54 protein-coding genes and 6 pseudogenes (1 of these 60 running past the window's edge) are annotated in these 56,942 nt (G+C 57.3%); 33 read left to right on the top strand and 27 right to left on the bottom strand.

The annotated features are described in order from the left end of the window. From ELH03_RS36325 to ELH03_RS36300, 6 genes and pseudogenes are all read left to right on the top strand, one after another. Positions 1 to 472: the 3' end of a phosphoketolase family protein gene (locus ELH03_RS36325; RefSeq protein ID WP_130767571.1), read on the top strand. It extends 1,988 nt beyond the left edge of the window; 472 of the gene's 2,460 nt are visible here — the last part of the coding sequence; its start codon lies beyond the left edge, outside the window; it ends in the stop codon at positions 470 to 472. Positions 473 to 488: 16 nt separating this feature from the next. After that, complete coding sequence (locus ELH03_RS36320; protein ID WP_130767570.1) at positions 489 to 1,058, top strand: histidine phosphatase family protein; 570 nt, start codon at positions 489 to 491, stop codon at positions 1,056 to 1,058. 78 nt (positions 1,059 to 1,136) lie between these two features. Further along, complete coding sequence (locus tag ELH03_RS36315) at positions 1,137 to 5,048, top strand: GH36-type glycosyl hydrolase domain-containing protein (RefSeq protein WP_130767569.1); 3,912 nt, start codon at positions 1,137 to 1,139, stop codon at positions 5,046 to 5,048. Between the two features lie 5 nt (positions 5,049 to 5,053). After that, positions 5,054 to 6,373, top strand: a complete 1,320-nt coding sequence (locus ELH03_RS36310) for a glucoamylase family protein (protein WP_165420560.1) — start codon at positions 5,054 to 5,056, stop codon at positions 6,371 to 6,373. Between the two features lie 264 nt (positions 6,374 to 6,637). Beyond that, positions 6,638 to 6,887, top strand: a pseudogene (locus ELH03_RS38880) (IS66 family transposase); the annotation flags it as partial. 105 nt (positions 6,888 to 6,992) lie between these two features. Then, positions 6,993 to 8,027 carry an IS110 family RNA-guided transposase gene (locus ELH03_RS36300; RefSeq protein ID WP_128405660.1) on the top strand — a complete coding sequence of 345 codons (1,035 nt, stop codon included), beginning with the start codon at positions 6,993 to 6,995 and terminating at the stop codon, positions 8,025 to 8,027. Positions 8,028 to 8,444: 417 nt separating this feature from the next. Here the strand turns inward: ELH03_RS36300 and ELH03_RS36295 are convergent. Both ELH03_RS36295 and ELH03_RS36290 read right to left on the bottom strand, forming a co-directional pair. Further along, positions 8,445 to 10,129, bottom strand: a pseudogene (locus tag ELH03_RS36295) (ABC transporter ATP-binding protein/permease). A gap of 300 nt (positions 10,130 to 10,429) precedes the next feature. Continuing rightward, on the bottom strand, positions 10,430 to 11,608 hold the full coding sequence (locus ELH03_RS36290; protein WP_130767662.1) for an acetate/propionate family kinase: 1,179 nt from the start codon (positions 11,606 to 11,608) through the stop codon (positions 10,430 to 10,432). 406 nt (positions 11,609 to 12,014) lie between these two features. Here ELH03_RS36290 and fba point away from each other — a divergent pair, with 406 nt between their 5' ends. Then, complete coding sequence (fba, locus tag ELH03_RS36285) at positions 12,015 to 13,079, top strand: class II fructose-bisphosphate aldolase (RefSeq protein WP_130767661.1); 1,065 nt, start codon at positions 12,015 to 12,017, stop codon at positions 13,077 to 13,079. 1,205 nt (positions 13,080 to 14,284) lie between these two features. On the opposite strand, the gene ELH03_RS36270 is transcribed toward fba, so the two are convergent. Further along, positions 14,285 to 15,607 carry a type II toxin-antitoxin system HipA family toxin gene (locus ELH03_RS36270; RefSeq protein ID WP_130767660.1) on the bottom strand — a complete coding sequence of 441 codons (1,323 nt, stop codon included), beginning with the start codon at positions 15,605 to 15,607 and terminating at the stop codon, positions 14,285 to 14,287. After that, positions 15,597 to 15,881, bottom strand: a complete 285-nt coding sequence (locus ELH03_RS36265) for a helix-turn-helix transcriptional regulator (RefSeq protein ID WP_075225148.1) — start codon at positions 15,879 to 15,881, stop codon at positions 15,597 to 15,599. Before ELH03_RS36265 ends, ELH03_RS36270 begins: the two co-directional genes overlap by 11 nt. 620 nt (positions 15,882 to 16,501) lie before the next feature. Between ELH03_RS36265 and ELH03_RS36260 the strand changes: the two genes are divergently transcribed. Further along, a complete protein-coding gene (locus ELH03_RS36260; RefSeq protein WP_128403702.1) occupies positions 16,502 to 17,569 on the top strand; it encodes a cyclic nucleotide-gated ion channel in 1,068 nt (355 codons plus the stop codon). A 135-nt stretch (positions 17,570 to 17,704) separates the two neighbouring features. Here the strand turns inward: ELH03_RS36260 and ELH03_RS36255 are convergent, their stop codons facing one another. After that, positions 17,705 to 18,484, bottom strand: a complete 780-nt coding sequence (locus ELH03_RS36255) for an alpha/beta fold hydrolase (protein WP_130767659.1) — start codon at positions 18,482 to 18,484, stop codon at positions 17,705 to 17,707. Positions 18,485 to 18,545: 61 nt separating this feature from the next. After that, positions 18,546 to 19,316 carry an SDR family NAD(P)-dependent oxidoreductase gene (locus ELH03_RS36250; RefSeq protein ID WP_130767658.1) on the bottom strand — a complete coding sequence of 257 codons (771 nt, stop codon included), beginning with the start codon at positions 19,314 to 19,316 and terminating at the stop codon, positions 18,546 to 18,548. 132 nt (positions 19,317 to 19,448) lie between these two features. Between ELH03_RS36250 and ELH03_RS36245 the strand changes: the two genes are divergently transcribed. Beyond that, positions 19,449 to 20,339: an AraC family transcriptional regulator gene (locus ELH03_RS36245; RefSeq protein WP_105005241.1), complete on the top strand. Its 891-nt coding sequence runs from the start codon at positions 19,449 to 19,451 to the stop codon at positions 20,337 to 20,339. Positions 20,340 to 20,506: 167 nt separating this feature from the next. Here ELH03_RS36245 and ELH03_RS36240 read toward each other — a convergent pair whose 3' ends face one another. Then, positions 20,507 to 22,462 (bottom strand): AI-2E family transporter, encoded by a 1,956-nt coding sequence (locus ELH03_RS36240; protein WP_130767657.1) that lies wholly within the window; start codon positions 22,460 to 22,462, stop codon positions 20,507 to 20,509. A gap of 61 nt (positions 22,463 to 22,523) precedes the next feature. On the opposite strand from ELH03_RS36240, the gene ELH03_RS36235 reads away from it, so the two are divergent. Further along, complete coding sequence (locus tag ELH03_RS36235; protein ID WP_130660504.1) at positions 22,524 to 22,775, top strand: hypothetical protein; 252 nt, start codon at positions 22,524 to 22,526, stop codon at positions 22,773 to 22,775. 26 nt (positions 22,776 to 22,801) lie between these two features. Here ELH03_RS36235 and ELH03_RS36230 read toward each other — a convergent pair whose 3' ends face one another. Genes ELH03_RS36230 through ELH03_RS36220 form a run of 3 tightly spaced genes read right to left on the bottom strand, consistent with a single transcriptional unit; the run spans position 22,802 to position 24,769 of the window. Next, positions 22,802 to 23,791 (bottom strand): DUF3618 domain-containing protein, encoded by a 990-nt coding sequence (locus tag ELH03_RS36230; protein ID WP_130660505.1) that lies wholly within the window; start codon positions 23,789 to 23,791, stop codon positions 22,802 to 22,804. Continuing rightward, entirely contained in the window at positions 23,791 to 24,207 is a 417-nt protein-coding gene (locus ELH03_RS36225) for a phage holin family protein (RefSeq protein ID WP_130660506.1), read from the bottom strand. The genes ELH03_RS36230 and ELH03_RS36225 overlap by 1 nt, the downstream gene beginning before the upstream one ends. Beyond that, positions 24,200 to 24,769, bottom strand: coding sequence for a nutrient deprivation-induced protein (locus ELH03_RS36220; protein ID WP_105009648.1), 570 nt, complete (start codon positions 24,767 to 24,769; stop codon positions 24,200 to 24,202). Before ELH03_RS36220 ends, ELH03_RS36225 begins: the two co-directional genes overlap by 8 nt. Before the next feature lie 805 nt (positions 24,770 to 25,574). Here ELH03_RS36220 and ELH03_RS36210 point away from each other — a divergent pair. Both ELH03_RS36210 and ELH03_RS36205 read left to right on the top strand, forming a co-directional pair. Beyond that, positions 25,575 to 26,075, top strand: a complete 501-nt coding sequence (locus ELH03_RS36210) for a PAS domain-containing protein (RefSeq protein WP_165420571.1) — start codon at positions 25,575 to 25,577, stop codon at positions 26,073 to 26,075. Between the two features lie 337 nt (positions 26,076 to 26,412). Beyond that, positions 26,413 to 28,134 carry a diguanylate cyclase gene (locus ELH03_RS36205; protein WP_348633887.1) on the top strand — a complete coding sequence of 574 codons (1,722 nt, stop codon included), beginning with the start codon at positions 26,413 to 26,415 and terminating at the stop codon, positions 28,132 to 28,134. A 4-nt stretch (positions 28,135 to 28,138) separates the two neighbouring features. Here ELH03_RS36205 and ELH03_RS36200 read toward each other — a convergent pair whose 3' ends face one another. Beyond that, on the bottom strand, positions 28,139 to 28,558 hold the full coding sequence (locus ELH03_RS36200) for a response regulator (protein WP_105009289.1): 420 nt from the start codon (positions 28,556 to 28,558) through the stop codon (positions 28,139 to 28,141). A 299-nt stretch (positions 28,559 to 28,857) separates the two neighbouring features. Between ELH03_RS36200 and ELH03_RS36195 the strand changes: the two genes are divergently transcribed. The 3 genes from ELH03_RS36195 to ELH03_RS36185 all read left to right on the top strand — a co-directional run bounded on the left by ELH03_RS36195 (position 28,858) and on the right by ELH03_RS36185 (position 30,759). Then, positions 28,858 to 29,601, top strand: coding sequence for a histidine kinase dimerization/phosphoacceptor domain -containing protein (locus ELH03_RS36195; protein ID WP_245485491.1), 744 nt, complete (start codon positions 28,858 to 28,860; stop codon positions 29,599 to 29,601). 14 nt (positions 29,602 to 29,615) lie between these two features. Next, positions 29,616 to 30,035, top strand: a complete 420-nt coding sequence (locus tag ELH03_RS36190; RefSeq protein WP_128403694.1) for a response regulator — start codon at positions 29,616 to 29,618, stop codon at positions 30,033 to 30,035. A 475-nt stretch (positions 30,036 to 30,510) separates the two neighbouring features. Then, positions 30,511 to 30,759 carry a hypothetical protein gene (locus ELH03_RS36185; protein WP_226532312.1) on the top strand — a complete coding sequence of 83 codons (249 nt, stop codon included), beginning with the start codon at positions 30,511 to 30,513 and terminating at the stop codon, positions 30,757 to 30,759. Positions 30,760 to 31,274: 515 nt separating this feature from the next. Here the strand turns inward: ELH03_RS36185 and ELH03_RS37705 are convergent. Continuing rightward, positions 31,275 to 31,445: a hypothetical protein gene (locus ELH03_RS37705; protein ID WP_165420570.1), complete on the bottom strand. Its 171-nt coding sequence runs from the start codon at positions 31,443 to 31,445 to the stop codon at positions 31,275 to 31,277. A 34-nt stretch (positions 31,446 to 31,479) separates the two neighbouring features. Between ELH03_RS37705 and tnpA the strand changes: the two genes are divergently transcribed. The 4 genes and pseudogenes from tnpA (at position 31,480) to ELH03_RS36165 (ending at position 35,007) form a co-directional block, all read left to right on the top strand. Next, positions 31,480 to 31,890: an IS66-like element accessory protein TnpA gene (gene tnpA / locus ELH03_RS36180; RefSeq protein WP_018244910.1), complete on the top strand. Its 411-nt coding sequence runs from the start codon at positions 31,480 to 31,482 to the stop codon at positions 31,888 to 31,890. Beyond that, on the top strand, positions 31,887 to 32,234 hold the full coding sequence (gene tnpB, locus ELH03_RS36175; protein WP_018244911.1) for an IS66 family insertion sequence element accessory protein TnpB: 348 nt from the start codon (positions 31,887 to 31,889) through the stop codon (positions 32,232 to 32,234). Before tnpA ends, tnpB begins: the two co-directional genes overlap by 4 nt. A 45-nt stretch (positions 32,235 to 32,279) precedes the next feature. Then, positions 32,280 to 33,911: pseudogene (gene tnpC, locus ELH03_RS36170) on the top strand (IS66 family transposase); the annotation flags it as partial. A gap of 61 nt (positions 33,912 to 33,972) precedes the next feature. Further along, on the top strand, positions 33,973 to 35,007 hold the full coding sequence (locus ELH03_RS36165) for an IS110 family RNA-guided transposase (RefSeq protein ID WP_128405660.1): 1,035 nt from the start codon (positions 33,973 to 33,975) through the stop codon (positions 35,005 to 35,007). Positions 35,008 to 35,470: 463 nt separating this feature from the next. Here ELH03_RS36165 and ELH03_RS38875 read toward each other — a convergent pair. The 3 genes and pseudogenes from ELH03_RS38875 to ELH03_RS38745 all read right to left on the bottom strand — a co-directional run. Further along, positions 35,471 to 35,566, bottom strand: a pseudogene (locus ELH03_RS38875) (DUF2934 domain-containing protein); the annotation flags it as partial. A 59-nt stretch (positions 35,567 to 35,625) separates the two neighbouring features. Beyond that, complete coding sequence (locus ELH03_RS36160) at positions 35,626 to 36,774, bottom strand: hypothetical protein (RefSeq protein ID WP_245485522.1); 1,149 nt, start codon at positions 36,772 to 36,774, stop codon at positions 35,626 to 35,628. A gap of 92 nt (positions 36,775 to 36,866) precedes the next feature. Continuing rightward, positions 36,867 to 37,052, bottom strand: coding sequence for a LuxR C-terminal-related transcriptional regulator (locus ELH03_RS38745; protein WP_165420536.1), 186 nt, complete (start codon positions 37,050 to 37,052; stop codon positions 36,867 to 36,869). 772 nt (positions 37,053 to 37,824) lie between these two features. Here ELH03_RS38745 and ELH03_RS36150 point away from each other — a divergent pair. The 5 genes from ELH03_RS36150 to ELH03_RS36130 all read left to right on the top strand — a co-directional run bounded on the left by ELH03_RS36150 (position 37,825) and on the right by ELH03_RS36130 (position 40,965). Further along, on the top strand, positions 37,825 to 38,340 hold the full coding sequence (locus tag ELH03_RS36150; RefSeq protein WP_130660703.1) for an AAA family ATPase: 516 nt from the start codon (positions 37,825 to 37,827) through the stop codon (positions 38,338 to 38,340). A 177-nt stretch (positions 38,341 to 38,517) separates the two neighbouring features. Beyond that, positions 38,518 to 39,390: an ornithine carbamoyltransferase gene (locus ELH03_RS36145; RefSeq protein WP_130660704.1), complete on the top strand. Its 873-nt coding sequence runs from the start codon at positions 38,518 to 38,520 to the stop codon at positions 39,388 to 39,390. Between the two features lie 13 nt (positions 39,391 to 39,403). Further along, positions 39,404 to 39,841, top strand: coding sequence for an NlpC/P60 family protein (locus ELH03_RS36140; protein ID WP_130660705.1), 438 nt, complete (start codon positions 39,404 to 39,406; stop codon positions 39,839 to 39,841). Positions 39,842 to 39,957: 116 nt separating this feature from the next. Continuing rightward, complete coding sequence (locus ELH03_RS36135) at positions 39,958 to 40,167, top strand: hypothetical protein (protein WP_245485523.1); 210 nt, start codon at positions 39,958 to 39,960, stop codon at positions 40,165 to 40,167. Positions 40,168 to 40,272: 105 nt separating this feature from the next. After that, on the top strand, positions 40,273 to 40,965 hold the full coding sequence (locus ELH03_RS36130; RefSeq protein ID WP_130660706.1) for a hypothetical protein: 693 nt from the start codon (positions 40,273 to 40,275) through the stop codon (positions 40,963 to 40,965). A gap of 166 nt (positions 40,966 to 41,131) precedes the next feature. On the opposite strand, the gene ELH03_RS36125 is transcribed toward ELH03_RS36130, so the two are convergent. Beyond that, positions 41,132 to 41,524: a hypothetical protein gene (locus ELH03_RS36125; protein WP_130807017.1), complete on the bottom strand. Its 393-nt coding sequence runs from the start codon at positions 41,522 to 41,524 to the stop codon at positions 41,132 to 41,134. Positions 41,525 to 41,561: 37 nt separating this feature from the next. On the opposite strand from ELH03_RS36125, the pseudogene ELH03_RS38425 reads away from it, so the two are divergent. Next, positions 41,562 to 41,714: pseudogene (locus ELH03_RS38425) on the top strand (transposase); the annotation flags it as partial. After that, entirely contained in the window at positions 41,681 to 42,751 is a 1,071-nt protein-coding gene (locus ELH03_RS36120) for an IS3 family transposase (protein WP_245510192.1), read from the top strand. The pseudogene ELH03_RS38425 and the gene ELH03_RS36120, both read left to right, overlap by 34 nt. A gap of 15 nt (positions 42,752 to 42,766) precedes the next feature. Here ELH03_RS36120 and ELH03_RS36115 read toward each other — a convergent pair whose 3' ends face one another. Then, positions 42,767 to 43,051 (bottom strand): hypothetical protein, encoded by a 285-nt coding sequence (locus ELH03_RS36115; protein ID WP_130767688.1) that lies wholly within the window; start codon positions 43,049 to 43,051, stop codon positions 42,767 to 42,769. A gap of 79 nt (positions 43,052 to 43,130) precedes the next feature. Here ELH03_RS36115 and ELH03_RS38420 point away from each other — a divergent pair, with 79 nt between their 5' ends. Both ELH03_RS38420 and ELH03_RS36105 read left to right on the top strand, forming a co-directional pair. Beyond that, complete coding sequence (locus ELH03_RS38420) at positions 43,131 to 43,799, top strand: GNAT family N-acetyltransferase (protein WP_245485524.1); 669 nt, start codon at positions 43,131 to 43,133, stop codon at positions 43,797 to 43,799. A gap of 40 nt (positions 43,800 to 43,839) precedes the next feature. Next, positions 43,840 to 44,073 (top strand): VOC family protein, encoded by a 234-nt coding sequence (locus ELH03_RS36105; RefSeq protein WP_130660709.1) that lies wholly within the window; start codon positions 43,840 to 43,842, stop codon positions 44,071 to 44,073. Positions 44,074 to 44,184: 111 nt separating this feature from the next. Here ELH03_RS36105 and ELH03_RS36100 read toward each other — a convergent pair whose 3' ends face one another. From ELH03_RS36100 to ELH03_RS36070, 7 genes are all read right to left on the bottom strand, one after another. Then, positions 44,185 to 44,769 carry a hypothetical protein gene (locus tag ELH03_RS36100; RefSeq protein ID WP_130767689.1) on the bottom strand — a complete coding sequence of 195 codons (585 nt, stop codon included), beginning with the start codon at positions 44,767 to 44,769 and terminating at the stop codon, positions 44,185 to 44,187. Between the two features lie 12 nt (positions 44,770 to 44,781). After that, on the bottom strand, positions 44,782 to 45,210 hold the full coding sequence (locus ELH03_RS38740) for a DUF4304 domain-containing protein (protein ID WP_165420574.1): 429 nt from the start codon (positions 45,208 to 45,210) through the stop codon (positions 44,782 to 44,784). A 419-nt stretch (positions 45,211 to 45,629) separates the two neighbouring features. Beyond that, positions 45,630 to 46,091, bottom strand: coding sequence for a GNAT family N-acetyltransferase (locus tag ELH03_RS36090; protein ID WP_130660712.1), 462 nt, complete (start codon positions 46,089 to 46,091; stop codon positions 45,630 to 45,632). Between the two features lie 48 nt (positions 46,092 to 46,139). Beyond that, entirely contained in the window at positions 46,140 to 46,838 is a 699-nt protein-coding gene (locus tag ELH03_RS36085) for an alpha/beta fold hydrolase (RefSeq protein ID WP_245485525.1), read from the bottom strand. Between the two features lie 66 nt (positions 46,839 to 46,904). Further along, entirely contained in the window at positions 46,905 to 47,909 is a 1,005-nt protein-coding gene (locus tag ELH03_RS36080; protein WP_130807012.1) for a serine hydrolase domain-containing protein, read from the bottom strand. Positions 47,910 to 48,029: 120 nt separating this feature from the next. Then, on the bottom strand, positions 48,030 to 48,242 hold the full coding sequence (locus ELH03_RS36075) for a hypothetical protein (protein ID WP_130660715.1): 213 nt from the start codon (positions 48,240 to 48,242) through the stop codon (positions 48,030 to 48,032). A 315-nt stretch (positions 48,243 to 48,557) separates the two neighbouring features. After that, entirely contained in the window at positions 48,558 to 48,746 is a 189-nt protein-coding gene (locus ELH03_RS36070; protein ID WP_130660716.1) for a hypothetical protein, read from the bottom strand. A gap of 36 nt (positions 48,747 to 48,782) precedes the next feature. Between ELH03_RS36070 and ELH03_RS36065 the strand changes: the two genes are divergently transcribed. The 4 genes from ELH03_RS36065 (at position 48,783) to ELH03_RS36045 (ending at position 53,444) form a co-directional block, all read left to right on the top strand. Continuing rightward, complete coding sequence (locus tag ELH03_RS36065; RefSeq protein WP_197727844.1) at positions 48,783 to 48,977, top strand: colicin E3/pyocin S6 family cytotoxin; 195 nt, start codon at positions 48,783 to 48,785, stop codon at positions 48,975 to 48,977. A gap of 777 nt (positions 48,978 to 49,754) precedes the next feature. Further along, the gene (locus ELH03_RS36055) at positions 49,755 to 51,242 is read left to right on the top strand and encodes a WG repeat-containing protein (RefSeq protein ID WP_130767690.1); all 1,488 of its coding nucleotides are present in this window, start codon (positions 49,755 to 49,757) and stop codon (positions 51,240 to 51,242) included. Between the two features lie 131 nt (positions 51,243 to 51,373). Further along, positions 51,374 to 52,204 carry a COG3904 family protein gene (locus ELH03_RS36050; protein ID WP_130660719.1) on the top strand — a complete coding sequence of 277 codons (831 nt, stop codon included), beginning with the start codon at positions 51,374 to 51,376 and terminating at the stop codon, positions 52,202 to 52,204. A gap of 43 nt (positions 52,205 to 52,247) precedes the next feature. Continuing rightward, positions 52,248 to 53,444 carry an MFS transporter gene (locus ELH03_RS36045; protein ID WP_130807011.1) on the top strand — a complete coding sequence of 399 codons (1,197 nt, stop codon included), beginning with the start codon at positions 52,248 to 52,250 and terminating at the stop codon, positions 53,442 to 53,444. Between the two features lie 442 nt (positions 53,445 to 53,886). Here the strand turns inward: ELH03_RS36045 and ELH03_RS36040 are convergent, their stop codons facing one another. From ELH03_RS36040 to ELH03_RS36025, 3 genes and pseudogenes are all read right to left on the bottom strand, one after another. Beyond that, positions 53,887 to 54,195, bottom strand: a complete 309-nt coding sequence (locus tag ELH03_RS36040) for a hypothetical protein (protein WP_130767692.1) — start codon at positions 54,193 to 54,195, stop codon at positions 53,887 to 53,889. A gap of 174 nt (positions 54,196 to 54,369) precedes the next feature. Next, on the bottom strand, positions 54,370 to 54,978 hold the full coding sequence (locus ELH03_RS36035) for a hypothetical protein (RefSeq protein ID WP_245504953.1): 609 nt from the start codon (positions 54,976 to 54,978) through the stop codon (positions 54,370 to 54,372). 860 nt (positions 54,979 to 55,838) lie between these two features. Beyond that, positions 55,839 to 56,234, bottom strand: a pseudogene (locus ELH03_RS36025) (transposase); the annotation flags it as partial. A gap of 114 nt (positions 56,235 to 56,348) precedes the next feature. Here ELH03_RS36025 and istA point away from each other — a divergent pair. Beyond that, positions 56,349 to 56,942, top strand: a 594-nt coding sequence (gene istA / locus ELH03_RS36020) for an IS21 family transposase (RefSeq protein WP_130767648.1), incomplete at its 3' end; no start/stop codon positions are given.

Raw genomic sequence — 56,942 nt, 5'->3', positions numbered from 1 at the left:
GCTGAAGGTCCGCGTCATCAATGTGGTTAACCTGATGAAGCTGCAGCCGCCGGAAGAGCATCCGCACGGGCTGCCGGATCGCGATTTCGATGCTCTGTTCACCAAGAACAAGCCGATCATCTTCGCCTTCCATGGTTATCCTTGGCTCATCCACCGGCTCACTTACCGCCGCACCAACCACGGCAATCTGCATGTCCGCGGCTACAAGGAAGAAGGCACGACGACGACGCCGTTCGACATGGTGGTGCTGAATGAGATGGATCGCTTCCATCTGGTCGAGGACGTGATCGACCGGTTGCCGCAACTCGGTGCGCGCGCAGCCTATTTTAAACAGGCTATTCACCAGAAGCTGATCGAACACCGGCAGCACATCGAAAAATATGGCGACGACGTGCCCGAAATCTCGAGCTGGACGTGGGGACAGTCGGCTGCCTTGGGAGAGCTGCGATCGACAGAGGCAGACAACGTCTGAGCCAGGAGGGCTGGACGTGAAAGTATTCGTGATCAGGCATGGGGAGACCGAGTGGAGCCTGAGCGGGCAACACACGGGCATGACAGACGTCCCCTTGACCGACAACGGACGACAACAAGCGGAACGGATGCGGCCATTGTTGGCTCGGCAAACATTCGCGCTCGTTCTTGTGAGTCCGCTGCAGCGGGCACGGGAGACGTGTGACTTGGTAGGCTTCGGCACCGAGGCCATCATCGAACCAGGCCTGATGGAGTGGAACTACGGCGAATATGAGGGCCTGCTGCCCCAGCAAATTCAGGCGAAAAGACCGGGTTGGTTGGTTTTCCGTGATGGATGCCCCGGAGGCGAGACGCCGGGGCAAATTGGTGCTCGGGTGGATCAAGTCGTGGCGCGCACACGGGCTGCAGATGGCGACGTTGCGTTGTTCGCGCATGGGCACGTGCTGCGCGTGCTTGCAGCACGATGGATCGGCCTGCCACCGGGTGCCGGACAGCATTTTCTCCTGAATACCGGCACGTTGAGCATCCTTACCTACTACCACGAGATACCGGCAGTGAGGGTCTGGAATGGACAAGTCTATGAGTAGTGTGCGGGACAGCTGCCAGCAGTTGGTGATGGTCTTGCTTTCGTGGTGGGCGTCGTCGTTCTAAGTGGGAAAACGTTGATGGTAAAATCAATTCACGGCCACAGAAACCCCGAGGCGGCGGCGAGACACGATAGCGTCGCGGAAATGGCGGATCCGAGTTCCGCTGTCGCGTTGCTTTCCAACGATCGGTACAGTGTCCTGGTTACAGCCGCCGGGGCGGGTTACGGAACATGGCAAGGGCTCGACATCACCCGGTGGCGCGAGGACAGCACCCGTGATTGCTGGGGCCAATTTTGTTACGTTCGGGATCTGACTGACAACGAGCTCTGGTCCATCGGAAAGCAGCCATTGTTTCGGTCCTCGAATGTCTATGAGCACGCCTTTTACGGAGACAGGGCCGAATTCCGCTGTCATGCCGGTGACATTGATATCCTCACGAAAATCTGTGTCGTACCCGATCTGGACGCGGAAGTGCGTATGCTCACGGTCACGAACCATGGCACACGCGAGCGAATCCTCGAACTGACAAGCTATGCCGAAGTTTGCCTGAACAATCGTCGCGCGGACATGGCGCATCCGGGTTTTGCCAAGCTTTTTGTCGAAACACGATATGACGAGGCGACAGGCGCCTTATTTGCGCGCCGCAGGCCCCGTGCTGCCGAGGAGAAAGCCACATGGGCAGTTCACGTTTCTTCATCGAACCTGCCGTCTTCCCAAGCGGTCCAATATGAAACCGATCGGCTGAGATTTCTTGGCCGGGGCCGGACAACGGCCAACCCCGTCGTATTCGACGCGGGTGCATCGCTCTCCGGAACGACTGGCCCCGTCCTCGATCCGATTTTCTGTCTGAGGCGGACGGTTCGTCTGGCGCCAGGCGCCAAGGCACGCGTGGCCTTTGTCACAGGCGCTGCAGATGACAAGTCAGCCGTGCAGCTCATCGCCGAAAGATATGCCAAGTTCGACACGGTCGAGCGAGCGTTCTCCGACGCTTCAGAGACATACGAAAATGAGCTTCGCACGTCGAACCTGAAATCTGGCGATGTCTCGCTGTTCAATCGGCTGGCCGGGAATGTCGTATTCGCGAACCCGGCCATGCGGCAGGCGGCTGGGCAGCCCCAGAGAGATCGATTGGATCGAACCGCTCTGTGGGCCCATGGTCTCTCCGGCGACCTTCCGATCGTGCTTGTCCGAGCCATTGGCGACAGGGATGATGCCTTGGTTAGCCAAGTGACGATGGGCCACGATTTCGCCGGTCGCAGGGGCCTGAGATTCGACCTGGTACTACTCGACGACAGCGCAGCCAGCGCCAAGCGACAGACTGAAACGCTGCAGTCAGGCCCGCAAGCCGAAATGATCGGCAAACCTGGCGGAATCTTTGTCCTTTCCGAACCCGATACCGAAAGCGATCACGTGGCGACCATCGCCGCGGCAGCGCGCATCGTCCTGCTGGGAAGCAGCGGCACACTTGCCCATCAGCTCAACCTGCCTTCCCCCGCTCTGCCACCTCTTTCACAGACGTTAGCCGTTCGGGTGAGCGGGCAACCTGCGGCCCCACATCCCGACGCGCTCGAGGATTTACAACACTGGAACGGATTCGGGGGCTTCACGCCCGACGGACGCGAGTATGTCGTGCGCGTGGATGCGGTCAGACCCAGAGCCCCCGCCTTGCCACCGGCGCCTTGGACCAATGTGATCGCAAATCCTAATTATGGCTGTCTGACAACCGAAGCCGGTCTTGGCTACACCTGGTCAGAGAACAGCCAGATGAACCGGCTGACGCCGTGGTCGAACGATCCGGTTACGGATGCACCGGGCGAGGTCCTCTATTTGCGGGATGAGGAAACCGGCGATGTCTGGACGCCGACGCCCCTACCGCTCGGTCCCGGTGCGGTCGTGACTGTTCGTCACGGCCAAGGTTACAGCCGGTATGCAAGTTACAGTCGTCATCTCAATCAAGAGCTGACGGTATCGGTCGCGCCTAACGATCCGGTCAAAATCATGCGTCTCAGGCTTAGCAACGAGGACACCCGCGTTCGGCATGTGACCGCAACCTATTTCGCCGAGTGGGTGCTTGGGTCGCAGCGCGAAGAGACAGCAACGCGGATCGTCTGCGAGCGGGATGCCAGATCCGGTGCGATCGTAGCCAACAATCCCTGGGCCGGCGATTTTGCCGGAAAGCTGGCGTTTGCAGGCGCCAGTCAGCCGGCAAGGTCGGCCACGGCCGACCGAAGAGAGTTTCTCGGCAAATATGGTTTCGTGTTTCAGCCGGCGGCCCTGGAGCGAATAGATCTGGCGGAACGTTTTGGTCCGCTACTGGATCCCTGCGCCGCGCTGATGGTCGATATCCCCCTGCCCCCCGGCGAAAGCAGAGAGGTTGTCTTCGTCCTTGGAGAGGCTGCCGGCCTCGATGAGGTCCGTAGGCTCGTCCATGAGCATAGCGACCTCGAGCGCGCAGCCGCGAGCCTGTCGGCTGTCTGCCGCCAGTGGGATGACATTCTGAACACAATTCAGGTCTCGACGCCGGACGCGGGCTTGAACTTGATGATGAACCGCTGGCTGTTGTACCAGGTTTTGGCATGCCGCGTATGGGCGCGCACGTCCAACTATCAGTCTGGCGGCGCGTATGGATTCAGGGACCAACTGCAGGACGTGATGGCACTGGTCTACAGCGTGCCGAGCGAGGCCCGCTCACACATCCTGCGATCGGCGGCGCGCCAATTCGAGGAGGGGGACGTCCAGCACTGGTGGCACCCACCGTCTGGCATCGGCGTACGTACTCGGATAACCGACGACTTGTATTTCCTACCCCTTGTCGTTCACCACTACGTTTCCACGACAGGCGACGTTCAACTCCTCGATGAGATGGTTCCATTCATCACGTCACCTTTGCTGAGAGACGACCAGGAGGAAGACTTCAACCAACCAGCGACCAGCGAACAGTCCGGCACCATCTACGAGCATTGCGTCCGGGCGCTGGAGCATGGCTACCGTTTAGGCAGTCACGGACTTCCCCTTATGGGAACAGGTGACTGGAACGATGGCATGAATAAGGTCGGCGCCGAAGGCAAGGGCGAGAGCGTCTGGAACGGCTGGTTCTTTCTCACGGTCCTAAATTCATTTGCCACGATTTCAGCGTCACGCGGAGATGAAAGCCGTGCCGCCTGGTGCCGCGAACGAGCCGAGGCCCTGCGCATTGCCCTTGAAGCCAAAGCCTGGGACGGTGGCTGGTATCGCCGGGCATATTTTGACGATGGCACGCCGCTTGGGTCATCCCTGAACGACGAATGCCAGATCGACGCCATTCCGCAAGCCTGGGCCGTCATCTCCGGCGAGGCCGATGCGAAACGCACTTCGCAGGCAATGCGTGCGGTCCACGACCGGCTGGTGCGCCAGGAAGACAAGCTGATCAAGTTGTTCGACCCGCCTTTCGACAAAGGCGTGCTGCAGCCCGGCTACATCAAGGGCTATGTCCCCGGCATCCGTGAAAATGGCGGGCAATACACGCATGCGGCAACCTGGGTTGTCTGGGCGACGGCTTTGCAGGGCGACGGCGATCTCGCGCTGAAGCTTTGGAACCTGATCAATCCGATTTGTCATGGCGCGACGAGAGATCAAGTCGAATGCTACAAGGTGGAACCATATGCGGTCAGCGCCGATATCTACGGCGCGCCCCCACACACCGGGCGCGGTGGATGGACCTGGTACACTGGATCGGCCAGTTGGTTCTATCGCGCGGCGCTCGAGGCGATCCTTGGGTTTCGCCAGCAAGGGCGGTTGCTGCGGTTTGAACCGTGCGTTCCGGAAAGCTGGCCATCCTATGAGATCACATACCGAACTGGATCGACGACCTATCGAATCCGTTTCGACAACGCAAAGGGCATCGGCCGAGGCGTACATTCAGTCACGCTGGACGGTGAACCTGTCGCGAACGGAGCCGTCCGGCTTGCGGAAGACGGACGTACGCACGATGTCCACGTCATAGTCGGTTAGCGGCCATGCCCGAAACGCTCTCAACCGACGCCGATCTCCACCGCATGCCAACCGACCAGGATCTCGGTCGGCTGCAATTCACGACATTGTTGTACTATCTCCACTGCACGAACCCTGACAACGGTCTGGTGCGCGACAAGACAGAACCGAACGCCCCGGCAAGCATCGCGGCGATCGGCATGGCGCTGGCGACCATCCCCGTGGTTGTGGAGCGCGGTGTCCTCATCCGTGAATTTGCGGCAAAGATCACCCGCAGCCGCCTGAGATATCTGTTGGCATGCCCGCAGGGGCCTGAGCGGGATTCATCAGGTTACAAGGGCTTCTTCTATCACTTTCTGGATGTCGAAACGGGCCGCCGAGTTTGGCAATGCGAGCTGTCGACAATCGACTCCGCTTTCCTGTTCGCAGGGGCCTTGACCGTTGCCACCTACTTTGATGGCGACACGGCCGACGAAATGGAAATCCGCCAGCTCGCGATGGCGCTTTACGAGCGTGCAGACTGGAACTGGGCGTGCGATGGCGGGGCAACTTTGACGCACGGCTGGCGTCCCGAAAGTGGTTTCATCCCCTACAGGTGGCGTGGCTATGATGAAGGCCTGCTGCTCTACATCATTGGTTTGGGATCCCCAACTCACCCGTTGCCGCCCGAAACCTATGCCGCCTACACCGAGTCCTACGAATGGAGAAATATCTACGGCCGAGAGCTGCTGTATTCGGGGCCGCTTTTTACCCACCAACTGTCGCACATGTGGATAGACTTTCGAGGCATTCGAGATGTGTTCATGCGCCAGCATGACACCGACTATTTCGAAAACAGCCGACATGCGACGTATGTCCAGCAGGAATACGCAATTCGCAACCCGATGAACTTCGCAGGCTATGGGGAGCATTGTTGGGGATTCACCGCCTGCGATGGACCCGGCTGGGGCAAGCGAACGATCGATGGGGTCGATCGGGAGTTCTTCGACTACATTGCCCGAGGCGCCCCCTTCGGACCTGATGATGGGACCGTGGCGCCCTGGGTCGTTGTCGCCTCGCTGCCGTTCGCGCCGGAGATCGTCGTGCCGACGGTGGGCAATTTTGCGCGGATGAATCTCGGCATGAGCCGGCTTTACGGTTTCAAACCGTCGTTCAACCAGACCTATTCCATGGAAGCCAGTCCGACCGGATGGTGGGTAAGTCCCTATCACTTTGGCATTGACCAAGGACCGGTGGTGCTGATGATCGAAAACTATCGGACCGGCTTGCTCTGGAACATCATGCGAAAATGCAAGCCCATTGTGACCGGGTTGCGCCGAGCAGGTTTTTCGGGGGGATGGCTCTAGGTCGGATGTGTGTATCGTCTCGCGCGGATAGAGCCGACTACCGCCCTCGTTTCAAAGCAGAGGTTGGGCTTCAGGTGAGGCGCCCGATTTCGAGGGGTCGAACAACGCATCGCCGGCTATTTCGTTCACCACGAAATCCCGTTTTTCGGCGCTCTCTTGGCTAGAGACTGGTCATCGTTGACATGGCTGCGGGACATATCCCCCGCAGCTGCCCTATTTTGCGCGCTCGGCCCTATTAGTTTGCGCCAATTAATCCCTCATGAAAATTACATGCTGAACCGCTGGGCCACGTTTATCCGGTTCCTCGATGACGGCCGCATCTGCTCGTCGAATTATTGTGCAGAGCGATCGCTGTGCGGCGTGGCTTTGGGAAGAAAAGCATGGCTGTTTGCCGGTTCTGACCGCGGTGGTCAGCGGGCCGCGATTTATAGCTTGATCGTCACAGCGAAAAATGAACCACATGATCCGCAGGCTTGGCTTGCCGATGTACTTGCCCGTATCGCCGACCATCCGGCCGGCATGACCGACGATTTTCTATCGTGTTGGGGTGGACGGCTCCCCACGGCATCGCAATGTGCCAGAATGAGTTCGTTGAAAGCTCAATCGAGGGAGACCGTCCGTGGAACAGATTATCCGAATTGGTATGGATACGTCAAAGAGTGTGTTCCAATTGCATGGCGTGAACACAGCCGAACAACCAGCCCTTCGCAAGAAGCTGTCGCGTAGGGAGATGGTGAAATTCTTCGAGAAAGCGCCACCGACCACCATCGCACTCGAAGCCTGCGGTGGCTCTCATTATTGGGCGAGGTTGTTAAGTTCGTTTGGTCATGAGGTGAAATTGATCGCGCCGCAACTGGCGAAGCCCTACGTCAAGCGCGGCAAGAATGATGCGGCGGATGCTGAAGCGTTGTGCGAGGCGATGAGCCGCCCCACGATGCGCTTCGTGCCCGTGAAAACCGCCGACCAGCAGGCGGCCTTAATGCTGGTCGGTGTGCGAGAGCGGCTGATCCGCAATCGGACACAGCTTGCCAATGCCATACGCGGTTTTGCCATGGAGTTCGGCATCGTCGCGGCCAAGGGCATGTGCCGGATCGAACCTTTATTGGAGCGAATAGCGGCTGATCAATCCTTGCCGGAACTGGCCCGTGAGCTTTTTGCCATGCATGGCGTTGAGTATCGAGATTTGCTTACCGAAACTAAAGCCGTCGAGGAAAAACTGATTGCGTTGCATCGCTCCGATGAATGCAGCAGGCGCCTGGCCGAAATCCCGGGTGTTGGGCCGGTCGGCGCGTCGCTTTTGATGATGAAGACCCCAGATCCCAAGATGTTTAAGTCGGGTCGCGATTTTGCCGCCTGGATAGGGCTTACACCGAAAGACCATTCGACCGCAGGCAAGGTCAGGCTTGGGGTGATCACTCGTGCGGGCGACGAAATGCTACGAAGCATATTGGTGGTTGGCGCGACTGCTCTTCTTCAGCATGTCAGATTAGGTCGAAGCAGACATACTTCCCGATGGCTGATCGAACTCCTCCAACGGAAGAAACCGAAGCTGGTTGCGGTGGCGCTGGCCAACAAGATCGCCCGTGTCGCCTGGAAGCTCATGGTGAGTGGCGAAACGTATCGGCGGACAGAGGGACAAACACAGGCAGTATAGGAGATCGGCCATCACGGTGAGCACAGAATGAATGCTACCGTGTTGAGCTGATGCTGTGAACTTGCAAGAGAAAAGCAGATGGTGCGATCGATCGATCCAAGACGCGTGACACTCCGTCAATTCCACTGGCCTTTTAAGGTCGTTACCGTGTTAGGAACGCGCGTTGCGGAAACCATCTTGGCCAGTGGTCATGTGCGACCACACACAAAGGCCGCACATATGGAAGCAGGCGATCCGGTCAAAAATATCTGCAAAAAAGCTTGCAAGTGGGAGCCGTCCACATATGGAATTGGAAGGCGCAAGGCCGGCAGCTATTGCTGCGGCCGCGTAAATAATTCCCGAAACAGCTCCTCTGACCGTTGCAGGCCTTCTTGACCGTGATTGGTCGGTAGTTCTTGCGGGCCATTTCAGTAAAAATCAGGCTCGGTTCGGTGCCCACGTCCACAGACCATCCTCACTGTACTCAAGGACCGCGTGATACAGATCACGCGCGTCGTGGGCTTCTCCGCTATTGATGCAGGTGATCGAACGGTCGGAAAGGAGGCGCAGGATCTTGCGGAGTTTTTCGGACCCCAGCGTCGTGTCGACTCGATCCAGGAAGACGACCTGCGGCGGCGCGAGCAGAACTTTCGCAACGGCTAAGAGCTGCTGCTCAGTCAGCGAAAGCGACATTTCCCAGCCTTGTTCCTTATCCAACCCGCCCGCCTGGCTCACGACCCGTTCGAGATCAAGTTCGCGCAACACCTGGAACATTCGGTCATCCGAAATTTCGCCTGCATTCTCCAGAGGCACAAGAATCTGGCGCAACGTCCCTGGCGGCAGATAAGGGCGTTGCTTGAGAAACACGATGTCGTTGGAACCAGGGCGAATTATGCGCCCTGTGCCGGGCGTCGGAATGCCCGCCGTCGCTCTGAACAACGCCGTCCCCGGAGCCTGGCTAGGTCCGGTGAGCAACACGAGGGTCCCGAGCGGGATCGATACCGACAACTCCTTCAGCAGAGGAGTGCCGTTTGATGACAGCAAGGATAGCCCCTCGTAGGCCAACCCCCCCCTCGCTCGACAATCTCGATGGCCGACTCCGCGGTTGTTTGTGATTGTTCGATTGCCTCCAGTAACGAGTTGAGCCGAGCGACCAGTACGGCAAAGTTCGAGATAGAGTGGAACTGGGTGACAATCAGCGAGAACGCGCCTACGAGCATCGCGAAGGCTGCGGCCGACTGTGTGATCACGCCAAACTCGATGTCTCCTCTTATGAATGCCGGAGCGACGATCAGAGCCGGAATGATTTGGATTAGCCAGTTATAGCCGGTGGTGAAGAACCCCACGTTGCGATTGACGGCCGTAATGCGGCGAAAGTTTGCGACCACATCGTCAAGTCGATGCGACAGGAGAATTTGCTGTCGCCCCTCGCCGCGCTCGAGGATGATCGACTCGGCGTTTTCCCGAACATGAATGAGGCTGGAGCGGAAGTTGGCCTCCTTGTCGAGTTGATCGTAGTTCAGATTGATCAGCGGCCGTCCGAGCAGAACCGTCAGATAAGAGCCGCTAGCCGCATAGAAGACAGCCACGACAAACAGCAATGGGCTGATTGACCACAGCACGCTGGAAAAGGCCACTATCGTCAGAGTGCCGTTGAACAGTAACAGGACAAAGGAGAGCGTCGTTCTGGTGAACGCGCGAACGTCATCCGCGATCCGCTGGTCCGGGTTGGTAAGTTGCCCCGAGACATCCAGGCGATAATAGGTGCCATTGGCGAGATAAAGTGTCACAGCGCGCCGGGCTATGAATTCGCGCCAAAGTAGTGCCAACCGTTCTTCGACAAATCGTGCGATGACCGAAAAAACTGTCAATGCAGCGAACACACCGACGTAAAAGATCGCTTGCCGGATGAACTCGGGGGTCTGGCGGTCTGCAATCGCGGTCATGAAGTTTCGGCCGACGTAGCTGTTGACAACGTTGAGGCCGCTTACGCCGAATAACAGCGCAGCGAGCCCCGCGAACATCAAATTGGCCTTCTTGCCGACATCGGAGCTCGAAAAATCGCGAACCGCGCGCGCAAAGCGAACTGCTGTTACCTTGAGCGGAATTTTCTGGCTATTCATGTCATCCTCCCTTTGGCAAGCTCAATGACTTACGACCCAGCCGCAACCGGCGAACGATCGTCTTAACTTGAAATCGTCTTGCCGCTGCTTGACCCTAGGTCTCTATCGCGATTAGCCAGCATTCGACTTACGGAATTCCCGTCTGCTGTCATTTGCCCGCTCTGCTGTCCCATCGACTCCGCGCTCGAGCGAAGAACTGCTCCTCTGGGTTTTGCGGACCTTCCCGGGCAGCAACACGAAGGTCAGGGTCGGGTCGAGAGCGGCTGAAGAAGCCGCCAAGCGCAATCCCAGAGTTTGCTTTCAGGACGTTGTGATGAGCGCAAGCGTATGGCGCGCGATCATCAGTTCCTCATCCGTCGGCAGAACATAGAGTGCAACGCGGCTTGCCGGAGCGGAAATGAGAGTCGCGCCCGCTTCATTGGCCGCGGGATCGAGTTCGGCGCCGAGCCAAGCAAGCCGTTCGCTGATGCGGGCGCGGATCTGGGCTGAGTTCTCCCCGACGCCGGCTGTAAACACGAACGCGTCGAGACCTCCGAGCGCGGCGGCAAGCATGCCGACACTCAGCCCACAGCGATGGACGAAGTGATCGATCGCGAAGGCGGCACGCGCGTCGGCGCTGACAAGAAGATCGCGCATATCACCTGAGAAGCCGGAAAGGCCCTTCAGGCCGGACGACCTGTAGAGGAGATCGGTCACCTCCGCTGCGGTCATGCCCTTTTGATCGATCAAGTACAGCACGACACCGGGATCCATCTGTCCCGGCCGGGTGCTCATCGGCAAGCCGTCGAGCGCAGTGAAGCCCATCGTGGTCTCCACGCTGCGCGCCTCCTTCAGCGCACACATGGAGGCGCCGCTGCCGAGGTGGGCAACAATAACGCGTCCACCTGCAATGCCGGGCGCGACTTCGGTCAAACGCTCGGCGATATATTCGTAGGACAGGCCGTGGAAGCCGTATCGGCGCACGCCATGATCGTAATAGGTCGATGGCAAGGCGTAACAATCCGTATGCGGGGCGTGACCGCGATGGAAAGCCGTGTCGAAACAAGCGACCTGCGGCAGATCCGGATTGATCTCCATGGCGAGCCGGATGGGCGCCAGGTTGTTTGGCTGGTGCAGCGGCGCAAGCTCCTGGAAAGTGGCGAGCGTGTCCAGGATGTCGTGGTTGATCAGGATCGGTTTCGCATAGTCCGGACCGCCATGGACGACACGGTGACCAATTGCCCGGAGCGTGAACCCCTCGAGGGTCTGCAGCCAGGCACGGGTTTCGGAGATGGCCGCCGGCAGGTGATCGACCACGTCTGGCGTATATCGGCGATCGACTAGGACCGTTCCATCGGCGGCGCTCGCCACGAGACGAGGTCGTATGCCGATGCCATCGATCTGGCCCCGGATGCAGCGTTCGGGGCCAGTGTCGGCGATCTCGAAGATCTGAAATTTCAGGCTCGACGAGCCTGCATTGATGACAAGAATTGCGTCCATAGCTCAGGCCGCCACTTCTATTTTACGCCGACGGGCGGCGGCGTAGAGCGTCGTGAGCGAGCACGATGCCAGTCGGCTGCGCACGGAAACCCGAATGCAAGATTAGCACAATTCCCGCGGCGTCGGCATGCCTCCATTGATCGTTGATCAGGCTTCTCATCTTACTGGCTGCTTTTTGTCACCGCGCATCTAAGTGGTCTCCCGGCCAGATAGTTCTCGAGGATTGGACTTGTGCCAAATGCCGGCCGCTTTTTGCGCGAAGTTGCTCCCGGTACGATGCGGAGCCGGGCCTTTATATTTGCTGAGGTCGCAGTAACGCTTCGGGTTTCGACCAATCCGCGCTATAATGAGGATACATGCACTTATCTTCTGCCCCATTTCGGGCTGCTCAGAAGGGGAGAGCTTGATGGCACGCATCACATTAAGACAGTTGCTCGATCACGCCGCAGAAAAATGCTACGGAGTGCCAGCATTCAATATCAACAATATGGAACAGGCCCTCGCGATTATGGAGGCGGCCGATTCTCTCGACGCGCCCGCGATCATGCAGGCTTCTCGGGGCGCCCGAGCCTATGCCAACGACATCATGCTGAAGCACATAATGGATGCCGTCGTCGAAATCTATCCCCACATCCCGGTCTGCGTGCACCTCGATCACGGCAACGCACCGTCCAGTTGCATAACCGCCATTCAAGCCGGCTTCACATCCGTCATGATGGACGGCTCGCTGAAGGCGGATGCCAAAACACCGGCCGATTGGGACTACAATGTCGGGGTCACCAAACAGGTGACGGAGATGGCTCATCTCGGCGGCGTTTCCGTGGAGGGAGAACTCGGCGTCCTAGGTTCGCTGGAGACCGGCATGGGCGAAGCCGAGGACGGCCACGGAGCCGAAGGCAAGCTCTCGCAAGATCAGCTTCTGACTAATCCGGACGAAGCTGTCAAATTCGTCCGCGAAACCAGGGTCGATGCGCTTGCGGTTGCGATGGGCGCATCGCACGGCGCCTACAAGTTCAGCCGCAAGCCGGACGGGTCGGTGCTGGCGATGAACGTCATCGAAGAAATTCACCGTAAGCTCCCGAACACACATCTCGTCATGCATGGCTCGTCCTCGGTCCCGATCGAACTGCAGGAGATCATCAACCAGTACGGCGGCCAGATGAAGCCGACATGGGGCGTGCCGGTCGAGGAAATACAGGGCGGTATCAAGAATGGTGTTCGCAAGATCAACATCGATACCGATGTCCGAATGGCGATGACCGGCCAGGTCCGGCGTATTCTGCAGGAAGACCCCAGCGAATTCGATCCACGCAAATATCTGAAGCCGGCGATGACGGCGCTGACGAAGCTCTGCAAGGAACGGTTCGAACAGTTCGGAACGGCGGGCAAGGCTTCGCAAATCCGGCCGATTCCGCTTTCGGAAATGGCAAAGCGTTACAACTCCGGCGCGCTAGACCCGACTTTTTCTTGATAGCGAATGGGCAGCGGACGCCGGAGCGTCCGCTGCCCTGCCCTCTGCTATTTCATCCAGGCTCTGGCCATGGAAGTCTTCAACGACGTCACGACGTCGATCTCCGCGGCAAGTCGCTGTTCCGTCCATCCGAGCCCCGCTGCGGCAATCCCGCCGACTATACCGGCTGTTCAGAAATCCCGAGCACGCTCTACCGCGGCGATACCGTAAGGCGTGGCAATCGTCGGAAATGCCAGCCGTGCAAGGGCCAGTTTCAGATCTGGCGGTTGGCCTGGCTCAGTCGGTCGGTCCAGCAGGCCAGCAGACTGCTGCAAGACGCTGCCACGAGAAACAATCTGACGCCTCAGGCATCGCCAGTGCGGGCAAGGTGGGGCAAAAGTGCCCTTCAGCGAACGTGTCTATAAAGTCCGCTTTGGGTCGAAAGCGGAAATAATTGCCGCAATAGCCTTCCTGTTGACTGAGGCCCAAAGCCAGGGCACAAAGGTGACATCCACGGTCGCTCGCGGCGGGAAAACAGAGGGTATTTCGATAAGCCATTGAAATCATGTGAGAATCCAGGTTCCCCAGCCAATTCTCCCTAAATCCGCTTAAATCCTTGATTTTCCAGTCGTGCGGATATCGTTTTGGCGTCACTAGAGGATCCACCCACGATGACGCTTCACGTCCGTTATTGCGAGGACGCCTTGTTCCTCCAGATGGAGACTGCTGAAGGTGATCGATGGACTACGTGTACAAACCTCGCCTAGCTACCTAGTGGCGAGCTGTTAGAAGCCTATATTTTAGCCTCTGCAGACGAATAATATGAGGTCTGAGTTGGCTGTCACGGTTTTCATTTCATACTCGCATGCCGACATGAAGCATCTGGAAAGACTTCATAAGCATATGGCTCAACTGCTCAGAGACGGTGTCTTCGAGACGTCGCGCGCGTTGGCCCGAGATGCTTCTTTGGCGGCGGCGATGAAGCTGGTCGCATGACGCCTGCAAGCCTTGCGGCCTGTCCGCCTGCAAGGGAACTTCAATCGTTGTAAAACCCTAAGTGCTAGTGATCTGTGCCAGGCCGGCCCAGGAAGAAAGGGGTGTCTGACGGCGGCCACCAAGGAAGTTGATGCCCGCTGCAGTCTGCTCCGCAGCCCATGACGCATGGAAGAGAGCGGAGAAAGGCCCCCGGCCAATCGCGTCTCTTGAGCTGCTGTCCGCTGTCATCGTCAAGCGCCTCCGCTCGCGATCAGCGCATCCCGTGCGGCACGAAAGGCATCCTGCAGCGCCTTTTGACTTTCGAGCCCCTCAAAGGCATAGCTATTGAGAAACTGACGTCCGGCGAACAGCTTGCGGTCGACGGTGCTCAGTTCGGCTTCCGCGCAGACCGCTGGCCAGTTTGCGGCAATCATCGTGACCTGGTTTTCAATCAGCGTGGCGGCTTCCGCCTCTTTCAGGTGATAATCCGGCGCGCCAGCTAGCAAGGTGGCGAGCGTGCTGGCGCGGCCATCGCCCTTGATCAGCATTGCCTGCGTGGCTTCGTTACCCGTGCGTCCCTGCGGGCAGATATCATAGGCCGGCGTCAGAGTGAGCATCCGGCCGTCCCAGAAGGCGGCATGATTGCGGGCATGGTCGTCGGTGTTGCCGCACAGCACGTTGAAGCAAATCCGCCCGTAGAGTTCCTTGAGCGTATCCTTGGGTGCCGTGAAGTGGCGACGAATCAGCTCGGCCAGGTCTTCGTAAGAGGCATAGCGCGCCATCATCTCATCAAGGCCCAGCATGGTCAGGGCCGAGACCATGGCGTGCCTCCTCCAGCCATCCTTTGTGTGCGTGCGGTCAAAGCGCTCGATCAGCAGCACGTCCTTTTGCGCGGCGCGGGTCATCGCCACGGACGCCGCGTTAAGCCCGCAGGCGGCTGCCAGCTTCATCGCGATGAATTCGGCCTTCACCACGCTGTAGGTGTCGTTGGTTGCCGAGAATTTAGCGATGAATTTCTTCGTCCCGTCATTAATCAGGGCCTTGGGGCGCGCGCCGCCAATCGAGGTGCCATGGTTGAGGGCCAGTTCGAGCGCCGGTGTCAGGGGGACGCCTTTTTCGATGAGGGCGGCCGCTTCCATGAGTTCGTCGAGCGATGCCTGCGCGGCATGGCGGGGGACATACTCTGTTGCCGAGGCCTGAAAATCGAGAGCGCCAATCCGGTCGGAGCCGGACTGGAGCAGATAGGTAAGTTCGCTGATCTCCGGCACGCCGGCAGCGTCGGGCTTCTTGCCCGTCAGCTTGTTGATGATGACCCGGCGGCCCCAGGCATCGGGCGAGCCGTCGCGAATGCAGCTCGCCATCGACAGGCCGTTGATGGGCGCGATAATGCCTTCCTGAAGCGGTAACTCCGGCCCATAGATGGAAATGGCGTTCTTGCGGCGGCGGTAACTGGCGCCATATGTGAAGAACAGGCGCTCGCCATTCTGGTCGAGACGGCCCGCCACCACCGGTTCCGTCGCCCCCGGCAGCCACATCCAGACAAAGGCTTCCGTGGCGTCCGCCTTAGAAGTCATCATCAACCTCCTTCACCGTGTGGCGGACACTCTTGGGCAGCAGGGTCAGTTTTTCATCGAGACGGGTATTGTGCATCTGGAGAGTGCGCTCGTCATAGTCGAACAGGCGCATGCCCACGAGGGACGCGACTTCGAAGACGATGCCGATCTCAGGACCGGGCGCACCTTTTTCGATGCTGGACAATGTCGTCCGGCTGATACCAGCTCGGTCGGCCAGTTCCTGCGCGGTAAGGCCGCGCTCGGCGCGCCCGACGCGGATCAGTTTGCCGAGCATGGCGAGCGCCTGGTGCGTGACTCTGGAGTAGCTTCTCTGACGGGGCACCGTTATGACCTATTTTGTTCATTTGAGTGGACATGAGAGTTTCTCCCGTCCAGAATTTTGGACATCATGCCATGGCGCTTGGGGTGAAGTCAAGTTTTGTTCATTTAATTGGTCATAATGATAGTTTGCGGCCAGAATTTTGTACATGGTACGGGTATAGAATGCGGGCGCGGCAGTTGGCGCGATAGTCGTCGCCTAACGGGCTCGGCCTGAAGGCCCACGAAAAACCATACGGCCCAAGGATTTCGTTGAACGCTTAGCAGGTTACAAGCTGTATGGCTGGAAGAAGACGCGGTCGGATCACATGCAGTGCGAATTCGTCGAGTTCAGGCCGATCTGATTTTGGCCGGTCAATGCACTGAGCTCGAAGATGGCGCGTTTACACGCGTGGCGGCCAGCCCGACGTAAGTGCCGATCAGAACAGTCTGAAGGCGTTCGCCGACCTTCGGTTTTCGATGACGTCCTAGAGAGTCATGGGATCCTCGGGCGGCACCTCCATCAGTTCCCCGTTCCCTTGCGTGTGGCCCGAAGGTATCTATTGTCGACGAATGCCGGGCGGTTGGGAGTATGTAATGTCGGCAATGCCGTTCTCAAAGATTTCGACGCCGCTCAACGCGCTGTTCGCTACAATCGGTCTCTTGGTCGTTGCTACACTAACGACGCACGGCCTTACTGGACAGGAGAGGCTTGTCTTTGAGCTGCTACTTGGGGCAATTTGGCTGGCCTATGTCCTCCAATTGAGCGGCACATTGCTTTCACGGCGACACCGCTTGTCGGGCGGGATGCCGGCCCTCGTGATCGATTTGCTCGCGGTTCTGGTTCCGGCTGCTGCATTCTTGTTCGTCGGGTCCCCTGATCGAAACCTCTATTGCGCCATTTGGCTTTTCAAGCCGTTGCGCGACTCGACCTTCTTCAGGCTGCTGGCAAAGGTGATCGCGAATGAATCGCGCAATCTGCTTGGCGTGACATCAGTGTTCGGCATCGTTCTTTTTGGCGCTGCGTTGGCCGGTTATATCATCGAGCGAGACGTCCAGCCTGATAGGTTCGGCAGCATTCCGCAGGCGATGTGGTGGGCGGTCGTGACGCTGTCGACGACCGGCTACGGTGACGAGATCCCGCAGAGCCTTGCAGGTCGAGTTCTGGCCGGATTGGTGATGATGAGCGGGATTGGTATTTTTGCACTTTGGGCCGGCATCCTCGCCACCGGCTTTTACGAAGAGGTTCGCCGCCAAGACTTCGTTCGCAACTGGCAATTGGTCGCTGCGGTACCCCTGTTCCAGAAGCTTGGTCCCGCTGCACTGATCGAGATCGTTCGGGCGTTGCGACCGCGCATTGTCCCCGCAGGTGCCGTGATCTGCCGCAAGGGCGATGTTGGCGATCAGATGTTCTTCATTGTCGAGGGACGGGTCACCGTGGCGACACCCGACCATCCAGTGGAACTCGGTGCCGGAAACTTCTTTGGCGAGATGGCGCTGATCAGTGGCGAACCTCGCTCAGCGACGGTCAGCGCAGCAACCGAGGTATCGCTGCTGTCGCTCTACGCCGTGGATTTCCAGATGTTGTCGACCAGTAGTCCGGAGATCGCGGAGACCATCCGCAAGACGGCGCTGGAGCGGCGGGGCGGGCCGGCGAAGGAATAATCCAAGCCTGATGGCTGCGGCATTGCAGCAGCCGGCGGAGGTTACGCCTCGACCGGCTCATAGCGAGCTCCCCTGGCCTTGCCGGCAGCGATTAGGCTCGAAATATCGGCTTGCGGGGCTTCAGGGGTTCCAATGTCATGATTGCCCGGCAGCTTCCAGAATGAGCTTGGTGATCTCATTCGGATGTGAAATGAGCGACAGATGGCTGGATTCAAGTTCGATGGCTTTAGCGCCCATGCGTCTGGCCATGAAACGCTGCAGGTCTGGATTTATCGTTCCATCTTGCGTCGAAACGGCGTAGTAGCTTGGCTTGGAACGCCAAGCAGCGTTTGAGGTTTTGCCGGTGAGCAACGCCTTTTGGAATGGTTGTTGAACGGCATAGAGAACCCTCGCCCTGGCCTCGGGAAGGTCGCCCCCGAAATCGCGCAGGAACGCTTCCTCCGTCAGCCGTCCTTCGTCGCCGTCGAAGACAATGCCCGCGGTTGCGGGTGGCGTCGGGTAGGTTTTTGCCAAAGCTGCATAGTCCTCACCTGCATCCGGTGCTCGGGCAGCGACATAAACCAGTGAAGAGACGTTCGGATGTACACCTGCTTCGGTGAGGATCATTCCCGAAAAGGAGTGGCCGACAAAGACGGTCGGACCGTCCTGCCGGTCGAGGATGCGCCGGGCGGCCGCCACGGCATCGGGCAGCGTAGTGAGCGGGTTCTGGACCGCCGTGCAGTTTAGGCCCTTCGCTTGCAGCAGGGCGATAACCTCGGTCCAGCATGATCCGTCGGCGAAAAGTCCATGTACGAGAACGACATTGCGCGCCTTTGGAGGCGTGTGGGTGGCGGCCAGGCCGGCATGTGTCGCAACAAGTGACGTGGCGGCGCCGACGAGCAAAGTTTTCGAAAATGTGCGTCTGTTCATCATCATGATCGAATCTCCTTCGTTTGCGAAGCGGTAGGATTATTTGAACTCGGTCCGGACCGGCATCTCAGATTGACATGCCGCCGGAGACCTCGATGCGTTGGGCATTGACCCAGCGGTTGTCCTCAGAGAGCAGCGAGGCAATCATCGGACCGATATCGTCGGGCAGGCCGGCGCGGCCCAGCGCCGTCATTTCGGCGATGCGCTGGTTCAGATCCGGATTGTCGCGGACCATACCGCCGCTAAAGTCGGTCTGGATGGCGCCGGGCGCAACGACATTGACGGCGATGCGACGCGGTCCCAGCTCCTTTGCCATGTATCGGGTCAGCACCTCGACCGCTCCCTTCATCGCACCGTAGGCAGCGCTGCCAGGAACGATGATGCGAGTGAGGCCGCTCGACAGGTTGACAATCCGGCCGCCGTCATTGATCAGCGGCAAGAGCTTCTGCGTCAAGAAGAAAACACCCTTGAAGTGCACATTGTAAAGCATGTCCAGTTCATCCTCCGTCGTCGCCTCGATGCTGTTGTGGTGCGAGGTTCCGGCATTGTTGACGAGGTAGTCGAAGCGCTCGGCGGCGCCGAGATCGGCAAGCGCCAGCTTTACGGCGTCGACGAAAGGATCGAAACCGTGGGCGTCGCCGGTGTCGAGCTTGAGGGCAATGGCTTTGGCGCCGGCTTCAGCAACCAGGGCCACGACCTTTTCGGCTTCCGCCCTGCTGGAATTGTAGGTGAGGATCGAGTCGACACCACGTTTGGCGAGGTTGAGCACGGTGTTGCGGCCCAGCCCGCGGCTGCCGCCGGTGACGATTGCGATTTTGCGTTCGGAATTCTGTGTCATCGCCGTTCTCCTTTGTTGATGACGGTGAACATAAGAGGGCGAAGCACGGGCGAACATGCCGGAACCGGCTTCTTTCTTGCCTGATCCTGCCTCCAGCGTTAATTTGGAATTCCAGATTTGCGGGGGATCCGATTGAGCACTCTTTCGATGTTGCATGATGCCGTCGTCGCCGCGTTTGCAGCTCATGGAAACGGGAGCCCCTATTTCACCGCGATCGACGGACTGGCCTTGCTCCGATCCTTCTCCGAGCGGCATCCGAACCACCTGATCCACCGGCCAGCGCTCTGCATCGTGGTGCAGGGCGCGAAATGGACGACGTTCGGCGAACGGAGGCTCCATTATCGCACTAGCCAGGCCATGGTCGTCAGCGTCGAGATGCCGGGTGCAAGCCAGGTGGTGCACGGCGCGCCGGATGCGCCCTATCTCAGCGCCGTCATCGAACTCGACCAGGCGATCCTACGCGAAGTCTATGAGAGCATGGAGGCACCGCCCACTCCGGCCTCCGACGAGCATGCCGCCGCCTTCGTTATGGAGCTCAATGAGGCGATCCTCGGCTGCGCCGCGCGCGCCGTCAGCCTGCTTGGCGAGCCGCAGGCAATCCCGCTGCTCTATCCCGGCGTCAAGCGCGAACTCTGCTACCGCCTGCTGGCCGGGCCACATGGCGGTGTCTTCGCCCGCATGGTCGTCGGCGCGGAGCGAAACCGGCGTCTGGTCGAAGCGATCCACGCATTGCGTGGCAATTTCGACAAGCAGGTCCGCGTCGATGATCTTGCCGCGCTCGCCGGCCTGAGCCCGACAGCCTTCCATCGTCAGTTCAAGGCAATGACCGCGATGACACCGGTGCAGTTTCAAAAGCAGATCCGCCTGATGGAGGCGCGCCGGCTGATGCTGTCGCGCGAAATGTCGGCGGAAACGGTCGCCTTTGAGGTGGGCTATGCCAGCCCCTCACAGTTCAGCCGGGAATATGCCCGGCTGTTCGGGGCTCCGCCACGCCGAGACATCGGAAAGCTCCTGTCGGCCTGACTGTTTCAGGGTGCACGCTGAAACTACGCATGACCGCTGTTGGCGGCGCAAAGCATCGAAGTGCAAGGGGTCGCGACCGCGTCGGATTGAAGGCGGCTCTTTCACGGCGGCGGAAATGAAAGTACCAGCACCGTCAAGGAATACGAGCGGCGACGGAGAACCGATTTTCAATTCGATGCAGCGGATGGCCTGCCGGAAGGCAGTCCGCGTCGCGCAATCTTCCGAACTACGGTTTTGAGACTCACGGGCGTCGACATGACTAGGCCGGATCGAGCCGCCTGCGCTATCGACGTCTCGATGAAGTCGGCATCGATCTCGGACGGATCGATCGGCGCATAGTCCAGACCATTCGCCGTCGGCATGAGAAGCCCTACGCGCAGGTCAGGCTTAAGTCGCTTCAGTCGTCGAACGATCTGACGGGCGCGAGACTTCGAATTGCCGTTTAGATATATGACGATCGCCGTGTCGACCCCGTCGATGGGAAAAGCGAGAGATCCTCGCGCGGCATGGTCGGAATATGATGACGTCGTTGACGTTGCTCCCTGGACCTCCAGCACCTGCGAAAGCATCGCGGCGGCCGCATCGTCCAGACCGCCGCGGCCTCCGATGCACAATAAGGAGCGGCCCTGGCCATCGGGAAGTTCCAGTTCGAAACCCGTTTCGAGACCGGCGTCCGATGCGGTCTCGTCCTCGTTCTCCTCCTCCTCTGCAATGTCCGACAGGTTCTCCACCAAAGACAGCGAGCTGGACGCCACCAGAATGATCTGGTTTTCCGACAATACGCCGCGCTGACGGTCGGTCTCGCCAAGCAGGAGCGCAGGAAGGCCCACATTGTCGTAATAGTCGACGAGATATTCCTCTTGCAGGAACTCCTCGGCGTTGTCGGAGGCTTCGTTCGGATCGCCCGCGAGCAGACGCTGGTAGAGCTTCTCGTGAGGCTCCAGAACCGGCTCGTTGCCAAGCAGGACATCGAGGACGCCGAACTGGGGGACATGTCTTCCGAGCACGACCAGACAGACAGTCAAAGGCGTCGAGAGCATCAGTCCCAGCGGCCCCCATAGCCACGACCAGAAGATCGCCGAAATAATGATCGCCAGAGGCGAAAGACCGGTGTTGGCCCCGTAGAGCCACGGCTCGAGCACGTTGTTGCTGATCAGTTCTGTCGTCAGATAGAGAGCGCCGACCCAGACCACGAGCGACCAGCCAGGCGCGATCGCGAGGGCCAGAAACAACGGAAGGATCATGCCGATAATCGCGCCGATATATGGCACGAACCGCAGAACAAGTGTGAGCAGCCCCCAGAGGATGGCGTTCGGAATGCCGAGCGCCCACAGGCCCATGGAGATCGGCACGGCGTAGAGCGTGTTCACCACCAACTGCATCAGCAGGTATCGCCCGACCCGCTTGCCTGCGTCCTGGAGAGCCGCGGTCGTCCGGTGAAGGTCTCCCAAACCAACCAGCCGGATGAAACGGTCGCGCAGGTCTTCTCGCTCGAGGAGCATGAAGATCACCAGCACGACCACGAGACCAGCGGTCGCGAAGGGGCTGATGAGCGGCAGAAGAAGGTTGCCTAGCGTCTGGATCGGATCGGAACGTGTAACGATCTCGACTGGCATCGGTTCGCGAGTCGTGGGCGTCTGGGCGGTCGGGCTCTTGCTTTCGATGGCCCGCGTCTGGATCTCGGCGCCGACACGTTCGACTGCTCTGCTCAGATGGTCGAGGACGCCGTTTCCGGCGCCCGCTTGGGCGAGAGAATGAACCTTGTCGACCAGGTTTCTTTGATAGGTGGGGATGTTCTCTGCAAGGTTCGTCACCTGCGTCGCCACGACGATGCTGAATACGGCGATCGCGCAAAACGCCGACACGACGGCGAGAAGAACAGCGGCGATTTTTGGAACAGAGCGCTTGCGAAGGAAAGAGACGATCGGGGCCAGCGTGAACGAAAGGAGAAGCGACAGCGCGAGGGGAACGAAGATCTCCTGGCCCAGCCGGAGGATGACGGCCACTCCAATGAGGATCAATATTGTGCTGCCCGACAGCTTGCTGCGAAGCTCCCCCTCTGCAAGTCGATAGGGTTCGCCGGTCGGCGCCTTGGTGGTCTTCGAAAGTTCCGCGCTGCTCACCGCCCACCCCTATCTTCAAAGGAAAACCTATGCGCTCGACATGGATGGAGGCGCACATCGTATGCGTAAGTGCTCAGTCATATCGCAGGCTGGCCTTCAAGTCTCTGAGTTCGCCGTCCTGTCTAAGCTCGGCTTGCTCGGTGCCGAGGCGACAGGCGTCGTTGGTCGCCGATATCACCTCGTTCAATTGGTCGATCTGCCCTGGAAGATGCAGCGGGCCGAGGTCGCCCTTATCACAACGACGGCAAGGGCAACGCCGATCGTGGACGGCAGAAATGCCTTCACTGCGACCGCGACGGCGTTTCTTCTGTAATCACATAACTTGTCCACTCGCACTCCTCAATTCGATGGGGTGCGATCATTACCTTGAGCACCCGCCTTGAACGCATCGACCTCCGTGATCAGGCGATCCTTAACCGCGTCGTGGGCATCTGACGCGACCGATGCGGCCTTTTCGTAGACCTCCGAGGCGACCTCTTTGCTTTGGTCGACAACATCCAATGCCTCGGCGGTGAGCCGCTCTTTCGTGGAATCGGCGGCGTCACCGAGCAATTCGTCTTCGGTGTCGGTGTGTGGCAACGCCGCGCCGATAGCCGCGCCCACCGCAAAAGCTAATGCACCGCCGACCAGCGGCTGATCGCGAAACTGGGTAAGGATCGCCTGATTGAGTTTGGTGGTTTGTTCCTGGAGGCTTGTCGCCGCCGAAGAAGATCGGTCAGACACCGAGCCGGCAACTGCACTCGCGGCGTCTTTTGCCTGCTCCCATCTCTCCGCTGCCCAGCCCGTTGCCGCGTCGAACATCGCACCCACCTCGTCGCTGATCTGATCGACCTGCCTGCCGCTGGCGTCCGCAAACCCACGGTAGGTCTTGCCGGCTTCGTCGACGAAGTGTCCAGCACGGCGTCCGGTTTCATCGGTCAGCGCTTTCAGCCTCTTGCCGGAGCTGTCCGCGAAATGGCTGTAGCGCATTCCGTTTTCGATCTCGGGAGGGCCAAGACGGCGGACCGGTCCGTTCACCGGATACAGGGGATACTCAGCCGCGGTCAGGGAACTGGCAGACACATTTGAAGAGGAGGTTCCCTTTGCCATCAGCCAGGCTAGGCTCACCCCCATCAACGCGACAGGCAGGGGATTTTCCTTGAGGGCTTGGCCGAGGTTGCTGACGTATTTTCCCCCGCCACTGCTCTTTGCATAGGCCAAGATCTCATCGATCAACTGGCCTGGCGACATTCGCTCCTGAATGGCGTCGATGCGATCTCCGATCCGCCGGCGATCTTGATCAATCTCCTGCTGAAGGTCAGCAGATGTTCTTCCAACTGTCGTTTCCATCAGATCTTCTCCTTGACAACATTGGCATCACGGCGAAGCGAGGTCGCGGTTCGATCCAATTTCAAGTTGCTTCCACGAAGTGCCGCCAGGCCACGGGAAACCAACGCCCACGCGATGACTGCGATCACGACGCCGACGATTAGGGACGCGAGGGCACTGGCACTTGTCTCTGTAAAACCCTCGGTTACCAGGAACGCCGCAAGCCCTCCAACGAGGGCGCCCAACAGGACGCCGACAGCGCCAATCGCCAGGACAAGCCCGAAAACAAGCACTTCGACACCGCTAAGCACCTGCGAGAACTTTTCGGACGCCTCGGTCTTGGCGAGATCGATTTCCTTGCGAAGCAGCCCAGTGACATCGGCCACGAGACCGCCAACGAGCTCTGAGAGAGGGGTACTATCGGCAGACTTAACCATTGATTTCTCCTCCCGTCGCCGATGACCCCGAGCGTCCAACTGCAACGGTTTGGCCAATCGCTTCCGTGGGCGATCGCTTGGCGGAGGCGGTTAAAAACCTGCTTGCACTCAAGCCCGCAAGTGCCGCAATTCCAAGAAATGCTAGCGGTTGCTTGCGGCCGAATTCCTCGGCCATCACCGCGATTTCGCCGAGGTCCTTGCCTTCCATTCGTTTGGCCGCGGTCTGGACGCTTCGTCCGATCTGCCTGGCATACCGTCCGACCTCTGGCTGGTCGGATGCCTCCAGTTCCGCGCCGACCTTCTCAAGCGCCGTCGCGATGCCGCCAACCTGGCGGGCTGCGAAGTAGGTTTGCTCGGAAATAGCCTCGTTGACCTTTTCGACGGCGGTATCGGCGCCTTCCTTTATGGTGTCTCTGGCCGCGGTGACATCATCGGCCAACTTAGATTTCAAGTCCGCGAGTGAAGGCTCCGCCTGCGGGGGCGCAGGCGCTCTTGGAGATGGCGTGGATGTTTGCGATGACGGCCTTGGCGGGCCATTTAATTCTGTGAATTCGCTTGGCACTGTAGCCTCCCATGGCTTAACAAAAGCGGCCCTGGCCGCAATCCTAAACCTCGACTGGAGGCCTTTGTTCCCAGTCCTGAGCGCTGTCGCTCTTTTTGACATTTGACGTCTCCGGCGAGGGCGCGAAGAGCGTTCCCAGGCCCTGATGCCGGCGTACCGATCAACCCGCGGGCGGGAAGCCGTCGACCGCCGGCGAGCTGCCTGGCAAGACACGGCGGAGTCATGCTTGAGGCTCCAAACGTTATTGCGGATTTCAGGTGCAATCTGTGAAAAGACATAACGCGGCTGCGCTGCAAGCGGTCGACGATCGCAATCTAGGGGCCGAAGGACGGCCAAGAGTGGGCGCTGAAGCTCGTGTGAAAAGCGGCGCCCGGCGGCTGAATGTTGGAACCGCCGGGCCGGGGCCTGCTACTTGACGACATTCACATTCATGATGGTCTCGTCGATCCTCCGATTTCCGGAGGGAGATCTGACAACGATCTTGTCGCTGCCGAACATGAGGATATCCGACGTCAGGGTGAGTACCCATCGTTGAGAACGGTGATGTCGAAGCGACCATGCTTCAGCTTGTGAAACCCACCCGCGAGCACGCCGGGCGGAAGGATCGCCTTTCGCGAAACCATTTCAATCTCCTTCCTCAATGGGCAGACGCCGGCGTCCGCACAGGTTTCGGGAGTTTGCCGTCTGCCCATCGGAAACGCGAGTGTTTTCCTGTGAGATCTTGTTAGTGCCGTGGTCTGAAAGTTGCGTTTCCGACGTAACAAAGCTAGAAAGTTTCAGTGCCGTTACCGGATTGGATCGAGCGATGGCTGTAGAAGTGTCTCCCTCCACGGGTGATCCTGACTTCAACGAGCCTGGCATTTTTAGCTGGAACCTCAGGGCTGACGTGGTTTTCGGCGACAGCGCGATTGCGCGCCTTTACGGTTTCAGTGCCGAAACAGCCTTGAACGGCCAGCCGATGTCTTCGTACCTCTGCCGTGTTCATCCTGACGACCTACCCTCGGTGGCGCTTGATATTCACAACGCGATAGCGGGCGGTAAGCCTTATCACTGCGAATATCGGGTGCGGGACGCCAACGACAAGTTTCTCGACGTCGTTTCGTTGGGTCGGTGCTTCCGCAGCACCGACCGGGAACCATCGCAATTTGCCGGGATCATCTACCCCGTCGACCCGTACGTGAAATCCAACGACGATCTGCACGAGACTTGCATGACTGCCATTCGCCTGGCGAAAGAAGCGGGACGCGAGCGCGTCGCCACCAGGCTGGCTTCCATCATTCTTGAGATGGATCCCGTAAGCCGGTGACTTTCAGCGTGAACGAGAACACGCTTCCAGCGGGATCGTTCGGCGACGACCACCCAAATCTTTCCATCGTTCGTTTTTCCAGACTCGCCGGCAGTTCCCGGTTGAACGAGCTCCGTCCATTTCCGGACCACCTTGTCTCTTTGAGGATAGCGCCGGATGCGAACCTGAATCGTTAAGCACACGTAAATCGCAAATCGCTAATCTTCGGTCGCATAAGCACAGCTACCATAACCAGTAGCTGCACGCGAGGACGAGCCGGATGCGGATTAGCACGATCACAAACTGGGCCTACGCCACAACCGTAGTTCTGACGCTTATCTCGGGTGGAGCGTTCATAATGGCGGTTAGAAGCGCTGACCTGGAGCGCGACGCGGCGACCACCGCTTGGAAGCTGGATGAAACGGTCGAGCAGCTACAGAGTGCTGCCGAAAAGACGACCGAAGACGCCCGGCTGTACGTGATCAAGGGCGAGGAACGATACCTGAATGCCTTTCGGGCGGTCGATGCGGTCGAGCGCGAACGAGAACAGTCGGTAAAGCGTCTCGTCATCTCGAACCTGACCGACCAGGAGCGGACGGCCCTGCAGACAGTCGAGGCCGACGCAGAAGTGCTCGACGCCATCGAGGAGCAAGCCGTCAAGGATTTCGCCGCTGGCAAACAGGACGTCGGAAGAGCAGCGGTTTTCTCCCCGGAACATGAGGAAGCGCAGACCGACTTAATGGCTAGCGTCGCTCATTTTACCGACCTTGTCGACGCGAGAGGACAGGAAGACCTTCGTTCCGCCAAGGAGAAGGCGGACCTTTGGGGAGCAATAGCGAAATCGCTTCTGGCAATCACCGCGCTCGTATTCTTGAGCGTGCTCTACTTCGTATTGAAGCGGCGGGTTGCACGTCCACTCCACCAGATGAGCGGCGTCGTCCGGCGATTGGCCAAACAGGACTACACCGTCGAACTGCTGGCTGACGGCCGCCGAGATGAGATCGGCGACATGAACGACGCCATCCAAATCTTCCGAGACAACGGATTGGAGCGCGACAGGCTCGACGCCGAGCGGCGCAAGGACCAGCAGATAAAGGATCTGATCCTCCAGTTGATGCATCGCCTGCAGGGTTGCCAGGACGAGGCAGAACTTGCTCCGGTGGTGGCCCGCTATGCCGTGCAGATTTTTCCCGAGCTCCGCGGGCACCTGTTCGTCATGAACGAAGGCCGGACCGTCTTGAGCGCCGCGGGCACCTGGGGTGCTCCACGCCGCTCGACCACCGAGTTTCCGTCCATTCAGTGCTGGGGACTTCGACGTGGCCGCCCCCATCTCAGCGAGGTCGAGCATGGCGACGTCCCGTGTCAGCATCTGGACGAAACGACCAAAGACGGAAGCCTCTGTATGCCACTCGCGGCCCATGGCGACACGGTTGGGATGCTCTACTTCGAAGGTCCCGACGGTGGATTGGAGTTGATCGCCGCCCGCGTCTACATCGAGTTGATCGCAGAGAACCTGGGGTTGGCCATCGCCAATCTGCAGCTCCGAGATCGACTGGCCAACCTCGCGGTGAAGGACCCGCTCACGGGCCTTCTGAACAGACGGTCGCTCGACGAGAACCTCAATCGACTGCGCCGGGAGGCGACTGATCTCCCCGCTGCGCTGATGATGATCGACATCGACCACTTCAAGCACTTCAACGACGACTTCGGGCATGACGCGGGCGATTTCGTTATGAGCCAGGTGGCAGCGATCATGATGGACGTGGCTGGAAATCATTGGGCAGTGCATCGGTTCGGTGGGGAAGAGTTCGCGATCGTGATGCTAGGCACCGACCAGAAGGAGGCGAGGTCGCTTGCGGAGCGACTGCGCAGCGGAATCGAGAGAGCGCCTATCACCTACTTGGGTCGGCCGCTCGGCACCGTGACGGTCTCGATAGGCGTGGCGTCAACACAAGACGGGCAACCGTCGACAAACCTGATGCAGAGGGCCGACGCGTCCCTTCTTCGAGCGAAGGCTGGTGGGCGCAACGTCGTCATCACCGATTGGACTACCGGAGATGTCGAGCGGCCCGCCGTTTAGCTTGCTACGAAGCGGACGGGCCGGGTGGCGAAAATTCGATGAAGCATTTCGGCGGCGGTATGTTCGTGTTCCCAGCCCGCCGATCGGCAACATATTGGATTGCCTCGACAAGCTCGAGATCGCGGACTGGCTTCTGGATGACGCCTAGCGCTCCAGGCACGCCGCCTCGGATCGCACCGGGATCGCTGGTCATGAACAGGACCGAAACGTCCGTATCCGCCAAGGTGCGGCCGATGATCGGCCCGGTTGGCCCATCTTCAAGATTGACGTCAACGAGCGCGATGTCCGCGCCGGTGGAAAGCAAGAGCGCCTGATACATGTTGCTCGCGATGCCGACGGTGTGGTGGCCAAGCTCTTCCACCGTATCCTGCAGGTTCAAGGCGATCAGTGGCTGGTCTTCGACAATCAGTACGTTGAATGACATTCGTCTTCTCCGGGGCTGTCCTCGTGAAGCTAATCCCTGCGGGCAGAGCCAGTTCCAATAAAACTCGGCGGGACGCCCTATCGCCGCCGACAACGAGACTGTCTCGCCCCTCCTCACGACCCCCGTAAGTGTCTCGAAATTCCTTCGAGCGCTTTTTGTCTGGCGCGGAGACGATAACGTATCGCTTGCCATCCGTGGGCGTGTCCTGATGAGCGAGATCGATCATCGAGTGTAATGCCCGAGCCGCGGGTGATCTCCGCCAGCATTTCCATCGCCGGTCCTCCTAGGAAAACCGGCCTGTGCGCGGCGTGGAGGCGATGGCGCAGCGTCCCGACGGCTCGATGTTCCCGTTCCTCCCGTTCCCGACCCCCATCCGAAATGCTGACGGCGATCTCGTCGGGGCCGTGAATATGCTGGTTGACATCAGCGACCGGAAGTTGGCCGAGAGCAACCAGCGGGTCTTCCTCGACGAGCTCAATCATCGGGTTAAAAACAACATGACGATGCTGTACGCCTTGATCCGTTCAGCCGAGCGGGAAAGCCACAGCACCGAGGCGCGGGCGGTTCTGGGTGATGCTGCTCAGCGTGTCGGGGCCATGGCCGCCGCTCAGCAGGTTCTTTACACCGAGCATGATCGAACCGGGGTGTATGCTCGTGATTTCGTCAGGGCGTGCGACAGCGCCAGACAGGCGTTCTCGAAAGACGTCACGCTCCACATCGACGTCGACGCCCGATACTTGCGGAACGACATTACGATGCCTCTGGCTCTTATTCTCAACGAGCTGCTCACGAATGCCGCTAAGCATGGCTGCGACGATTCCGGCAGGTGCGAAATATGGATCTCTCTGATGCGGTCAGACGATGAATACGTCCTGACGGTGCGCGATTGCGGTCCCGGCTACGATTTCAAGGACACCGGCCGGCGCTCCTCCGGAACCGGACTGATATCCGGATTGGTGCGGCAACTGCGTGGCTCGTTCTCAGTTTCTCCTGGGCCGGGCGCGCTATGCACCGTCCGATTCACGGACCAACCCTGCAACTGAAACAGCCTCTCTCCATGAACCCCCTCGACCCCTACGATACGAAAGGCTCCGAGCGAGCGGCAGGCGGGGGAAATCCAATACGCATTCTGATCGTGGAGGATGAGTTTCTCATCGCGCTCGAGCTTGAATATCGCCTTCGCGACGCGGGTTTTGAAGTCATCGGCATTGCGGCCACGGCCGGCGAAGCATTGTCCATTGCAGCCTCAGGCCGACCCGCTCTCGCGATCATGGACATTCGACTGGCCGGCCACACGGATGGTATCCAAGCGGCGATAGAGTTAAACGCCACCCTCGGCGTCCGCTCGATCTTCGCCTCCGCCCACGCCGATCCCGAAACGCGCAAAAGAGCTGCGGCAGCCTCGCCGATCGGTTGGTTGCAAAAGCCCTATCCGGCTGACGCCTTGATCAATCTGATCAGGCAGCATCTGAGTTGATGTCGTCCACCGTCGTTCGACGTTCGACGTTCGACGTTCGACGATGGCGGCGCTCAGACGCTTTGCGGCACCATCTCTCCGAGAAACTAAATGAACAATAATTGAGCGATTGGACGGCCGCTCAGCGCACAGGAGATTGAATTGCATGGGGTTGGCAACATCGCCGAGCAGCCAACCGCATAACAAAGACAATCCCAGTGTGTAGTCACAAATACTGCCGGAAACATACATTTAGTGAGTGCCTATTCTACAGCACGTACGTCGGAGACGTTGCTCCTCGATATATTCGTTGCAAATCAAAGATAAGTTGCTCAAAGAACAACTTCGCAGCGCCTTGAGAATTGCTAACAATCATCCCCCGTCACTGCTGGCATGAACCGACCGGTAACCAAATTTGGCGTTCCAACATCGCACAACAGGTTGAGTCCTGATATGCATTACTCTCGCTAAACTGGTGGAGACGAAGTTGCCTGAAATGATGTTGATGTGTTCCACCAATCCGATCACAGTCCACAGCTGGTTCCCCGACACTGCGAACAAAGAGTTCATCTCTTTGCAGGCAGCCATCGAATACGCGGCGGAGCACGTCGACGAGCTTCCAGCGATCGAGATCCTCATCCGCACAGGCGCCCGTCGTTATGTCATCATTTGGGGCGATCAACTTGCTGCCTTGATCACGCGGGTTTGCGTTCTTCATCGAGGCAAGGCATCCCAAGGACATTGAGCCTGAAAATCGCCAACCGGCTCGGGCTCCTGCGTCGACTCGAAGGCGCAGGGTACCGGCCTTGCGATCCTCGCGATCCGCCCTCTCCTGCCGGTTGGACCCTCAGTCGTCCGGAACCGCACAGGAACTTTTCCGGCTATCTACAGTTAGGCCGCAAGGATCGCACAGGCGCCCCATACTGGGGTTGTCCGCTTCCCTCTTCCTGTGCGATCCGTCCTTCCCCGGTTGCCCCGTTTCGGCGGGGCTAATTTTTGATACAGCAAAGCGCGAGCATCAGGTTGATCTTATGCCGCAAGGCGGCAACGGCCCCATCGCTCGCATAGGCAATGATGCTCGCGGATGAAAGATCAAAAAAATCCGTCGGCGCGGGAACAAAAGGGTCCGTTGATAGTAAAACATTCGGGCCGTGCGGAGATTTGTTAAACGCAGCCACCCAACACTTCGATGTGCGGCCCACTCAACCCAGAACTAAGCCCCGCTTCAAAACGCGGGGCCTTTTTTGGCCCAGGAATACTTCAAATGATCTTCAACCAATGCCGAAGCGCCGCCACCGCGCCATCGCTGGCATCGGCAATCATCCCGCCGATCACGAGGCCGGCTAAGCGATAGGACGTGATGCTAAAGCCGACGGTCTTCTTTGAGGTAAGCGTCCGGTGAGGGCCGTCTTGCGAGGTTGAGACGAACATCGGAAGTCCTAGTGCAAACACTAGGAGTAGTCCTATGACGAAGCATCAGATTGAAGTGATCACGTCTGTCGAGCGCCGACGGCGCTGGTCTCAGGAAGATAAAGAGCGGCTCGTTGCAGCCTGTCTCGAGCCAGGTGCAGTGCTTTCCGAGATTGCCCGTGCGGCCGGTATCCATGTCAGCCAGCTCTTCCGTTGGCGCAAGGAGCTTTGTCAAATCGAGGAGCCGAGGACGGAAACAGCGAGCACGTTGGTGCCGGTGGTCGTGTCCGAGGCCGCGCTTCCAGCCTCGCCCATTCCCTCGGGGCCACCCACCCCATCGCAGTCCCGCCGGAAGCGCAGCGATGTGACGATTGAACTCGGTCGGGACCGTCGTATCCGCGTAGACAGCGACATCGACACGGACGCGCTGGGCCGCATTCTCGATGTCGTGCTGGGGCGGAGATGATCCCGGTTCCGAGTGGTGTGAAGGTCTGGCTGGCGACCGGTCACACGGACATGCGCAAAGGCTTCCCCGGTCTGTCGCTGATGGTGCAGGAGACGCTGAAGCGCGATCCGATGTGCGGACATTTGTTCGTGTTCCGGGGGCGCGGTGGAGGTCTGATCAAGGTGATCTGGCATGACGGACAAGGAGCCTGTCTATTCACGAAGAAGCTGGAGCGCGGCCGCTTCATCTGGCCGTCAGCCGATGACGGCACTGTGGTGATCACACCGGCGCAGCTCGGTTATCTGCTCGAAGGCATAGACTGGCGGATGCCGCAAAAGACCTGGCGGCCAACATCGGCAGGATGAGCAAAAGCACTGGAATGGCGGACTCGAATATGATTCCATCCTGCCATGAGCGACGCGACTGATGAGCTTCCGGACGACCTTGCCAGTGCGCTTGCACTGCTGGCCGAGGAGCGTGCCCGGCGTATCGCTGCCGAGGCAGAGGCAGCGACCGCCAAGGCGCAAGCCGCCAGCGCAAAGGCGCTCGTGTCGCATTCCGAAGCGCTGATCGCGCGGTTGAAGCTGGAGATCGAGAAGGTTCGCCGCGAACTTTACGGCAGCCGGTCAGAACGCAAGGCGCGACTCCTCGAACAGATGGAACTGCAGCTCGAGGAGCTGGAGGCTGACGCTGGCGAAGACGAACTGGCGGCAGAGGTTGCGGCCAAAGCCTCGACGGTCAGGGCTTTCGAGCGCAAGCGTCCATCACGGAAACCATTCCCTGAACATCTGCCGCGCGAGCGTGTCGTTATCGCGGCCCCGGCGAGCTGCCCTTGTTGCGGTTCGGGCAAGCTGTCGAAGCTGGGCGAAGACATCACCGAGACCCTGGAGGTCATCCCGCGTCAGTGGAAGGTGATCCAAACGGTGCGGGAGAAGTTCACCTGCCGCGAATGCGAGAAGATCACCCAGCCACCAGCTCCTTTCCATGTGACGCCGCGGGGCTTTGCCGGGCCCAGCCTTCTGGCGATGATCCTGTTTGAGAAGTTCGCGCAGCATCAACCGCTGAACCGCCAGAGCGAGCGCTATGCCCGAGAGGGTATCGACCTCAGCCTGTCGACGCTGGCAGATCAGGTCGGCGCTTGCGCCGCGGCGCTGAAGCCACTCCATTCGTTGATGGAAGCGCATGTCCTGGCTGCCGAGCGGCTGCATGGCGACGACACCACAGTGCCGATCCTGGCGAAGGGAAAGACCGATACGGGTCGCATCTGGACCTATGTCCGAGATGACCGGCCGTTTGGCGGGCAATCGCCGCCGGCGGCTCTCTACTATGCTTCGCGAGATCGACGACAAGAGCATCCCGAGCGCCACTTGAAGACCTTCACCGGCATTCTGCAGGCTGATGCCTATGGCGGCTACAATCCGCTGTTCAAGGTAGACCGCGATCCGGGGCCGCTGACGCAGGCGCTCTGCTGGTCGCACGCGAGGCGCAAGTTCTTCGTGCTGGCCGACATCGCCACGAATGCCAAACGCGGCAGCCGCGCCGCGCCGATCTCGCCTATGGCGCTGGAAGCCGTCAAACGGATCGATGCGCTGTTCGACATCGAGCGTGAGATCAACGGGCTTGCCGCAGCGGAACGCCTGGAGCGCCGTCGCAAGCACAGTCTGCCGCTTGTCGGCGAACTGCACCGCTGGCTTCAAACCGAGCGGGCAAAACTGTCGCGCAGTTCTCCGGTCGCAGAGCCGATCGACTACATGCTGAAGCGCTGGAACGGCTTCGTGTCGTTCCTCGACGACGGCCGGATTTGTCTCACGAACAATGCCGCCGAGCGCGCGCTCAGGGGTTTTGCACTTGGAAGGAAGTCATGGCTCTTCGCCGGATCGGATCGCGGCGCTGATCGTGCTGCCTTGATAGTGACGCTGATCATGAGTGCCAAGCTCAACGACATCGATCCCCAGGCTTGGCTTGCTGACGTCCTGGCCCGCATCGCCGACACGCCAATCAGTAAGCTGGAGCAATTACTCCCGTGTTGGGGTGGACGGCTCCCCACGGCATCGCAATGTGCCAGAATGAGTTCGTTGAAAGCTCAATCGAGGGAGACCGTCCGTGGAACAGATTATCCGAATTGGTATGGATACGTCAAAGAGTGTGTTCCAATTGCATGGCGTGAACACAGCCGAACAACCAGCCCTTCGCAAGAAGCTGTCGCGTAGGGAGATGGTGAAATTCTTCGAGAAAGCGCCACCGACCACCATCGCACTCGAAGCCTGCGGTGGCTCTCATTATTGGGCGAGGTTGTTAAGTTCGTTTGGTCATGAGGTGAAATTGATCGCGCCGCAACTGGCGAAGCCCTACGTCAAGCGCGGCAAGAATGATGCGGCGGATGCTGAAGCGTTGTGCGAGGCGATGAGCCGCCCCACGATGCGCTTCGTGCCCGTGAAAACCGCCGACCAGCAGGCGGCCTTAATGCTGGTCGGTGTGCGAGAGCGGCTGATCCGCAATCGGACACAGCTTGCCAATGCCATACGCGGTTTTGCCATGGAGTTCGGCATCGTCGCGGCCAAGGGCATGTGCCGGATCGAACCTTTATTGGAGCGAATAGCGGCTGATCAATCCTTGCCGGAACTGGCCCGTGAGCTTTTTGCCATGCATGGCGTTGAGTATCGAGATTTGCTTACCGAAACGAAAGCCGTCGAGGAAAAACTGATTGCGTTGCATCGCTCCGATGAATGCAGCAGGCGCCTGGCCGAAATCCCGGGTGTTGGGCCGGTCGGCGCGTCGCTTTTGATGATGAAGACCCCAGATCCCAAGATGTTTAAGTCGGGTCGCGATTTTGCCGCCTGGATAGGGCTTACACCGAAAGACCATTCGACCGCAGGCAAGGTCAGGCTTGGGGTGATCACTCGTGCGGGCGACGAAATGCTACGAAGCATATTGGTGGTTGGCGCGACTGCTCTTCTTCAGCATGTCAGATTAGGTCGAAGCAGACATACTTCCCGATGGCTGATCGAACTCCTCCAACGGAAGAAACCGAAGCTGGTTGCGGTGGCGCTGGCCAACAAGATCGCCCGTGTCGCCTGGAAGCTCATGGTGAGTGGCGAAACGTATCGGCGGACAGAGGGACAAACACAGGCAGTATAGGAGATCGGCCATCACGGTGAGCACAGAATGAATGCTACCGTGTTGAGCTGATGCTGTGAACTTGCAAGAGAAAAGCAGATGGTGCGATCGATCGATCCAAGACGCGTGACACTCCGTCAATTCCACTGGCCTTTTAAGGTCGTTACCGTGTTAGGAACGCGCGTTGCGGAAACCATCTTGGCCAGTGGTCATGTGCGACCACACACAAAGGCCGCACATATGGAAGCAGGCGATCCGGTCAAAAATATCTGCAAAAAAGCTTGCAAGTGGGAGCCGTCCACATATGGAATTGGCAGCCACACGGACTTAACGCTCAAGCAGCCTAACCTGCGGCCCTCACCGGATGCATACTCTTTGAGCGTGGCGGCTTTGTCATGTCACGATCACGTCAGTGACCGCTTAAAGGCGAGGAGGGCGAAAGCATCTCGCAAATCAAATAGCTTTGATAGAGCGGTTGCGCCGTTCAGCCGACCTTCGTCGATGGATTGACCCACTCGTGGCGCGGCATTTCCGGCCGCTGCGGTTTCGGGCGAAACTTCACCAGCACCTCGTGGCCATCGCACGCAGTCACTCCTGGCTATATAGCCGTCCCTGTTGGCATGGCTTTTGCTGCCCGCACTATTGCAGTGCAAGCCCCCAAGCTGAGGGATCGAGGTATTCGCGAGGCGGCTGCATTTCGCCGATGTCGACGGGTCGACGCGTAAACGCCATCGTGTCGAAGCTCTCCACTGCGCTCAAGCCGGACCAGTGGTCGTCCTTCAACGGAATACCGTCGGACGTGATGCACTGCTTCTGACTTGCATCGGCCATATTCGGCGTTAGGTCATACCATGTGCAATTTTCGCCAAGAAACTGGCCCTGCTCGCCCAGATTTTCCATTCCAGTTTGGCTGCTGAATTTAGAGAAGGGACGCTTCGGGTCCAGCGAAGAGCGACCAGCGACAATTCTGCGTTCCCTCTTCGATGACGAATAGAAAATACCCTGGTTCTCAAGCTCGTTCCAAACCTCGATCCGGATCGACCCGTCCTTGCCGTCACGTTGACGAAACCACCATGGATAATGTCGCAACATCCTTACCTCAGAGGTCCTGTCTATCGACGGATTGTCAGACGCCCTCGCGACTAATTTCGCCTCGAAGTCGACGGCGCTCGGAGGGTGATCCGGGTAGGTACGCAGCGGTTTGAGCCATGTGCTTGCGTCAAAAAGCTGTCTTGGCGGCAACACTTCGGCCTCCGGGACCGGACCGCGCTTGATCTCGGTCAGTCGCGCCTCGGACATCACTTCACCCTTGGAAAAGAGAACCTTGGTTGCGACCTCTATTCCGTCGCTGGTCAAGCAGGTCATCCAAATAGGGCTTGGCGGAGGGGCTCGAACTATTTCCCACCAGCGGCACTCCTCGCTGCCCACTGTCTCCACATCGTTCGTTTCCTTGACCTGCTTGATGCCGAGGTAGTCATACGATGGCTCGACTTGCCTGATATTGAAGCGCTTAATCTCCTCTCCATCTTTCTTGCCTGTTGACAAAACAATGTTCTGAAAGAAGCGCCCATACCAGATATGTGTCTCGTCACCTTGTGTCTCCTCAACGTGCGTCCAGCCGTTGTGATGCTGCACGACCCGCCAGTAGTCCTTTCCATCTAATGTGTCGCGCACAGCCAGCTTCGCGGTGTAGTCGGGGACGTTCGTGTTGGGGAAAAACGGAAGCCCGTTTGCATGCGCGGTGCCGGTCGCAAGGGCAATAACCACGAAAACGATCATTCGGTTCATGAAACTACACCCACGATGGCCTACGCACCTATCGGTAGCATCCAACGCTGGAGATAACAACCGAGACGCAGGGGCAAGCCCCGAGCGCCAGGTCAACCCGCGCTTCCCAATCCTCCCGCAATCGAGAGTGCCACCAGCTGTGCTATCGAGCCTGCGCCAAAGCCTTGCTTCAATCGCTCTATACGGTGCTCGATGGTTCGGTGGGAAAGTTCGACTTGCTGTCCGATCTCCTTTTCGGAAAAGCCCTCGTACAGCAACGGAAGGATAGCGCGATCCACGTCGTCAACATCCGCTCTTGTGCGAGGGATCGGAAGCAGTAGCTCAAAATCGATCACGCATCGGCCACGACGGGACTACGCGTGCTTTGGGCCATTAGAGTTCGAACGCGGCCAGTACGAACTGGCAGTCGACGCAATGATCCGGTGCGTCGGGGTTGATCAATGAGTTTGATCCCATATCCCCTTTTTAGCAGGGCATTGCAGCAACGATGCTAGGAAAGCGTCATGCAATGAAGGGTTCCAAACCCCTCATACTCGATGAGGCTATCGTGCTCGTCGTAAAGCAAGACGGTATAGGCTGATCAAGACGCCAAACGTAAGTAGGAAGACAGAACCAAACACTGTGGCAAACCCCGTGTAGCTGTCGAGGGTCCACCACACGAAAGGGTTGGAAATAGGCAGCCGGATGAGGATTGAAAACACCGCGTAACAAGCCATGGTGGCGCAGATCAGGCATATCACCATTGCACAAAAGATGCCGATCATTGCTTCCACCCGCGACATCCGCCTCCCTTCCGCATATCCCCGCCGCTGTACTGCGCCAACAAACCAGTTTCTGCGAGTAGCAACGACAGCCATTGCACCAATCCTAGTTGTACTATATTTTCTGTCACTATGAAGACGATCATCCTCAACATCGCCACGGCCTTCTTCGACGCCTAGCGGCACCTCCCTTGTTGAAGGGGTTCGAAGCCGGTGCATTGCACCTGGGGTACGTTTAGCCAGCTCCGCTTGCGGAGAAGTTATCGCTGGCTGCGATTGAGGAAACATCATGCCACTCGTAATTCTGACCGGCGCATCAGGAGCCGGGAAAACAACCATTGCCGAAGCGATTCAGCGCCTGCACGGCCAAGAAATCGACGTCTTTTATAAGGACCGCATCGGCGTGCCGCCCGTGGAAGAGATGATTGAGCAATTCGGCTCCGTCGAAGGATGGCAGAGAGCTGCAACTTTCGAATGGATGGGTCGATTATCGGCCCTCGTCGCACAAGGGCGCAGCGTCTTATTTGAGGGCCAGTCTCGTTTTGCTTTTCTGGTAGAAGCGGCCGAACGCGCGGGAATCATGCCCTACGCCTGCATCCTCATTGATTGCGACGACGAGACTAGAACAAGACGGCTTTCGATTGATCGGGGTCAACCTGATTTGGCGAGCGCGGATATGATGAACTGGGCCAGTTTTCTACGAAATGAGGCATCCGCATATGGATGCGAAATTCTCGACACATCAAATCTGACGCTGGAACAGGGGGTTGAACGTGTCATTCGCGAAGTGCGGAGGCATGTTTAGGCCGAAATAGCGGTAAAAGGCATAGCTAGGCGGCCTGATCTTCACGCAACATCGCGGCGTGATGCTATCCATGCAACGCAGCCGAAGGAGAGAGCCACACCCGGCAGCTTCGAAGGTTCCGTATGGGTATTCGCCGATTGGGCGTTCTGGTCGCACCGAACTTGGAATTGGAAGCACATGAATTTTAAGCAGAATAGAGATTTCCTTGAGTTCTACTCATTGCCGTTCGAAGTCATCACCGCGATCATCGACCGAGCTGGTCAGCTTGCGAAGCATTGGGCCGACCGCACCATGCCGCAATCGCTGAAAGGCAAACGGGTTGGTGTTATCGTCGATGACACTGGATGGCGGAATACTGCCGCCTTCGATCTCGGCGTGAAGGCTATGGGAGGCGTCTGCGTGCAGCCGCCGATCAGCTTCAATGTCCGCGAGACCACCGCCGACCTTGCGGGCTACCTCGACAATTGGTTTGATCTTCTCGTCATCAGGACCAAGGAACTCTCTACCTTGCGGGAACTTGCCTCCGTCATGGATGCGCCCGTTATTAATGCCCGGACAACGGCCAATCATCCATGCGAAACGCTTGGCGATCTTGCTTACGTCAAGAGCGTCAGGGGATCACTTGAAGGCCTTAAAGTTGTCGGGATAGCCCCAGATGCCAACATCTTCCGTTCATGGGTCGAGGCGTCGAAGTCCATGCCCATCCGTGTCGTCCAAGTGTATCCCGAGCGCTGGCACGTTGCCGACCCCAACCTGTTAAACCCGAATTTCGAAACCAGCCGGGATATCCGGTGTGTCCTTGAGGCGGATGTCATCATCACGGACTCGTGGCCGAAAGATACAGAGGAACGCGAGTTGGCAGAATATCAGGTGACGGCAGCGCTCCTCGATGAGGGAAAGCGCGACATGATCTTTCTGCCATGTCCGCCGGTCGCTAGGGGGCAAGAAGTGACGGCCGACGCAATGTCGCACCCTTCATGTCAAAGCCGTCCAGCAAAAGCATTCCTGCTTCACGCCCAGAACGCACTGATGGAGTGGGCTACGTCCTGACCATGGGCCCGGCATGACCGAAAACCTCAACCAATCCCCAATCGAAATCCCTCCCCAGTTTTGGGGGGTACGATATAACGGAGCGCATTTTCCTGGCGCTCGTGGTGTTCGCGGCGTTGAAGGTGGCGCGAACTGTCAACAATACGCATATTCAATTTTGAGGCATTTTGGCTTCGAGCTGCCTGACTTTCGGTCGAGCGATCTCTGGGATGACACCGCGCATACGGCGGTCTCTAAGGACCCGAAGCCGTTCGATCTGGTCTTAGTGAATGATGAGCCCAAAAGCTTCGGCGCACATGTGGGGCTTTCTTTGGGGCAAGGCTTGGTTCTACATCTATCCAAGAGGATAGGTTTTCCAGCCGTCGAAACGCAGGAGCAGATGCAAAACCGCGACGAGTATCGCTTCCTCATCGGCTTCAAAACTGTTCTGGTGCGCCGCGAGCAACGATGACAGCGCTCGGCCGCCAGCAAACATAGACCCGTCGCCTTGCATCAGGAGCGGCCATTGTGGTCGCTCGCGAAGCGCCTATCATTCGGCTGATTTTCCAGACCAGAAGGAGGCCACCGATGTCCAAAGTATTCGAGGTTCTAAAACGGCTGGATGATGCGAAAGTCCATTATTTCATCGGGAGATATCGTCCTGACACGATAGACATTACGGCTACAGTGGTTGGAGAGCGTGTCGAGATTTCTGTCTTCGACGATGATCATGTCGAGGTATCGCGCTTTTCGGCAACGAGGACGTTCTGGACGAAGACGTTTTGGACGAAATCCTGAATGGGGACGGATGACGGCCGTGTCAAAGCAGCCATGGGCCAGGCTTGCGCCAATTTTGGTCATTGCCGACTAGGTTCTCCTTCCCACCTATCGGGGGCACTTGTTATGACTGATACCGCCCGACTGCTTCACATCGCCGTTGAGGACAACATCGCTTGGTGCAGTAGCGTCTGTTCTGCACATGGATCGAACGAAACGAGGTCTTCAAGGGCCTGGGCGAATTTAGCTATTTCGCCGACGTTTTATCCGAACATTATAACTCGCGAAAAGGGTGTTCAGAACGAAGTTGTTGAACTCGCTTACAAAGTTCGTGAAGCCAATCAGTCTCGAAAGTGGGGGATCAAGGATAGCTTCGGAGACCTAACTCTTGCCCAGCAGGGTTTCGAACGGATACTCGCTGGGCATTGGTACGGTGGCACGGTTTCCGGCGGCGAGACTGCCGACTGGAAGACCGTAACCTCTCCAGCCGAGTTGCATTTATGGGAAAGAGCTTGGGGTTCTTCTGACGACACCGTTTTCCCTGGCACCTTACTTGAAGATCACAGAATTACCTTTTGGTTCAAGGGTGAGCCAAGCGCAATTGAATCTGGCTTCATCAGCTTTGACACTGGATTTTCGCTTGGGGTATCAAATTGGTTCTCCCTCAAAACCCAGTCATTCACGCAGATGGGAGCATTGCAAGCTGCGGGATCGGCTTCACACGGACTACCTATCGTATGCTGGTCTAGGGACGATTTAGGCGGTGAAGAGATGGGGTTGGCAAAACTTGGCCCTCTTCAAGTCTGGATATCTCAGTAATCCAGTGAGCGATCCTTTGGCCGTACCCGGTGTTCCGCCCCCACTTCCAGGTCTGTCTCTTCCACGGACGAGCAATAGGAGGTCGCCATGTTCACCATGCTCGCGCCGTCATTCAATTTTGGGAATCCTTTACTGATGGGCATCGGAACTGCCAGCGGACATGAAGTCACGCGGCTACGGCCATCCCCACGATTCGGCTTGGCTGGCGAGGAAAATAAGCGAGACGAAAACCGCCATAAGCGGAAGTATCAGCTTGGCTTGCTTTGCGTGAAACGACGGAGGCGCTCTCATGACATCGGTTTTCTTCCCGATCTCGGTCAGAATAACCCAAAAGATTGTGCCAAACGTCAAAGTTGCCGCAATCACTAATGCAAGTTTCGCCATCAATGCAACTTAAATGATTGCCTTGATAACGCAAGAACGTCGGTTGTTTGAGAACGGTCGACCGCCTTTGGGCCGTCAACGCGGCGGGCTGCTGTTTGCGGAACCCACCATCCGCCGTATTTTTCCCTTGAGAGAACCAGTTTGCATTTGACCTTGCCCCGTTGAAATAATCCATTTTGAAGTAAGCTCTGGCCCATTGAGAGGACCAGGGAATGAAGCGCAATCGTTTCACAGACGAACAGATCATCGGCATTCTGAAGGAGCACGAGGCCGGCACGCCGGTCTCGGAGCTTTGCCGCAAGCACGGCGTCAGCGATGCCAGCATCTACAAATGGAAGGCCAAATACGGCGGCATGGACGTGTCGGAAGCCAAGCGGCTGAAGACGCTGGAGGACGAGAACACGAAGCTGAAGCGGCTGCTGGCAGACGCGATGCTCGACAATGCAGCTTTGAAAGACCTTTTGGGAAAGAAGTGGTGACGCCCGCAGCAAAGCGGAACGCTGTCACTCATCTGATGAGCCACCATCAGATGAGTGAACGGCGGGCGTGTAAAGCCATCGGCGTTTGCCGGATGACGATCCGTTACGAAACCAGGCGCAGCGATGACCATGACCTTCGCGAGCGGATGAAGGCGTTGGCGCATGAACGTCGCCGCTTCGGCTATCGACGCATTCATGTGCTGCTCAGGCGTGATGGCCACCTTGTGAACCACAAGCGGCTCTTCCGGCTCTATCGGGAAGAAAAGCTGACGGTACGCAAGCGCGGCGGCCGGAAACGAGCGATAGGCACACGAGCACCGATGCTGATCCCGATGGCAGCCAATGATCGTTGGTCGCTGGACTTCGTGTCGGATCAACTCACCGATGGACGCAGGTTCCGGGTTCTGACGGTCGTCGACGATTGCACCAGGGAATGCCTTGCACTCGTCGCCGACACATCGCTTTCCGGTCTGCGGGTTGCCCGTGAGCTTGACCGGATTATCGAGGAGCGTGGCAAGCCCAGGATGATCGTCAGTGACAACGGCAGCGAGTTCACCTGCAACGCGATCCTGCAATGGACGGACCGGGCCAAGGTGGAATGGCACTACATCGCGCCTGGCAAGCCGATCCAGAACGCCTTCATCGAGAGTTTCAATGGACGGCTGCGAGACGAGTTCTTGAATGAAACCCTCTTCTCGTCACTGACCCATGCTCGATCCGCGCTTTCAAACTGGCGCAGCGATTACAACGATCATCGACCGCATTCTGGACTCGGTTGGATGACACCTGCCGAGTTCGCTCAGACCATCAAGCCGCGACGTGATGCGGTGCTGCGCAGCCGAAATGGCTCCGCACCGCAACCCGCCGCTACCGCCGCAAATGCAGCAACCCAAAACCGCTGGAGCGAACTCAAAAATGGATAAAACTTGGGGGCAAGGTCACATTCCAAACACGGCTCGCCCTGTAAGCTTCCCAGAGACCTCATCAGCGAGCAAAGCAAATGAAACATAAAATAAAATAACCGCAGGAGAAAACAGCATCAAAACGCAGACCATTGCCAGTTCTCCCCCTATCGCAAACTCGAAAGTCAATGTTGCTGCGATAGCCATGAGGGGAATCCAAGCCAACACCGACAGAAAAAGCCCGATAATTAACGCAGAAACTCCATATATTTGCTCTTTTTTCATCAATAATTTGACTAAACTTAGGAGATACCGCCGCATCAATTCGCCTTATTGTCCGAGTCATCACCGAGAAGCGAAATCAATCAAGCTTTGGTCGGCTCCTAGCATACTTGCCGAAATGTTTCTCTTCGAAAGGTCTACTTTAGGCAATAGATTCAACTTTTGCGATGATCAAGTTCGCCCAGAAAGTCATCCACGCTTTCTCGTCGTGATATTCGGCGGCATCATTGGTTATGCGGACCTAGCCGATCCGCGCGGGTCTAGCCAATATCCGGCACTCATGGGATCGCGCCGCTTCGCACGGAGCGCGGACATTGAATCAGAGGCCACAAAGAGCCATTGTGCAAGTCTTCGCAAGCTATCGAGAGATCGTTGCATGCTCCGAAAAGCGGCTCTAACTGACCTCCGGGCGCTCAAAGCTATCCGGGCGTTGGTCGTCGAAAACATGTTGAGCGACCCCACAAAGATTACCGATGCTGATTACGTTTGGTATGTAGCCAATCCGGGAGTCGCCGTTTGGGAAGAGGACGGCGAGGTAGTTGGCTTTTCTGCGGCCGACCCACGCAACGGAAACATTTGGGCGCTTTTTGTGGCTCCCCGATTTGAAAGAAATGGAATTGGCTCCATTCTGCTGGCCGAAGCCTGCGCCTGCCTCAAGTCTGCGGGCATCGGACGCGCGTGGCTCACCACCGATCCAAACACCCGAGCCGAGAAATTCTATCGAGCAGCTGGTTGGGAACACGTCGGCGAAAAGGACAGAGAGCTTCGTTTCGAACGATCACTCTGAGTCTTGCGCCATTCCCGGTGAACGGAAAAGGGGGTAGCAGTTGCAACTGAGTTTGGAGCTATTTGTCGAAACCCCAGAAAAATCGCTAGATTTCTATCAGCGAGTCCTGGGCTTTGAAGTCCAGGGTTCGGCAAGCGCCGAATACACGATGTTGAAAAACGACGACGCAGTGATCGCGATCAATTCGCGCAGCGTCCTTTCGAGCGATCATCCGTTTCGCCTTGTCGATCCTGATGGCTATTATATCAGGGTGACCAGCCGTCATTCGAGCTGACGAATGTCCAGGTGCGGCCGCACAGACAGGCTCGTGTCGATTCAAGAAACGATGCGCGGAATTCGCCGACGCCAATCGCCTTCGGTCTGTAGCCAATGCTTCTCGCGCGACCTATTCGTACCGAAGATCGATTGCGTCAGAGGGCGCTCTGATCCGATCTCCTTTCGTCTCAACTAATCCCATCATTACGGGGAAGCCAGAAGGTGATTTTCCGACGAAATGACTTGTGATTTTGACGAACTTCGCAGTTGCTGTGGCAATCAAGACTTCTGATTTGGCGTTATATCCGTTTCTTGCCCAGTCAACCTGAAAAACCTTCACCGGCACTGCGCCATAGAGGCTGTCGGAAGCGTTCGAGCAATGCCGGAAAATAGCTCCTATTCCATCGACGGTCTTCCGTAGTCCACGGTGCCGCAAATGCCACCTACCCAGCCCCTGTCGATCATAAGCTAAATCGCCAATAAAGATTCCGGTTTCGATTAATTCGTAATCGCCCATCGGTTGAACGCCATAGGTGCGTGCCGAGAATTTACCTCCAAATGTGCGCTCATAGGAACGGTTTACGAAATCACACGAAGGGTCTTCGCCTGGGAGACGGTCGAGCAAGCCGAAAGACCTGCGATGTTCTTGCGCGGCGCACGGCAATGCTACCGACAAAATCAATGGGAGAATTAGAGCAAAGAAGCTGAGGCGCACTGTGTCCGTAACCTATTTCCGATATGGCGTTTCCGATCCGTCGGGAGAAACGTCGTTCCAAATGCTATCATCCAACAAACGGGTGAGGATAGCGTCGGCAACGGAAGCCGCGCCCCGGTCAGCATAGCTAAACCAGTTATCGCTGCCCCCGGTTGAACGCGAGTGATCCCCGAGCCGCTTTCTGTAGATTGGGTGTCTATGGTGAGCCGTGGCATTTTTTGCCGGTATATGTCCGAGCGGACCGTCGATACCTGAAAGCGAACATTTTGCTATCTCAATCGTCAATGCTCCTCCGTGTCGATCAAACTGAAATGTGACCAGATCGACCACCTCATCACCAATTCTGCGGAGATGAGGAAACGACCCGCTGAATCCCTGATTTCTCAATTTTGAAAGGACATTCGACTTGATAGCCGCGTTGATTTCCTGGCGAGAGGCCATTTCGACACCTTTCAAGCTGATAGGTAACGCAGCCCCTACCGAAAAAGCACTATAAGAGCACATCAATAATTTCAGGCGACAGTTGCGATTCACTGACCCAGGCAATCGCCGTTCTTAGCAGTGCTTACCGTAGGTGGGCAATCCTGGCTATAATTGGCACTGCTGAGCCCTTAAGAGCGTTCATCGCAATGTCGCTCGGGATCGAATGCTGCCTCGATGCTTCCATCGTCGGTAATTCGTCTTTTTCGTGAAACGCCCTATGGTCGCTGAACGAATTTTACGGCGGCCATCATGCCAAAGGAACTATCGGCATTTCTCTTTCGGAGTTTAAAGGTCGTGGCGTTTGCCGCCAGCTGCATATTGTCGGAGGACGCCGCTACGACGGGGCGGTAGCTTCGCGCCATTGGCGGTCATAGGTACTACGGCCGCTTTAGCGGTGGTCGAATATACCGTTGGCGAACCACCTCACCCTCTCTCCAGACTTCCAATGGAATGAAGCCGCGTCCCTCATAGAGTCGCTTTGTTGCTTCCGCTCCTGGACTACCTGCGACAAAGGTATCGACATGAACGGTGGAGTCAGATGGGATGCTGGAAAGGGCAGCCTCGACAAGCATCTTACCGACGCCAAGCCTGCGAAACTCCGAAGAGACCGCAAGCCAGCGGATCGCATGTTTCAAGTCGCTGCCACCTATCAGAACCCCTCCTATGAATCCTGCGCTCCCTATGTCAGTTCTTGCGCTGAAGGCCCGCTGCTCGGCGATCTTCCGGACGAGAACAGCATCAAAATCCGGCATAGGGCCAAACAACGGGACAACGTCTTCAGCCAGCCGCAGCCAGGGTGCTATATCATCATGCTGTGCTAGGCTGATCTGAACCATCATTCTCCACCTCCCACTTGTGTTTGAGCGGATTCGGCCTGCTCAAGGGCGTCACTGGGCCGCTATCACGTTGCGCAGAATGGAATTCAGATGTTCGGGTTGCTCTAGCGGCACGTAATGCCCGCACTCCGGGATGACATACAGCCTCCCTCGCCGCGCAGAGTTCGCTTGAGCTGCGCTCACTTTAGGGCCAGGGGCTGTATCTTCCGCGCCGGTAATCACGGCAACTTGTCCGGAAAACATTGAAAGGATTTCATCGCGGGACGGACGGCTATGAAATGCGGTAACTCCTCTCGCCACATCGCCAGGAGGCTGGCGGAGGAAGGTCAGCCTCGCCGCATCTACCACCGCGCCAGCAGCAGCCTTTGAAAACAACGGTGCCCAAAATACGTCCCAAGCGTTTTCCAGCCCTTCCTTTTGCATCGTTTCCAGGGCGGACATATGAAGGATCGGATCAGGTCGATGCCTCGCCTTCGTCCCGATGAGAACGAGCGCAGCAACCCTGTGGGAGGCAATCGCGGCCACCTCCAACGCACAAGAGCCACCGACCGAGCAGCCAACGACGACAATGCGTTCCTCGTTGACTTGGTTTAAAGCCGAGGCGGCCCACTCCTCAACACCGTCGCCCAAGGAATAGAGCGTCGGTGCATAAGTGGACCCAGGCAATAAATTGATCTGACGATCCCACATCGAACCATCAAGCGGAAGCGCATGCAAGAGAAGCAATCCAAGCCTTCCACCAGAATCCACGTACAACCTCGTACTCGTTAAAATCTCGAATTAAAGCTAGGTTTTTCGTTCTATCGGCCCATTACTCTATGACCGCCTATAATCTGGCAGGGCCGCGAGCGCGTTGCGTATGATCTCCCCCATTCTCGCATGGTTCACGCCGTGATCGACCCGCGCCGACTTATGCACGACGACGAGATCGAGCGCGGGCAAGACGATGATGTACTGCCCTCCGAATCCGCTCGCGTAAAACATGGGCACATCGGTGCTGATGCTGTCGCCAGGAGCGTTTGCGGCGGCAGTCACCCAGAGATAGCCGTATCCCTTTCCTTCCCCGATTTCCGAATGGGGTTGAGTGCTTTCTTGAACCCACATCTTGGGCACGAGTTGCGTTTCGCCCCATCGCCCGCCTCGGAGATAGAGTAGTCCGACACGAGCAAGGTCGCGGGTCGACATGCGGATTTTGTAGACAGGGTGCCGAGATTCCGGGCCGTGGTGAAAATGGCCGTCGTCCTTCATAAAATCCTGCATCGAAAGAGGTACCGCGACGCGTGACGCGAACGCCTCGAATACCGTCTGCCCCGTTTGACGCTCCAGAATGGTTCCAAGGACATTGAAATCCCAGTTATTGTAAAACCAATGGGTTCCCGGCTGTTGGCTTCCTCTCGGCGGGCGGCCTTTGTCGGTATCGTATACTGAGGGCAGATAAACACGTGATTTGGCCTTCAAGAGGTCCAGCACCGTCGCGGTCTTCTCAATTGCAGTCAGAGGCGTAACGTCATCGATCTCCAAATCTGCCAACGTATCGTTCGGATTTATCCTGCCTTCTGCAATGTAAATTCCGTACAGGATGTTGATCAGGCTCTTCCGCACGGATGCCACGCTGGATTTGCAGGCAACGTCACCCCATTGGAAGACGATGCGGCCCGCGTCGATGATCATAAGCCCTGTCGAGCGGCCGTCCGCCAAATTTTGGGCAAGGCTGGCAAGATGCGATGTTGACCAGCCAGCGTCTTCCGGCATCGGCTCGTCCCATTCGGCACCAGGAACGATCCTGTCGTTCTCAGTGAAAGATAGTTCGTTGCCGGTCATGACTTCTCCCTAAGCGACATCGCGCCCACGCGTTGGTTGATTTATTTAACGGATATATATGACGCAGCCCAGAGCGCACGCTCTGGGTAATCTGCCGAAGCACGTATAAGTGGGGCTTTGCTAGTAACCGCGCGGCAGAGGGTCACTTGAATTTGCGCCGAAGTCTCCGCAATAAGCTTTTCGCGCATTCAGTTCTGGGATGTATTCGCCTGCTGAATTGTCATGGCACTTTGAGATCATCTCATTGGCCGCTAATCCCGACCAAATGAACAATACCGCAATGGCGACCAATGCCAATACTGTCATGCCGCCAATGATTCTGAAAGTCCGCATGCCGCATCTCCGAGATGCAAAAGCCATATGATTTTGCACCGTGCGCCGCAAGGCCAACCTATCTGCGTCTAACTGGGAATGCTGCTCGCCGCGCTTTCGATTGAAAACAGGATGCTCTCTTTGCGCCCTCACATCTGAAGACGGAGCGGGTGGATTTGACCCTTGACGCGTCTGCGAACATCGCAGGCTAAAATAAGGTCTCGCCTCGCTGATCCCCATGAGGAACTCCACCGAGCCGTACGACAACAACATCCGATAGCTACATCACGCAATGAGCAATAATGGACCGGTCTACGTCGATGTATCGAACATTTGCTACGGAATGAACGCCAGCAGATAGATTATCCGCCAGCCCATAAGACCTGCGCAAAGCCCGACAATGGCGCCGACAGGCACGAACATGAGCACGCCGACTATCCCAGCTAGTTGATAGCCCAACCAGCCGCCAATGATCAGCCCCATGGTGCTCAGCAAGGTCGTTATCGTCTTCTGCAGTCTGTTCATGCCTTATGCCTAAAATTGTGTTGAGCCAGAATTCGAATGGAGGAGGTGATCATATTGGCGGCAGAGCGCGGTGGTACGGCAACAAGGGAAACATTTATGAAATTGGACTACCAACACTGTAAACTTGAGAAATTCGATAAGTCGGGAAAGAAGCATGTCGGTGAATACGATCCGGTGACGGGGGCGCAAACAAAACCTCCGAAGCCTGGACCAACAACACCAAAAGGATGACCTTATGCAGGTTTCGCTTGTTCTGGAGTTGTATGAGAAGAATGGCCAAGTTCTGAAGAATACACTTGATGTAGAATTCAGCGATCTGGAATTTTTTCGACGAGTATTATCTGTTCCAGATCATGATCCATTAATGCATGGATCGTACAAGATAGATAAAATTAGTAATAGTAAGATTTTCGATAAGTATGGATTTATGTTGGATGTCGACAGATACGATTGCTATGCGGGATATAGGCAGATTTCGTAGTGCGTGAAGCGGATTGGTGAACTGGACAGATCACCGAAGTGAGGAAGTTGGATTTTTAAATTGCGCTGCTATGACTGGTTCGTCCAGCATCGCGTAACACTGGGCGTCGCCCGTGGGACAAGATCACCGTCGGTAGGTAAGAACAATGCGGGATACCCTTCGATTGCTAATGATGTCAGTCAATCTTTCAGGATACGGCGCATCAAATGGCTTCCTGGGTTTTTTGAAACCTAGATACGGGAATGGCCATGTTCAATGGCGGCAACGGACCGAAAGCAGGTGATGCCCTCAGCACCTTCGGGCCAACGCCAGAATTGACACTGTCTTGCGGCTGCCCGGTCCACAATTCGCAAGAACCTCCGATGTCTTTCCTCAATCCTGTCTTTCTTTAAAAACAGCTCAGGCTTCGGAGAGTGATTTATCGGCGGCTCCAATTGACCTGTGTAATTTTATTGAAAATCCTACTGCAATCATAACTTGTCCCGTTTCTTGTAGTCGACGTGATTGTTCCGTCACTGGAGACACGAATGCCACGCGTTTTGCCGAACAGAATTTGGTCGAGGAAGTCGTTCCGAATCCCGCTGCTGGTCATACCGTTCTCTTGCACGGCGTCCCATGGATTCGGCAGTGACGTTAGTGGCAAGGCTATGTACCCATCGTGTGGCGGAATATTCGACCTGTGCGGATATTCCGACAGACAGAGTGGCAAAGACCTGATCCCGAAGTCGTTCGAGCGGACTATGCTGTTCTCGGAGGGCCTTGCCGCCGTGCGCATGAACGGGCTCTTCGGCTATGTCAATACGGCAGGCAAGGTTGTGATCGAGCCGCGCTTCGATCTCGCCGGACCCTTTCATGAGGGATTCGCCGAAATCCTTGTCGGTCAGCATACGGGCGTCGTCTCAGAAACTGGGAAGGTAGTGCTGGACCCGCAATTCGGTCGTTCGACACCAATCATGGCCGATGTTCTCATCGTGCGGAAGGGTCAGTTTCGCCCAAAGCGACCGCCTGAAATGGAAGAGTTGGAGCCGTTCGACCTTTTGTACGTCGATTATGGTCCAATGGGTCTCTACAGCCTGAGCAAGGGTTGGCTAACCGCATACACTTACGAATTCAAACCTTTCGAACGTGGCCGTCCAAATTACGTTTGGGCCCGCGATGTAAGTGCGAAGCAGCCGCGATTTGGCCTGATGAACAATGAGGGCAAGTGGAAGGTCGAACCAGCGTTCGACGCGGTTCAATCACTTCACGACGGTCGTGCTGTTGTTTCGGTCAAGGTTGAAGACGCTGAACCGCGACGTGGACTTTGGGGTGCCGTCGATCCGGAGGGAAATCTGGTAATTCCCCTCGCCTACGACTGGCTTTCTTATTGGGATCAGGGCTACTCCGTCGTGCGCCTGAATGGCAAAGAAGGATTTCTGGATACCGGCGGCCGTCTCCTTGGGGGCAGGTTCTTCCAAAAAGTAGAACGTGATCTTCAAGGGAAACCGTTGAAGGTGCTAATTGATGGCAGCTGGTTCGGCATCAGCGCCGACGGCAACCTCAGTGATGCTCCCGAGGAGAAGCCATTCCCGTTGAGGATGGGGGAACCGATCATTCCTTCCAAGAGCACCCAGTGCAAAAGCGGCGTGTCGATTGTGTCGAAGGAAGGTCTTTGGGGATTGCAAGGGCCTGATGGGCGCATTCTTGTCGAACCGAAGTTTGAAGCAATTTCTTGCTTCCGTCGAGGAATCGCCTGGGTTCCTGACATTGCCAAAAATGCCTGGTGCCCAATCGGCCCAGATGGGAAGGCGCGGAATAAGCCAGATTGTCTCCCGATCTATTCCGAAGTCGAGGTATCGCATCATTATCAGGAGAAGCTCGATCCCGATCCGTTCAGAAGCAGCGTCCTTTGGATGCAGGCATTCTTGAAGCACGGTTCAGACCCTTCGCATCCAGCGCCACGGCTGATCGGAGACGGGATACAGGGTCACGGATCGATTTCGGTGACATGCAGAGAGATCATCCAGTGCGATTGAACCCATGTAACGGCTCGCGATCTGCGAATGGCCTAAATTTCCCAATCTGACGTATATCGCCTCGCGGTTCAAAAACCGTTGCCTATGAGAGCTCGAGGCGATAGCAATTACCTGATATTACGGGGATGTGCATGCCAATCCACTTTTATTTGCGGACAACCTACTGCTTAATTGCTGCAGTCTTTTTTCTATCCATGATTGCTGCAATTCCGGCGAACGCAGGACAGAAGCCACTCGAAGATCGGCCGATGGATTTTGCTCTGGTTCATGATGGAAACTGCAAGGAAACTTGTATCCGATGGATATCTGCCGAAGGCGCGATAACTTCCAACACGCCGAAACAATTTAAGACCCTTCTCAGGAGCCTCAAGGGCCGAAAATTTCCTGTTGTGTTTCAGTCTTACGGCGGCGACGTGGACGCCGCGCTTTCAATTGGGCGTATGATCCGAGCGGCCGGTCTCGAAACTGCAATCGGCAGGACCCGGCTAAACGACTGCCCTATGCTTGAGCCACGCTGTGCACAAAAGATCGTCAGGAATGGCTGGTCCGTAGGCGAAGTTCACGCGGGAGGGGCCTACTGTTTCTCAGCTTGCCCGCTTGCCCTGGCTGGCGGCAAGGTCCGCGCTGCGGGTATTACTTCCGATATCGGCCTTCATCAGATAACGAACGGCCGCAAAAACTCCGGTTATGGGACGGCAGGGCGAAGAAACCTGGACGCAATTTCGACGAGGTCTGATCCCGTGTTGAAGCGGATGCTTTCTATTTATCTCGACGAAATGGGAGTCAGCCGAGACGATGTTTTCGCTATGATGGGACTGGCGACACCTGAGGGCCTTTATCGCGTCCAAAACGCTGAAGCACTGAGATCAGGCGTAATTACGAAAGTCTTCTCGGATACCGAGGAACCAGGCTATGTAAGTCATGTAGCCGATCCCCAGGCATCCGAAGACGTCGTGGAGTGAGTATCCGCTGGTTCAAGTGCGATGTTGACATACAGGATTTCTGATGCCCCCAAACAAGCAGAAGATAGCATACGCACTCTTCACGGTCCTCTCCTTTGGCTTGGTCGGCGTCGGGATCGTGTTGCCGTCGTGGATCGCGTTTCAGGTCGGCGGGTCAAAGCTCGTCGGTTTGATTCTGCTTGCGTCCAGTCTTGCGGGAGTTCTTCTCGCACCAGCAGCAGGTCACCTTGTTGATAAACATGACCGAAAAGCAATGTCAGCCATAGGCCAGGCGACGCGAGCTATTGCGATGCTTCTGGTGGGATTTGCCGAAGGGTCATCCGCCCTTTGGGGTGCGATACTGCTGATCGTCTCCAGCATTGCAGGAGCGTTTGGCTTCGCCGTCCTATCTGGTTCCCTGGGCGGCCTTCTTCAGCGCATTATACCAGCGGAGGAGCGAGCGGGATTCGCCCTAAGAATGTCGGTAGCCAAACAGATTGGAATCGCGTGTGGCACGGGGGCGGCTGGGATCGCGCTCTATTATCTAGGAAGTAGCGCAGCAGCGTATCTGTTTGGTGCGATCAGCTTCATCTGCATAGGTCTCTTGCGTGTGCTACCTACATCTCAATACCATTCACATGGAACAGCCACAGGAGGTTTTCTCGCATCGAACCTAGAGGCACTCCGTTATTTCCTGCGCCGCCCGGAATGCCTGGCCGCCGTCCTCTTCACAGGGCTATCTTACTCGATAGTACAAGTCACGAACCTTCTCTTACCAGGGTTCGTGACGAACAGCCTCCACGGCGACAGCTCACTCTTTGGAATGTTGGAAATGGTGGCCGCGTTGGCAGGCGCTGCATCCGCATTGCTGGTCTCAGGAAAGCGCATAGCTGAGCTTTTGCGGCGACGGATGATCCCCATCCTGGTGATGTCAGGCCTCTCCCTCGTTGCGTTCTCCTTCTCGCAGATATCCCTGATAGCTGTAATTACATACTGCGCTTCGGGAATGCTCTGGAGCGTCTGCAGGGCGCTCGCTAGTGCAAACTTCCTGATCGTCGTCGACAACGAGATGATCGGCAGGGCGCAAGGGTTTAGCACCCTCCTCACTAGCGCTTTTGGGGGGATAATCTATCTCGTGCCCATCATGCTTCCCGCAGTTGGGGAGGCTGATCTTTACCTCGGGTATGGCCTCGCAATCATCCTATGCGTGGTGCTGGTGAGCTTCCTGGCAAGGCCTCGAAGCATACCCATCAGAGAATAGGGATACCTTGTGGCACTTGCTCCATAATGCCGCCAATTCGAGAAGCCTGGCGGCTCCGCAAGCTGCATCACGGCATGATGCACTCCAACATGGCCTGGCTCGTCTGTGAGCCCACCGCTATTGAACATATGCCGAAACGACAAATCCTCGATCTTAGTGACTGGTAGATAGACCCCGGCATTCTTTGGCTCGGCTGTTCCGATGCAGTATGGCCGCTCACCAGCCAAGGCCTCTGCTTGCGCTGCAACGAAAAAGCCATCAAAGCCAATTAGAAAAAACAGTAAAATTGCGGCAATCAGATCGACAAGCACACGACCAAAAACTCTCATGAAAATCCGCATCGAAAGGATGAACTAACAAACGACCAAGTGCAATTAGCACCGGAACTTGAGCACCCACAACGCAGAGAACACGTCGCGCTTGTGGCAGGCACGCCGACGGATCACTGGTAGTCGGGAAACCTGAGCTTCTCATCGTCGGGTGTGTCGAGCCATTTCCGGTAGACCTCGTACGTCACCGCGCCCGAAGCGATCCCCTTGATCATTCTGCGGCAAACGTCTCGGGCCGCCTCGTCAGCCGACATCGATGTGTCGCGCTCGGTCTGTGCTTTGGTCTCGGCGTCCATTTTCGCCATCCCGTCCTTGGCGCAGCCGTCAATCAGACGACTGTGCGTCTCCGGCAGTTGACGGATGATCGAGGAATAATATCCGAACGTTTCCTCGTTCCAGCCGCTCTCGTCAGCCAATGCCACGCCAGCATGTCCAAGGAGTAAGCCAAGGATCGCCACTCGGCCAGCACGCCCACACAACAGCTCATGGAGGGCTGAATTGAACAGCTGAGAAAACCTATCAGATCGCTTAGACATACGCTTCGAACTCCGATTTCTATGCAAACGGGCACCGGGCCCAAGGCAACTCCCGGACATTCAACCCCGTTGTGAGCTTTCGAAATAGCGATTTACGATATCCTTGACTTCGCTTGAACTGTATCCTGGAATCCATCTGTGCGGTATCGCGACGGTCCTTTCAAGAGGCTGCCGCTTGCGCAACTGTCGGAGTATCTCCGGATCAGCATCCTTGCGCACGGTCAGATAGATCAGCTCCGCCCAGCGGGTCTGAGGAATATCAACGCGTTCGATGATTGACCAAGGGATGAGTTTTGGCAGTTTTTGACCTGTAATGCCGTCGGGACCGATCACCATTATTGGTTTCGTGAAGTCCACCTGCCGGGCCTTTACTACAACAAAGACGATGATGACGAGGAACAGGATCGCGAACATGCCCTCTCCGACACCACTGGTGGGTCTGCTCATTTCGATCTGACCAACGGCGATGAGTGACAGGTAGACGAAGAAGATTGCCATGACGCAGATGAAACCGATGAGTGCCCTGATGCTTGGTCGCAATACCAGGACGGGCTGCGTAGCGCTCTGGTCGGGGTCGGCCGATAAGGAATTTGCCTCAGTCATTTGCTGATCAGCTCTTTCGTGTGTGGGGTGCCGCTCGACCGTGTGCAATAGTTGGATCGCATCCACCTGTGGCTCGCCGCTGCGGCCCAACGGCCATGCCGGAGGTCAAGTGCGGTAGATGTAAAAAAACCCAAGAGCCATGAGCACGATTGCGAAAAAGACAACTATGCGCTCCACCCAGCGCATAAACTTCGATTTCGATGAATTGCCCGTTAGCCACTCGCTCACGATGTCTCCGAGGAAGAAAAGCAAACTGTCCATCTTTTCCCTGTAACCAGCTCCCAATTAACATCGCGGCTCCTCCTCACAGAGTGCTGAAGCCCGTTTGCACCCACAGCAACTGCTTACCGTCCTTCGACCACGTCGCATCAACGGACATGCCATATGGTATCGATCTAAAAGCCCGACGAATGACTCCCTTAGTCGGAAATTTGGGGCCGTTCTTTCGGATCGAATACCCGCCGGTAACCCGCTGCGTGCCATCCGACTCTATATAAGGGCGAGCGCTACTGAAGTTCGGGGGCACGTCAAAGCCTTGCGCTTCGAACCAGTCGGTTGCGTAGGATAAATTCTCGTAGGAACCCAGCAGTCTGAACACACAGACCTCCGCTTCGTCCGTGTGTCAATCAGCACCGAACATTGGGTCTTCTCTATTCGGCGTAGTTGCGTCAAGCACTTTTGAAGCTTTCCATCTGCCGGCCTTTGATGTCCTTTAACGGGCCCTTGCTTCTCTTCGGGATAGGCTTCCTGGCCTTCCCATCATGGGATCAGAAGAACGAGGCGGTGCAATCTGACTCACGTCCTAACCGTCGTAACAACCGGTACAAGACCCAAAGCGCACTCACCTCATCCGTCGTCCCGCAAAGGACATCGTTCCGCCGGTCAGCGGAATTCCAAAGCTTTACTTGGTCGGTTGCGACGCCGGATCAGACGGGTATTACTTCATTTTCCCTTGTCCACCGGAATTCAGAGCTGTCACTCCACATGCGATGCATGATCACCGCCAATCGCCTTGCCAGCGCTACGATCGCCTTCGATCGACCGCGCCTCCGGGCAATATTCATTGCCCAGGCCTCTAGCCATGACCATTTCTTCACACGGCTCAGCATGACCTGCGCCGCTTCATAGAGAAGGGCACGCATCATGTCATCGCCGCATAAAGAAACGCGTCCGACACGATGACTCTCCCCTGACTGATTGAGCACCGGGGTCAACCCGAGTGCTGGCCCGACTGCACGGGAGTTTTTAAAGCGAGCTGGGACGTCGATGGTACTGACGAAGGCAAGCGAGGTGACGGGGCCAACTCCGGGGATTGTCATAAGGCTGTTGATTTCCACTGAGAGCTGACCCGGCGCAGCCAGATATTTCCATTGAGAATTGACCCATGTTTCAACCGTCCCTCGCATGCTTTCAGCGGGGGCTCTGGAGTGATCGACATGGCATTACTGAGCGTAATCCGACGCTGGCATTTTCGAGAGCATCTATCGATCCGGGAGATTTGCCGCAGGACCGGCCTGTCCCGGAATACCATCCGCAAATACCTGCGTGCCGGCGGCGTGGAGCCGAAGTTCAACGTTCCGGAGCGACCGAGCAAGCTTGACCAGTTTGCGGATCGATTGTCAGCTTGGTTGAAGACGGAATCCAAGAAGGGCCGCAAACAGAAGCGGACGATGAAACAATTACATGCTGACCTGGTCAGCCTCGGCTACGAGGGCTCCTACAATCGCGTGGCGGCATTTGCTCGGGAATGGCGTGATGATCGGCAGAGGGAATTGCAGACGACAGGCCGCGGCACGTTTGTGCCCTTGGCGTTCGAGCCTGGTGAAGCCTTCCAGTTCGACTGGTCGGAAGACTGGGCGATCATCGGCAATGAACGCACCAAGCTGCAGGTGGCGCATACGAAGCTGAGCTACTCCAGGGCTTTCATCGTCCGAGCCTATCTCCTGCAGACGCATGAGATGCTGTTCGATGCCCATAATCACGCGTTCCGCGTCTTCGGCGGCATTCCTGGCCGCGGCATCTACGACAAT

The organism is Rhizobium beringeri, assembly GCF_004306515.1.
GTDB lineage: Bacteria > Pseudomonadota > Alphaproteobacteria > Rhizobiales > Rhizobiaceae > Rhizobium > Rhizobium beringeri.
Note: the sequence above shows the minus strand (reverse complement) of the source record. Positions and strands in the feature narration are given on the sequence as shown.

Bases quoted from the DNA above. Each gene is read 5' to 3' on its own strand.
- ELH03_RS36315 (WP_130767569.1), top strand. From the start codon at position 1,137: ATGGTAAAATCAATTCACGGCCACAGAAACCCCGAGGCGGCGGCGAGA.
- ELH03_RS36310 (WP_165420560.1), top strand. From the start codon at position 5,054: ATGCCCGAAACGCTCTCAACCGACGCCGATCTCCACCGCATGCCAACC.
- ELH03_RS36290 (WP_130767662.1), bottom strand. From the start codon at position 11,608: ATGGACGCAATTCTTGTCATCAATGCAGGCTCGTCGAGCCTGAAATTT.
- fba (WP_130767661.1), top strand. From the start codon at position 12,015: ATGGCACGCATCACATTAAGACAGTTGCTCGATCACGCCGCAGAAAAA.
- ELH03_RS36270 (WP_130767660.1), bottom strand. From the start codon at position 15,607: ATGACTTCTAAGGCGGACGCCACGGAAGCCTTTGTCTGGATGTGGCTG.
- ELH03_RS36265 (WP_075225148.1), bottom strand. From the start codon at position 15,881: ATGCTCGGCAAACTGATCCGCGTCGGGCGCGCCGAGCGCGGCCTTACC.
- ELH03_RS36260 (WP_128403702.1), top strand. From the start codon at position 16,502: ATGTCGGCAATGCCGTTCTCAAAGATTTCGACGCCGCTCAACGCGCTG.
- ELH03_RS36255 (WP_130767659.1), bottom strand. From the start codon at position 18,484: ATGATGATGAACAGACGCACATTTTCGAAAACTTTGCTCGTCGGCGCC.
- ELH03_RS36250 (WP_130767658.1), bottom strand. From the start codon at position 19,316: ATGACACAGAATTCCGAACGCAAAATCGCAATCGTCACCGGCGGCAGC.
- ELH03_RS36235 (WP_130660504.1), top strand. From the start codon at position 22,524: ATGCGTAAGTGCTCAGTCATATCGCAGGCTGGCCTTCAAGTCTCTGAG.
- ELH03_RS36230 (WP_130660505.1), bottom strand. From the start codon at position 23,791: ATGGAAACGACAGTTGGAAGAACATCTGCTGACCTTCAGCAGGAGATT.
- ELH03_RS36225 (WP_130660506.1), bottom strand. From the start codon at position 24,207: ATGGTTAAGTCTGCCGATAGTACCCCTCTCTCAGAGCTCGTTGGCGGT.
- ELH03_RS36210 (WP_165420571.1), top strand. From the start codon at position 25,575: ATGGCTGTAGAAGTGTCTCCCTCCACGGGTGATCCTGACTTCAACGAG.
- ELH03_RS36205 (WP_348633887.1), top strand. From the start codon at position 26,413: ATGGCGGTTAGAAGCGCTGACCTGGAGCGCGACGCGGCGACCACCGCT.
- ELH03_RS36200 (WP_105009289.1), bottom strand. From the start codon at position 28,558: ATGTCATTCAACGTACTGATTGTCGAAGACCAGCCACTGATCGCCTTG.
- ELH03_RS36190 (WP_128403694.1), top strand. From the start codon at position 29,616: ATGAACCCCCTCGACCCCTACGATACGAAAGGCTCCGAGCGAGCGGCA.
- ELH03_RS36185 (WP_226532312.1), top strand. From the start codon at position 30,511: ATGATGTTGATGTGTTCCACCAATCCGATCACAGTCCACAGCTGGTTC.
- ELH03_RS37705 (WP_165420570.1), bottom strand. From the start codon at position 31,445: ATGTTCGTCTCAACCTCGCAAGACGGCCCTCACCGGACGCTTACCTCA.
- tnpA (WP_018244910.1), top strand. From the start codon at position 31,480: ATGACGAAGCATCAGATTGAAGTGATCACGTCTGTCGAGCGCCGACGG.
- tnpB (WP_018244911.1), top strand. From the start codon at position 31,887: ATGATCCCGGTTCCGAGTGGTGTGAAGGTCTGGCTGGCGACCGGTCAC.
- ELH03_RS36160 (WP_245485522.1), bottom strand. From the start codon at position 36,774: ATGAACCGAATGATCGTTTTCGTGGTTATTGCCCTTGCGACCGGCACC.
- ELH03_RS36150 (WP_130660703.1), top strand. From the start codon at position 37,825: ATGCCACTCGTAATTCTGACCGGCGCATCAGGAGCCGGGAAAACAACC.
- ELH03_RS36145 (WP_130660704.1), top strand. From the start codon at position 38,518: ATGAATTTTAAGCAGAATAGAGATTTCCTTGAGTTCTACTCATTGCCG.
- ELH03_RS36140 (WP_130660705.1), top strand. From the start codon at position 39,404: ATGACCGAAAACCTCAACCAATCCCCAATCGAAATCCCTCCCCAGTTT.
- ELH03_RS36135 (WP_245485523.1), top strand. From the start codon at position 39,958: ATGTCCAAAGTATTCGAGGTTCTAAAACGGCTGGATGATGCGAAAGTC.
- ELH03_RS36130 (WP_130660706.1), top strand. From the start codon at position 40,273: ATGACTGATACCGCCCGACTGCTTCACATCGCCGTTGAGGACAACATC.
- ELH03_RS36125 (WP_130807017.1), bottom strand. From the start codon at position 41,524: ATGGATTATTTCAACGGGGCAAGGTCAAATGCAAACTGGTTCTCTCAA.
- ELH03_RS36120 (WP_245510192.1), top strand. From the start codon at position 41,681: ATGGAAGGCCAAATACGGCGGCATGGACGTGTCGGAAGCCAAGCGGCT.
- ELH03_RS36115 (WP_130767688.1), bottom strand. From the start codon at position 43,051: ATGCGGCGGTATCTCCTAAGTTTAGTCAAATTATTGATGAAAAAAGAG.
- ELH03_RS38420 (WP_245485524.1), top strand. From the start codon at position 43,131: ATGTTTCTCTTCGAAAGGTCTACTTTAGGCAATAGATTCAACTTTTGC.
- ELH03_RS38740 (WP_165420574.1), bottom strand. From the start codon at position 45,210: ATGGCCTCTCGCCAGGAAATCAACGCGGCTATCAAGTCGAATGTCCTT.
- ELH03_RS36090 (WP_130660712.1), bottom strand. From the start codon at position 46,091: ATGATGGTTCAGATCAGCCTAGCACAGCATGATGATATAGCACCCTGG.
- ELH03_RS36080 (WP_130807012.1), bottom strand. From the start codon at position 47,909: ATGACCGGCAACGAACTATCTTTCACTGAGAACGACAGGATCGTTCCT.
- ELH03_RS36075 (WP_130660715.1), bottom strand. From the start codon at position 48,242: ATGCGGACTTTCAGAATCATTGGCGGCATGACAGTATTGGCATTGGTC.
- ELH03_RS36070 (WP_130660716.1), bottom strand. From the start codon at position 48,746: ATGAACAGACTGCAGAAGACGATAACGACCTTGCTGAGCACCATGGGG.
- ELH03_RS36065 (WP_197727844.1), top strand. From the start codon at position 48,783: ATGGAGGAGGTGATCATATTGGCGGCAGAGCGCGGTGGTACGGCAACA.
- ELH03_RS36055 (WP_130767690.1), top strand. From the start codon at position 49,755: ATGCCACGCGTTTTGCCGAACAGAATTTGGTCGAGGAAGTCGTTCCGA.
- ELH03_RS36050 (WP_130660719.1), top strand. From the start codon at position 51,374: ATGCCAATCCACTTTTATTTGCGGACAACCTACTGCTTAATTGCTGCA.
- ELH03_RS36045 (WP_130807011.1), top strand. From the start codon at position 52,248: ATGCCCCCAAACAAGCAGAAGATAGCATACGCACTCTTCACGGTCCTC.